Annotated in this window: 36 protein-coding genes and 1 riboswitch; of the genes, 11 read left to right on the forward strand and 25 right to left on the reverse strand. The window is 74.3% G+C overall.

All coding sequences use genetic code 11. From position 1 onward, the window contains the following. Window positions 1–116: 116 nt before the first annotated feature. From ABZ570_RS10835 to ABZ570_RS10850, 4 genes are all read right to left on the reverse strand, one after another. The gene (locus tag ABZ570_RS10835; RefSeq protein ID WP_358060228.1) at window positions 117–1,625 is read right to left on the reverse strand and encodes a Na+/H+ antiporter subunit D; all 1,509 of its coding nucleotides are present in this window, start codon (window positions 1,623–1,625) and stop codon (window positions 117–119) included. 115 nt (window positions 1,626–1,740) lie between these two features. Then, window positions 1,741–2,211 (reverse strand): Na(+)/H(+) antiporter subunit C, encoded by a 471-nt coding sequence (locus ABZ570_RS10840; RefSeq protein ID WP_358060231.1) that lies wholly within the window; start codon window positions 2,209–2,211, stop codon window positions 1,741–1,743. After that, window positions 2,208–5,033, reverse strand: coding sequence for a Na+/H+ antiporter subunit A (locus tag ABZ570_RS10845; protein ID WP_358060234.1), 2,826 nt, complete (start codon window positions 5,031–5,033; stop codon window positions 2,208–2,210). The genes ABZ570_RS10840 and ABZ570_RS10845 overlap by 4 nt, the downstream gene beginning before the upstream one ends. 198 nt (window positions 5,034–5,231) lie before the next feature. After that, window positions 5,232–5,615, reverse strand: coding sequence for a hypothetical protein (locus ABZ570_RS10850; protein WP_358060237.1), 384 nt, complete (start codon window positions 5,613–5,615; stop codon window positions 5,232–5,234). 179 nt (window positions 5,616–5,794) lie between these two features. Here ABZ570_RS10850 and ABZ570_RS10855 point away from each other — a divergent pair, with 179 nt between their 5' ends. The 4 genes from ABZ570_RS10855 (at window position 5,795) to ABZ570_RS10870 (ending at window position 16,418) form a co-directional block, all read left to right on the forward strand. Next, window positions 5,795–10,459, forward strand: a complete 4,665-nt coding sequence (locus tag ABZ570_RS10855; RefSeq protein WP_358060240.1) for an ATP-dependent helicase — start codon at window positions 5,795–5,797, stop codon at window positions 10,457–10,459. A 130-nt stretch (window positions 10,460–10,589) separates the two neighbouring features. Further along, on the forward strand, window positions 10,590–11,480 hold the full coding sequence (locus tag ABZ570_RS10860; protein ID WP_358060243.1) for an SAM-dependent chlorinase/fluorinase: 891 nt from the start codon (window positions 10,590–10,592) through the stop codon (window positions 11,478–11,480). 76 nt (window positions 11,481–11,556) lie between these two features. Then, window positions 11,557–12,363, forward strand: coding sequence for a DNA-formamidopyrimidine glycosylase family protein (locus ABZ570_RS10865; RefSeq protein WP_358060246.1), 807 nt, complete (start codon window positions 11,557–11,559; stop codon window positions 12,361–12,363). A gap of 416 nt (window positions 12,364–12,779) precedes the next feature. Then, window positions 12,780–16,418 carry a multicopper oxidase domain-containing protein gene (locus ABZ570_RS10870; protein WP_358060249.1) on the forward strand — a complete coding sequence of 1,213 codons (3,639 nt, stop codon included), beginning with the start codon at window positions 12,780–12,782 and terminating at the stop codon, window positions 16,416–16,418. Between the two features lie 7 nt (window positions 16,419–16,425). Here ABZ570_RS10870 and ABZ570_RS10875 read toward each other — a convergent pair whose 3' ends face one another. The 7 genes from ABZ570_RS10875 to ABZ570_RS10905 all read right to left on the reverse strand — a co-directional run bounded on the left by ABZ570_RS10875 (window position 16,426) and on the right by ABZ570_RS10905 (window position 22,752). Continuing rightward, entirely contained in the window at window positions 16,426–17,208 is a 783-nt protein-coding gene (locus ABZ570_RS10875) for a hypothetical protein (RefSeq protein ID WP_358060252.1), read from the reverse strand. Between the two features lie 16 nt (window positions 17,209–17,224). Then, window positions 17,225–18,082 carry a PspA/IM30 family protein gene (locus tag ABZ570_RS10880; RefSeq protein WP_358060255.1) on the reverse strand — a complete coding sequence of 286 codons (858 nt, stop codon included), beginning with the start codon at window positions 18,080–18,082 and terminating at the stop codon, window positions 17,225–17,227. Between the two features lie 176 nt (window positions 18,083–18,258). Next, a complete protein-coding gene (locus tag ABZ570_RS10885; protein WP_358060258.1) occupies window positions 18,259–18,708 on the reverse strand; it encodes a helix-turn-helix transcriptional regulator in 450 nt (149 codons plus the stop codon). A 232-nt stretch (window positions 18,709–18,940) separates the two neighbouring features. Continuing rightward, window positions 18,941–19,498 carry a CinA family protein gene (locus ABZ570_RS10890; protein WP_358060261.1) on the reverse strand — a complete coding sequence of 186 codons (558 nt, stop codon included), beginning with the start codon at window positions 19,496–19,498 and terminating at the stop codon, window positions 18,941–18,943. Between the two features lie 35 nt (window positions 19,499–19,533). Then, complete coding sequence (gene pgsA, locus ABZ570_RS10895; protein WP_358060264.1) at window positions 19,534–20,115, reverse strand: CDP-diacylglycerol--glycerol-3-phosphate 3-phosphatidyltransferase; 582 nt, start codon at window positions 20,113–20,115, stop codon at window positions 19,534–19,536. 77 nt (window positions 20,116–20,192) lie between these two features. Next, window positions 20,193–21,692, reverse strand: coding sequence for a 30S ribosomal protein S12 methylthiotransferase RimO (gene rimO, locus ABZ570_RS10900; protein ID WP_358060267.1), 1,500 nt, complete (start codon window positions 21,690–21,692; stop codon window positions 20,193–20,195). A 139-nt stretch (window positions 21,693–21,831) separates the two neighbouring features. Continuing rightward, complete coding sequence (locus ABZ570_RS10905) at window positions 21,832–22,752, reverse strand: ornithine cyclodeaminase family protein (protein WP_358060270.1); 921 nt, start codon at window positions 22,750–22,752, stop codon at window positions 21,832–21,834. A gap of 109 nt (window positions 22,753–22,861) precedes the next feature. Then, window positions 22,862–22,927, forward strand: a riboswitch (guanidine-III (ykkC-III) riboswitch). Between the two features lie 57 nt (window positions 22,928–22,984). Here ABZ570_RS10905 and ABZ570_RS10910 point away from each other — a divergent pair. Then, window positions 22,985–23,299, forward strand: coding sequence for an SMR family transporter (locus tag ABZ570_RS10910; RefSeq protein WP_358060273.1), 315 nt, complete (start codon window positions 22,985–22,987; stop codon window positions 23,297–23,299). Between the two features lie 87 nt (window positions 23,300–23,386). Further along, window positions 23,387–23,632, forward strand: a complete 246-nt coding sequence (locus ABZ570_RS10915) for a hypothetical protein (protein WP_358060276.1) — start codon at window positions 23,387–23,389, stop codon at window positions 23,630–23,632. Between the two features lie 60 nt (window positions 23,633–23,692). Here ABZ570_RS10915 and ABZ570_RS10920 read toward each other — a convergent pair whose 3' ends face one another. Next, a complete protein-coding gene (locus ABZ570_RS10920; protein WP_358060279.1) occupies window positions 23,693–26,155 on the reverse strand; it encodes a DNA translocase FtsK in 2,463 nt (820 codons plus the stop codon). A 113-nt stretch (window positions 26,156–26,268) separates the two neighbouring features. Between ABZ570_RS10920 and ABZ570_RS10925 the strand changes: the two genes are divergently transcribed. Then, entirely contained in the window at window positions 26,269–26,748 is a 480-nt protein-coding gene (locus tag ABZ570_RS10925) for a YbjN domain-containing protein (RefSeq protein ID WP_358060282.1), read from the forward strand. After that, on the forward strand, window positions 26,745–28,430 hold the full coding sequence (locus ABZ570_RS10930; RefSeq protein ID WP_358060285.1) for a YbjN domain-containing protein: 1,686 nt from the start codon (window positions 26,745–26,747) through the stop codon (window positions 28,428–28,430). Before ABZ570_RS10925 ends, ABZ570_RS10930 begins: the two co-directional genes overlap by 4 nt. A 12-nt stretch (window positions 28,431–28,442) precedes the next feature. Here the strand turns inward: ABZ570_RS10930 and ABZ570_RS10935 are convergent, their stop codons facing one another. The 5 genes from ABZ570_RS10935 to ABZ570_RS10955 form a co-directional block, all read right to left on the reverse strand. Then, a complete protein-coding gene (locus tag ABZ570_RS10935; protein ID WP_358060288.1) occupies window positions 28,443–30,131 on the reverse strand; it encodes a ribonuclease J in 1,689 nt (562 codons plus the stop codon). 52 nt (window positions 30,132–30,183) lie between these two features. Continuing rightward, window positions 30,184–31,110, reverse strand: a complete 927-nt coding sequence (gene dapA, locus ABZ570_RS10940) for a 4-hydroxy-tetrahydrodipicolinate synthase (protein WP_358060291.1) — start codon at window positions 31,108–31,110, stop codon at window positions 30,184–30,186. Window positions 31,111–31,163: 53 nt separating this feature from the next. Beyond that, window positions 31,164–31,901, reverse strand: coding sequence for an FAD-dependent thymidylate synthase (thyX, locus tag ABZ570_RS10945; protein WP_358060336.1), 738 nt, complete (start codon window positions 31,899–31,901; stop codon window positions 31,164–31,166). Window positions 31,902–32,198: 297 nt separating this feature from the next. Further along, window positions 32,199–32,771: a DUF2752 domain-containing protein gene (locus ABZ570_RS10950; protein ID WP_358060294.1), complete on the reverse strand. Its 573-nt coding sequence runs from the start codon at window positions 32,769–32,771 to the stop codon at window positions 32,199–32,201. Continuing rightward, complete coding sequence (locus ABZ570_RS10955; RefSeq protein ID WP_358060297.1) at window positions 32,768–33,997, reverse strand: crosslink repair DNA glycosylase YcaQ family protein; 1,230 nt, start codon at window positions 33,995–33,997, stop codon at window positions 32,768–32,770. The genes ABZ570_RS10950 and ABZ570_RS10955 overlap by 4 nt, the downstream gene beginning before the upstream one ends. Window positions 33,998–34,127: 130 nt before the next feature. Here ABZ570_RS10955 and ABZ570_RS10960 point away from each other — a divergent pair, with 130 nt between their 5' ends. Continuing rightward, window positions 34,128–34,679 carry a GNAT family N-acetyltransferase gene (locus ABZ570_RS10960; protein ID WP_358060300.1) on the forward strand — a complete coding sequence of 184 codons (552 nt, stop codon included), beginning with the start codon at window positions 34,128–34,130 and terminating at the stop codon, window positions 34,677–34,679. Here ABZ570_RS10960 and ABZ570_RS10965 read toward each other — a convergent pair. After that, window positions 34,578–35,879 carry a glycosyltransferase 87 family protein gene (locus ABZ570_RS10965; RefSeq protein WP_358060303.1) on the reverse strand — a complete coding sequence of 434 codons (1,302 nt, stop codon included), beginning with the start codon at window positions 35,877–35,879 and terminating at the stop codon, window positions 34,578–34,580. The two genes, ABZ570_RS10960 and ABZ570_RS10965, sit on opposite strands and share 102 nt — an antisense overlap. Window positions 35,880–35,914: 35 nt before the next feature. On the opposite strand from ABZ570_RS10965, the gene ABZ570_RS10970 reads away from it, so the two are divergent. After that, window positions 35,915–36,475 (forward strand): GNAT family N-acetyltransferase, encoded by a 561-nt coding sequence (locus tag ABZ570_RS10970; protein WP_358060306.1) that lies wholly within the window; start codon window positions 35,915–35,917, stop codon window positions 36,473–36,475. A gap of 118 nt (window positions 36,476–36,593) precedes the next feature. On the opposite strand, the gene ABZ570_RS10975 is transcribed toward ABZ570_RS10970, so the two are convergent. From ABZ570_RS10975 to ABZ570_RS10990, 4 genes are all read right to left on the reverse strand, one after another. After that, window positions 36,594–37,481 carry a carbohydrate ABC transporter permease gene (locus ABZ570_RS10975; protein ID WP_358060309.1) on the reverse strand — a complete coding sequence of 296 codons (888 nt, stop codon included), beginning with the start codon at window positions 37,479–37,481 and terminating at the stop codon, window positions 36,594–36,596. Window position 37,482: 1 nt separating this feature from the next. Then, window positions 37,483–38,604 carry a sugar ABC transporter permease gene (locus ABZ570_RS10980; RefSeq protein ID WP_358060312.1) on the reverse strand — a complete coding sequence of 374 codons (1,122 nt, stop codon included), beginning with the start codon at window positions 38,602–38,604 and terminating at the stop codon, window positions 37,483–37,485. A gap of 66 nt (window positions 38,605–38,670) precedes the next feature. Continuing rightward, window positions 38,671–39,918 carry an extracellular solute-binding protein gene (locus ABZ570_RS10985; protein ID WP_358060315.1) on the reverse strand — a complete coding sequence of 416 codons (1,248 nt, stop codon included), beginning with the start codon at window positions 39,916–39,918 and terminating at the stop codon, window positions 38,671–38,673. A 24-nt stretch (window positions 39,919–39,942) separates the two neighbouring features. Further along, the gene (locus tag ABZ570_RS10990; protein ID WP_358060318.1) at window positions 39,943–40,932 is read right to left on the reverse strand and encodes a LacI family DNA-binding transcriptional regulator; all 990 of its coding nucleotides are present in this window, start codon (window positions 40,930–40,932) and stop codon (window positions 39,943–39,945) included. A 143-nt stretch (window positions 40,933–41,075) separates the two neighbouring features. On the opposite strand from ABZ570_RS10990, the gene ABZ570_RS10995 reads away from it, so the two are divergent. After that, window positions 41,076–43,199 (forward strand): glycogen debranching N-terminal domain-containing protein, encoded by a 2,124-nt coding sequence (locus ABZ570_RS10995; protein ID WP_358060321.1) that lies wholly within the window; start codon window positions 41,076–41,078, stop codon window positions 43,197–43,199. Between the two features lie 132 nt (window positions 43,200–43,331). On the opposite strand, the gene ABZ570_RS11000 is transcribed toward ABZ570_RS10995, so the two are convergent. From ABZ570_RS11000 to ABZ570_RS11010, 3 genes are all read right to left on the reverse strand, one after another. After that, complete coding sequence (locus ABZ570_RS11000; protein ID WP_358060324.1) at window positions 43,332–43,799, reverse strand: GNAT family N-acetyltransferase; 468 nt, start codon at window positions 43,797–43,799, stop codon at window positions 43,332–43,334. Window positions 43,800–43,875: 76 nt separating this feature from the next. After that, window positions 43,876–44,649 carry a 4-hydroxy-tetrahydrodipicolinate reductase gene (gene dapB, locus ABZ570_RS11005; protein ID WP_358060327.1) on the reverse strand — a complete coding sequence of 258 codons (774 nt, stop codon included), beginning with the start codon at window positions 44,647–44,649 and terminating at the stop codon, window positions 43,876–43,878. Between the two features lie 108 nt (window positions 44,650–44,757). Further along, window positions 44,758–46,110: a pitrilysin family protein gene (locus ABZ570_RS11010; protein ID WP_358060330.1), complete on the reverse strand. Its 1,353-nt coding sequence runs from the start codon at window positions 46,108–46,110 to the stop codon at window positions 44,758–44,760. Window positions 46,111–46,327 lie beyond the last annotated feature (217 nt).

Consider the following 46,327-nt stretch of genomic DNA (forward strand, 5'->3'; position numbering starts at 1 on the left):
TTCCGTCGGCGGCCTGGCCGGCGGCTCGGCGGACTGCGCGGCTTCCGTCGGCGGCCTGGCCGGCGGCTCGGCGGACTGCGCGGCTTCCGTCGGCGGCCTCTCGGGCGGCTCGCGGGTCACGGCGCACCCGCCGGCAGGACGGCCCGGACGTACGGGGTGCGCTGGCGCAGGTCGGTGGCGGCGTCCACGCTGACCCGGAACAGCGGCCCGGCGGCCAGGGTCAGCCCCACGCCGAGCACCACCAGGGCGGCGGTGGCGCCGACCATCAGCGCGGGCAGCCGCACAGGTGGGCGGGAGGTGGCCAGCCGGGGTGCCCGCCAGAACGCGATGTTCCACACCCGGGAGGCGGCGTAGAGGGTGAGCAGGCTGGTGAGCGTGCCGGCGGCGACCAGGACGGCGGGCAGCACCCCGCCGGCCGCGACGCCGGCCTGGAGCAGGCCGAGCTTGCCGAGGAAGCCGGAGAACGGCGGGATGCCGGCCAGGTTCATCGCCGGGACGAAGAAGAGCACGGCGAGCAGCGGGGTGACCCGGGCCAGCCCGCCCAGCCGCCGCAGGTCGGTGCTGCCGGCCCGCTCCTCGACCAGGCCGGCGACCAGGAAGAGGGTGGTCTGGATGGTGATGTGGTGGACCACGTAGAAGATCGCCCCGGCCAGGCCGGCGACGCTGCTCAGCGCCACCCCGAAGATCATGTAACCGATGTGGCTGACCAGGGTGAACGAGAAGAGCCGCTTCATGTCGTACTGGGCCACCGCGCCGAGGATGCCGACCACCATGGTCAGCCCGGCCACCACCAGGAGCAGGTCAGCGACCTGGCCGCCGGGGAAGAGCAGCGTCTGGGCGCGGATGATCGCGTACACGCCGACCTTGGTGAGCAGGCCGGCGAAGACCGCGGTGACGGGGGCCGGCGCGGTCGGGTAGCTGTCCGGCAGCCACGCCGACACCGGGAACACCGCCGCCTTGATGCCGAAGGCGAGCAGCAGCATGAGCTGCAGGGACAGCCGGACGCTGGCCGGCAGGGCGTCCAGCCGCCCGGCGAGCTGGGCCATGTTCACGGTGCCGGTGGCCGCGTACACCAGGCCGACCGCGGCCAGGAAGACCATCGAGGAGAGGATGCTGACCACCACGTACGTCGGGCCGGTGCGGATGCGGGTCTCGGTGCCGCCGAGCGTGATCAGCACGAAGCTCGCCGCCAGCAGGATCTCGAAGCCGACGTAGAGGTTGAACAGGTCCCCGGCCAGGAAGGCGTTGGTCACGCCGGCGGTGAGCACCAGATAGGTGGGGTGGTAGATGCTCACCGGCGCGGTCTCACCGGTCTCCCCGCGGCCCTGGCCGATCGAGTAGAGCAGCACGCAGAGGGTCACCGCCGAGGAGACCACCAGCAGCAGCGCCGCCAACTGGTCGGCGATCAGCACGATGCCGACCGGCGCGGGCCAGCCACCCACCCGGACCACCACCGGCCCGTGCCGGTACGCCTCGATCAGCAGCAGCACCGCGACCGTCAGGGTGGTGGCGAGACCGAGCACGCTGACCGACCGCTGCAACCGGGGCCGGTTGCCCAGGAGCAGGGTGAGCGCGGCACCGAGCAGGGGCACCACCACGGGCAACGGCACCAGGGCCGGGGTCACGCCGCCACCTCTGTTCGCGGCCGTGGGGCTCGCAAACCCGGCTCACTCCTCGCGCTCACCGGGCCGCCATTCGTTCGCGACTGCGGGGCTCGCAAACCCGGCTCACTCCTCGCGCTCACCGTTTTCCCCCGCGGCGGCGCAGTCGGCGCAGCGCCGGCTCCGGGTCCACCTGTTCCGGGTCGTTGTTCGGGCCTTCGCCGCCCAGGTCCGCGGTGGACACCTCGTTGCGCTCGGCGAGCCGGACGATCTGCCGGTCCTCCAGGTCGTCCTGCACCTCGTCGTCGCCGCTGAGATACCAGTCCCGGTACGCGACGGCGAGCAGGAACGCGGTCAGCCCGAAGGTGATCACCACGGCGGTGAGCACCATGGCCTGCGGCAGCGCGTCGCTCATCCGCCCGGTCGGCCCGCTGCCGACCAGTGGCGCGCCGCCGGCCCGGCCACCGGCCAGGATCAGCAGGTTCACCCCGTTGCCGAGCAGGATGACGCCGAGCAGGATGCGGGTCAGGCTCCGCTCCAGCAGCAGCGTGACGCCGGTGGCGGCGAGCACCCCCGCGGTGATCACCAGGACGAGGCTCGGCTGGCTCACCCCCGCTCCCTCCCGCGCTCGACGGCGAGACCCCGGGCCGGCTCGCCGGCCGCCTCGACGTGCCGGTCCACCTCGGCGCCGAGGCTGCGCAGGATGTCCAGCACCAGCCCGACCACGACCAGATAGACGCCGATGTCGAAGAAGAGCGACGTGACCAGGTGGAAGGGGCCGACCAGGGGGAGCCACAGGGGCACGTCGACGCTCTGCAGCACCTCGCCGGTGGTCAGCAGCCCGACGACCCCGCTGCCGACCGAGACGGCCAGCCCGGCGCCGAGCACCGTCCCGGCCCCGACGGGCACCGCCTCGGCCAGTTCGTACCGGCCGCCGGCCAGGTAGCGGACGGCCAGGGCGAGGCTGGCGACGAGGCCGCCGGCGAAGCCGCCCCCGGGCGCGTTGTGGCCGGAGGCGAGGAGGAACAGGGAGAAGAGCACCACGGTGTGGAAGATCAGCCGGGTGACCACCTCGAAGACGATCGACCGCTGGTGCTCCTGCAGCGTGGCCCCGCCGCGCAGCCACACCGTGCGCTGGTCCCCGTACGGGCGGGGGCGGCGCGGCCGCGGCCCGGTGCGGGACCGCTCGTAGATCAGGCTGGCCACGCCCGTCGCGGCCGCCACCAGCACCGAGATCTCCCCCATGGTGTCCCAGGCCCGGATGTCCACCAGGGTCACGTTGACCACGTTGCGACCGTGGCCCTCGACGACCGCCAGGTCGGGGAAGGCCAGCGAGATCGACGGACTGCGCCGGGCGTCGGCCGCGACGAGGGCGAGCCCGGCCAGCACCAGCCCGACCGCCACCCCGATCCCGCGGCGTACCCAGCGGCTGCTCCGCAGCGGGCGGGCCGAGAAGCGGTCCGGCAGCCGGCGCAGCACCAGCACGAAGACCGCGATGGTGGCCGTCTCCACCAGGAACTGGGTGAGCGCCAGGTCGGGCGCGCCGTAGAGCACGAACATCATCGCGCTGCCGTAGCCGGTCACCCCGACCAGCAGCATCGCGGTGAGGCGCCGCCGGGCGCCGAGCGCGAGCACCGCCGCCACCGCGATCACCAGGCAGACCACGAGCTGCACCGGGGTGTCCCAGGCGACGATCCTGGCCCGCCAGGGCCGGGCCGCCAGCATCGCCGCGCCGGGCACCAGCACCAGCACGAGCAGCACGGTGCCGAGGTACTGCGGCAGGGCACCGCGCTGGGTGGTGCTGGTGACCTTGATAGCGAACCGGTCGAACTGGTGGGTCGCCCACTCGTACCCCTGGTTGCCGCCGACCGGGGCGCGCAGCCGGGCCAGCGCCGGGGCGAGTGGGCCGCGGACCAGGTGCAGCACCGCGCCGCCGGCGAGCACGGCGGCGGAGAGGCCCAGCGCCACGGTCGGTCCGTGCCAGAGCGCCAGGCCCTCCTCGACCGGGCCGAGCAGCTCGGCGTACGGGCGGAGCAGGCCGCCGAGCCAGCCGGCGGCCGGGCCGGCGGCGAGCCCGGCGACGGCGAGCAGGGCCGCGGGTACGAGCATCACGGCCGGGGGCCGCTCGACGTCGGTGGCCGGGACGCCCGGCCGGCCGACGAAGGCGCCCCACAGGAAGCGGATGCTGTACGCCACGGTCAGCGCGCTCCCCAGCACGAGCACCGCCAGCACCAGCGGCTGCCCGGTGAACGCGGCGAGGACCGCCTCCTTGGCGACGAAGCCGAGCAGCGGCGGCAGGCCGGCCATCGAGGCGGCGGCCAGCGCGGCGACCCCGGCGAGCACGGGGGCGCTCCGCCACACGCCGGACAGGTCCCGCAGGTCCCGGCTGCCGGCGCTGTGGTCGAGGATGCCGACGACGAGGAAGAGCGCCGCCTTGAACAGCGCGTGCGCCAGCAGCATCGCGGTGCCGGCGAGGGCCGCCTGCGGGGTGCCCGCGCCGAGCACCACGGTGAGCAGGCCGAGCTGGCTCACCGTCCCGTACGCCAGCAGCAGCTTGAGGTCGGTCTGCCGCAACGCCGCCCAGCCCCCGACGACCAGGGTGACCAGCCCGGCGGCCACGGTGACCGGCCGCCACGGGCCGGCCGGGGCGAGCACCGGGGCGAGCAGCGCGACCAGGAAGACGCCCGCCTTCACCATCGCCGCCGCGTGCAGGTACGCGCTGACCGGCGTCGGGGCGGCCATCGCCACGGGCAGCCACGAGGTGAACGGGAACACCGCCGACTTGGCCAGCGCCCCGACCAGGATCAGCAGCACGGCCGTGGCGAGATACCCGCCGCCGGGCGGCGGCGTGGTGGTGATCAGGGACCAGCGGTAGCCCCCGGCGTGGTGGCCGAGCAGGAGGAAGCCGACCAGCATGGCCAGCCCGCCGAGCGTGGTGACGATCAGCGCCTGGGCGGCCGCCAACCGGCTGGACCGCCGCTCGGTGCTGTGCCCGATCAGCAGGTAGGAGAAGACCGTGGTCAGTTCCCAGAAGACGTAGAGCAGCAGCAGGTCGTCGGAGACGACCAGGCCGAGCATCGCTCCGGCGAAGGCGACCATGACGGCCGCGAACCGGGCCAGCCCCGCCGAGCCGGCGTGGAAGTAGCGGGCGGAGTAGACCAGCACCAGCGCACCGACCCCGCCGACCAGCAGCAGCATCAGCCAGGACAGGGTGGTGACGCGCAGCGCCACGTCGAGCTGGAGCTCCCCGACCCACCGGTACGTCTCGACCACCGCGCCGCCGGCACGGACCGTCCCGGTGTGGGCGACGGCCCAGCCGAACGTGGCGGCCGGGGCGAGCGCGAGCGGGTAGCAGGCGCGGGGGCCCCACCTTCCGACCAGCAGCGGGGCGAGCAGGGCCGCCACCAGGTGCAGGATCAGCAGGACGAGCACGCGTACTCCAGGTCGAGGCGGCAGCGCGCGCCCGGCGGGCTGCGCCACGACCGATCAGACGTCAGATCGTCCGGCCACGGGCAGGTTTGCGAAAAATGCCCCGGTCAGGAGTCGGACGGGCATATCCGCTGCGGCGGGTGGCCGAAGCGGCGCGACGTCGCCGGCCGGCAGCCGACCGCCCCGGAGGGCGACGCGGGGTCAGCCCCGCCGAGCCGGAATGGCCGTGGCCGGCTCGGGGGCCGGGCGCTCCCGCGGGGTCTCCACCAGCAGGTCCTCGCGGCCGAGCTGGCGGACGGCCTTGTTGACCACCCGCTGCGCGGCGGCGAGGGAGCGCACCGGCAACAGCTTGCCGCGGCTCTCCCGGCGCAGGACGAAGTAGTGCACGGCGGCGCGGACCAGGCCGCGATCGGCGGCGCTGGAATGAGCGGTGGCGACCACCAGCTCGCGCAGGCAGCGGGCCAGATCCTCGGCGAGCGCCAGCTCGGGGCCGTGCAGGCCGGCGCGAAGCGCGGCGAGGTGGCTGTCGACCTTGCGGATGAGCACATCGGTCCCGGGCCCGGAGCCTCGCCCCTCGACGGTCATCCACGCCCTCCACCCCACGCTGTGTTGCGAGTGAAGTTACTTTATGTTGCGCGGCACAAGCAAGCAGTTAAGTAAGACTTAACAGCTGCAACGGCACATCAAACGCGTAAGCCTTCCTAACCGGACAGACCAGCACCCGGCACGGACGGAATGTCACCCCGGCGAGGCAGGATGGAGGCGTGGCGGACGAGGTGACCGGCGGAGGCGCGGCGGTGCTGGCGGAATTCGGCCCGGCGACCCGCGAGTGGTTCGCCGCCGCCTTCGCGTCGCCGACCGCCGCCCAGGCCGGCGCGTGGCGGTCGATCGCCGCCGGGCGCAACGCGCTGGTCGTCGCGCCGACCGGCTCCGGCAAGACCCTGGCCGCGTTCCTCTGGTCGCTCGACCGGCTGGCCAAGGAGCCGCCGCCGGCCGAGGCCCGGCAGCGCTGCCGGGTGCTCTACGTCAGCCCGCTCAAGGCCCTCGCCGTCGACGTGGAGCGCAACCTGCGCGCCCCACTCGCCGGCGTCCGCCAGGCCGCCATCCGCCTCGGCCTCACCCCGCCGGAGATCACCGTCGGCATGCGCACCGGCGACACCCCGGCCGACGAGCGACGGGCCTTCGCGCGCACCCCGCCGGACATCCTCATCACCACCCCGGAGTCGCTGTTCCTGCTGCTCACCTCCGCCGCCCGGGAGTCGCTGCGCGGCGTGCGGACGGTCATCGTCGACGAGGTGCACGCGGTCGCCGGCACCAAGCGCGGTGCCCATCTGGCGCTCTCCCTCGAACGCCTCGACGCGCTGCTGGAGGCGCCCGCGCAGCGGATCGGCCTGTCCGCCACCGTCCGGCCGGTCGACGCCTGCGCCCGGTTCCTCGGCGGGGCCCGCCCGGTCGACGTGGTGCAGCCGGCCAGCAGCAAGACCATCGAGGTCAGCGTGCAGGTGCCGGTGGAGGACATGACCCGCCTCGACGAGCAGGAGCCCCCGGAGGACGACCTCGGCGGCCCCGGTCCGCGCCGGGCGTCGATCTGGCCGGCCGTCGAGGAGCGGGTCTTCGCGCTGGTCCGGTCGCACCGGTCGACGATCGTCTTCACCAACTCCCGGCGCAGCGCCGAACGGCTCTGCGCCCGGCTCAACGAGCTGGCCGCCGAGGAACTGGCGACGGCGTCCACTCCCGACGGCAGCCGCGTGGCCCAGGGCGGCGGGCCGGTGGGCGTATCCGATCCGGCGGGGTGGGACGACGGCCCGGCGGCCGCCGACGGCGAGCCGCAGCGCGGGCCGCGGCGCGCGCACCGGCAGCCGGCCGAGGTGATGGCGCAGTCCGGGGCGGCGGCCGGGGCGGCGCCGGTGATCGCCCGCGCCCACCACGGCAGCGTCTCCCGCGAGGAGCGCCGGCACATCGAGGAGGCGCTCAAGTCGGGGCAGCTTCCCGCCGTGGTAGCCACCTCCAGCCTGGAGCTCGGCATCGACATGGGCGCGGTCGACCTGGTGGTGCAGATCGAGGCCCCGCCGAGCGTCGCCGCCGGGCTGCAACGGGTCGGCCGGGCCGGCCACCAGGTCGGCGCGGTCTCCCGGGGCGTGGTCTTCCCGAAGCACCGCGGCGACCTGCTCTCCTGCACCGTGGTCTCCGAGCGGATGGCGCAGGGCGCGATCGAGGAGCTGCACCACCCGCGCAACCCACTCGACGTGCTGGCCCAGCAGATCGTGGCGATGGTCGCCCTGGAGCCGTGGCGGCTCGGCGACCTGGCCGTGCTGGTCCGCCGGGCGGCCCCCTTCGCCGAGCTGCCCGACTCGGCGCTGCACGCCGTGCTCGACATGCTCTCCGGCCGCTACCCGTCGACCGCCTTCGCCGAGCTGCGGCCCCGGCTGGTCTGGGACCGGTCCACCGATGTGCTCACCGGCCGGCCCGGCGCGCAGCGGCTCGCCGTCACCAGCGGCGGCACCATCCCCGACCGGGGAATGTTCGGCGTCTTCCTGGCCGGCGCCGAGCGGGCCGCCCGGGTCGGCGAGCTGGACGAGGAGATGGTCTACGAGTCGCGGGTCGGCGACGTCTTCCTGCTCGGGTCGTCGTCCTGGCGGATCGAGGAGATCACCCCCGACCGGGTGCTGGTCTCGCCCGCGCCCGGGCAGGCTGCCCGGATGCCGTTCTGGAAGGGCGACCAGCTCGGCCGCCCGGTCGAGCTGGGCCGGGCCATCGGCGCCCGGGTCCGCGCCCTGCTCCGGCAGACCGACGCCGACGCCGTCACCGCGCTGCGCGCCGGCGGGCTGGACGACTGGGCCGCCGGCAACCTCATGGCATACCTGCGGGAGCAGAAGGAGGCCACCCGCGCACTGCCCGACGACCGGACGGTGGTGGTCGAGCGGTTCCGCGACGAGCTGGGCGACTGGCGGCTCGCCGTGCACTCGGTGCTCGGGGCCCGGGTCAACGGGCCGTGGGCGCTGGCCATCGGCCGCCGGCTCGCCGAGCGGTACGGGGTGGACGCCCAGGTGATGCCCGCCGACGACGGCATCGTGGTGCGGCTGCCGGACACCGCCGACGAGCCACCCGGCGCCGACGTGGTGGTCTTCGAGCCCGACGAGATCACCCAGCTCGTGGAGGAGTCCGTCGGCACCTCGGCGCTCTTCGCGTCCCGGTTCCGCGAGTGCGCGGCCCGGTCACTGCTGCTGCCCCGCCGCGACCCGCGCCGCCGGCAGCCGCTCTGGCAGCAGCGCCAGCGGGCCGCCCAACTCCTCGACGTGGCGCGCGAGTACCCCGACTTCCCGGTCACCCTGGAAGCCGCCCGGGAGTGTCTCCAGGACGTCTTCGACCAGCCGGCCCTGGCCGAGCTGATGCGCGACCTGGCCGCCCGCCGGATCCGTCTCGTCGAGGTGGAGTCCGAGCGCCCGTCCCCGTTCGCCCGCTCGCTGCTCTTCGGTTACGTCGGCGCCTTCCTCTACGAGGGCGACGCCCCCCTCGCCGAGCGCCGGGCCGCCGCGCTGGCCCTCGACTCCGCCCTCCTCGGCGAGCTGCTCGGCCGGGTCGACCTGCGGGAGCTGCTCGACCCGGCGGTGCTCGCCGAGACCGAGCGACAGCTTCGCTGGCTCACCGAGCAGCGCCGCCCCCGCGACGCCGAGGACGTGGTCGAGCTGCTCCGCGTGGTCGGCGACCTGAGCGACGCCGAGTTGGCCGGGCGGGGCGTACCGGCCGGCTGGCTGACGGAGCTGGCGGCGGCCCGCCGGGTGCTGCGGGTCCGGATCGCCGGCGAGGACCGCTGGGTGGGCGTGGACGACGCCGCCCGGCTCCGGGACGCGCTCGGCGTGGCGCTGCCGGTCGGGGTGGCCGAGGCGTACCTGGCGCCGGTCGCCGACCCGCTCGGCGACCTGGTCGCCCGATACGCGCGCACCCACGGCCCCTTCGCGGCGGCCAGCTGCGCGGCCCGGTTCGGGCTCGGGGTGTTCGTGGTCGAGCAGGCGCTGCGCCGGCTCGCCGCCACCGGGCGGGTGGTCTCCGGCGAGTTCGCCCCGGACAGCGTCGGCACCCAGTGGTGCGACGCCGAGGTGCTGCGCCTGCTGCGCCGCCGCTCCCTCGCCGCGCTGCGCCGGGAGATCGAGCCGGTGCCGCCGCGGGCCCTCGCCGCGTTCCTGCCCCGCTGGCAGCAGGTCGGCTCGTCGGCCCGGGGCGTGGAGGCGGTAGCCGCCACCGTCGAGCAGCTCCAGGGGGTGGCAGTGCCGGCGTCCGCGCTGGAACGGCTCGTGCTGCCCGCCCGGGTCGCCGACTACTCCCCCGCCCAGCTCGACGAGCTGTGCGCCAGCGGGGAGGTGGTGTGGGCCGGGTCCGGAGCTATCTCCGGCGGCGACGGCTGGGTCACCCTGGCGTACGCGGACGTCGCGCCGCTGCTGCTCCCGCCGCCGGACGAGGCGCTGGCCCGTACCCCGCTGCACGACGCCGTGCTGGACGCGCTCGCCGACGGGCAGGCGCTCTTCTTCCGCTCGCTCTCCGACCGGGTCGGCTCGGCCGACGACGCCGCCCTCGCCGCGGCGATCTGGGACCTGGTCTGGGCCGGGCACCTCACCAACGACACCCTCGCCCCGCTGCGGGCGGTCCTCGGTGGAGGCGGGGCGCACCGGTCCCGGCCATCCGCCCCGCGCACCCGCTACCGGCGGCCCGGCCGGGTGGCGCTGCCCAGCCGCAGCGGCCCGCCCACCGTCGCCGGGCGCTGGTCCCGGCTGCCCGAACGGGACCTCGACCCGACCCGCCGGGCCGCCGCCCTCGCCGACCTGCTGCTGGAACGGCACGGCGTGGTCACCCGGGGCGCGGTCATGGCCGAGCAGGTCACCGGTGGCTTCGCCGCGGTCTATCCGGTGCTGTCCGCGCTCGAGGAGCGCGGCGCGGCCCGCCGGGGCTACTTCGTCGAGGGGCTGGGCGCGGCCCAGTTCGCGGTGCCCGGGGCGGTCGACCGGATCCGCGCCCTGGTCGACGACACCCGGAGCGCGGGCGGGCCGACCGTGGTGCTGGCCGCCACCGACCCGGCCAACCCGTACGGCGCGGCGCTGCCCTGGCCGGAACGGGTGGTCGACTCCGGCGACGGCACCACCCCGGCCACCGGACACCGGGCCGGCCGCAAGGCCGGCGCGCTGGTCGTGCTGGTCGGCGGCGACCTGGCGCTCTACGTGGAACGGGGCGGCCGGACCCTCCTGTCGTTCACCGACGACGCGGACCTGCTCGCCGCCGCGGGCAAGGCGCTCGCCGACGCGGTGCACTCCGGAGCCCTCGGCGCCATCTCGGTGGAACGCGCCGACGGCGAGGCGGTGCGCTCCTCGCCGCTGCGCGACGCCCTGACCGCCGCCGGCTTCCGCCCCACCCCCCGCGGCCTCCGGCTACGCGCCTGACCGCTCGTCTCCCGCGCGCCATCCTCGCCCCACGGCCGCCTGCCGCCAGGGGCGCCCGGTGAAGATCGTGCTCGATCCTGGATGGAGTGGCATCGGAGCGCGGCCACGGTCCGCCGGATAGCCTGCCCGCATGGCCCGGACCGTCTGGATCTCGCTGACCACCGACTACGGTCTCGCCGACGGGTTCGTGGCGGCGTGCCACGGGGTCATCGCCCGGCTCGCCCCCGACGCCCGGGTGATCGACGTGACCCACCTGGTGCCCCCGGCCGACGTCCGCCGGGGCGCGGCGGTACTCGCGCAGACCGTGCCGTACCTGCCGGTGGGAGTACACGTCGGGGTGGTGGACCCGGGCGTCGGCACCGCCCGGCGCGGAATCGCCCTCGCCGCCCCCGGCGGGCTGCTCGTCGGGCCGGACAACGGACTGCTGCTGGACGCGGCCGAGGCCCTGGGCGGGATCACCGAAGCGGTGGAGCTGACCAACCCGGCGTGGCTGGCACCGACGGTCTCCCGCACGTTCCACGGCCGGGACGTGTTCGCGCCGGTCGCCGCCCGGCTGGCGCTCGGCGCGCCGTTGGCCGAGGCGGGCCCGGCGCTGGCCCCGGAGACGCTGGTGCGGCTGCCGGCACCGGTGGTCCGCACCGAGCCGGACGGATTCGCCGCCGAGGTGCTCACCGTCGACCACTTCGGCAACGTGCAGCTCGCCGCCTCGGCCAGCCTCCTCGACGGGCTGCCGAACCGGCTCCGGGTGGCCGGCCCGGTCGACCGACACCGCCAACCCGGCACGTCTGACGCCGTGCCGCTACGACGGCCGGAGCTCCAAGCGTCTGACGACGCGCAGCGACCTGACGCCGTCGCGGGAGCCGTCGCGGTGCGTGGACGCACCTTCGGCGACGCCCCGGCCGGCGGGCTGGTCGCGTACGTCGACTCGGCCGGGCTGGTCGCGCTGGCGGTCAACACCGGCCGCGCGGTCGACCTGCTCGGCGTACGCCCCGGCGACGTGGTGCGGGTGACCGGGGACTGAGCACCGGCCCGGGCGGACGGCCCGGCGGCCCGGGCGGGGTCACCGGGTTTCGGGCTCGGCGAGAGAGGATGGACGGGTGCCCGAAGGTGACACCGTCTGGAACAGCGCCCGCGTCCTCCAGCGGGCGCTGGCCGGTGCTCGGCTCACCGGCTCCGAATTCCGGATGCCGCAGCTCGCGACGACCGACCTGACCGGCTGGACCGTCCGGGAGTCGGCCAGCCGGGGCAAGCACCTGCTGCTCCGGCTCACCGCGCCGGCCGGGCACGCCGGCAGCGGGCGCGACTGGACCCTGCACTCACACCTGCGGATGGACGGCGTCTGGCGGGTGTACGCCCCGGGCGAGCGGTGGGCGGCCCGGCCCGCGCACCTGATCCGGGCGGTGCTCCGCTCCTCCGGCGCGGTCGCGGTCGGCTACCACCTGCACGACCTGGCCCTGGTTCCGACCGCCGAGGAGGAGTCGCTGGTCGGCCACCTCGGGCCGGACCTGCTCGGCCCGGACTGGGACCCGGACGAGGCGGTCCGCCGGCTGGCCGCCCACCCCGACGAGACCATCGGCGAGGCGCTGCTGGACCAGCGCAACCTGGCCGGCGTGGGCAATCTCTACAAGTGCGAGGTGCTGTTCCTGCGCGGGATCTCACCGTGGACGCCGGTGCGCGCGGTGCCCGACCTGGCCGGCGTGGTCACCCTCGCGCAGCGGCTGCTCGCAGCGAACCGGGGCCGCTGGGCGCAGAGCACCACCGGCTCGCTGCACCGGGGCGCGACCAGCTACGTGTACGGCCGCCCAGCCCAGCCCTGCCGGCGCTGCGGCACCGCGATCCGCAAGGAGGAGTTGGGCGAGCGGGTCACCTACTGGTGCCCGTCCTGCCAGCCGGACCGCCGCTGACGGGTCTGCGGCGGTCGCCGGCCGGGCCGCGACCGCTCACGCCATCGCCTTGCTCCGCTCCCGGCACACCGCGAAGAGCGGTATGCCTCTGAGTCATATTTATGCCCTGGAGGCATACCGCTCTCAACGACATCGTCATCATCCGCGGCTGTTCGAAAGCCGCCCGGCGGCGCAGATTTGTCAAGGCGTGGGAGTGGCTGCTCACACGGCCACCCGGACGGCGAGGCCGAGTGACCCAGTGACTCCCGTGGCCGGCCCGTGGAACTTCCATGAATCGGCAAGATCCCCCAAGATACGGACGATTGGGTACTTCCCTGCCCGGCTCCGGCGTCGCATGCTGCGATTGACCGCTCACCGATCGTCAGCAGCGCGTACGCCCGGGTGGCGGCGGGCGCGCCTTGATCCGGGGGAGAGCCATGGCCCTGTTCCGCAGACTCCGGTCGGGCTGGGCGGACCGCGCCGCCCGGGCCGGCGAGGACCACGCGCCCACCGTGCCCGCCGCCCGGGTGGCCGAAGAGGACATCGGGCCGGCGCCGGCCAGCCTCGACCCGGCCGCCGTGCCGCGCTGCTTCGGCCCGCTGCCGAACTTCGCCGGCAGCCCGCTGCCCACCCTCGACCGGGACGGCCGGCCGGTGCCCGGCACCGGCATCCGGAAGTTCCTCGACCCGCTGCCGCTGCCCGACGCATTCGACAACACCAGCTCGGCTGGCGGCCGGGCCACCGACGGGCTGGGCACCCGGCTGCCGATCGCGGTGCCGGACACCATCACCTGGCCCGGCTGCGACTACTACGAGATCGGGCTCCAGGAGTACACGCAACGTCTGCACCGCGACCTGCCGGCCACCCGGCTGCGCGGCTACCGCCAGCTCAACCTCGGCACCGACCGGTCCGGGCACAACACGGTCAGCCCGCCGGACCGGCCCTGGCACCTCGGCCCGTTGATCATGGCGCGCCGCGGCCGGCCGGTCCGGATCAAGTTCATCAACCAGCTGCCCACCGGCCGGGCCGGCGAACTCTTCCTGCCGGTCGACGAGACCGTCGACGGGGCCGGCACCGGGCCGTTGGACGGACCGGCGCCGTACCCGCAGAACCGGGCGGTGCCGCACCTGGCCGGAGCGCAGACGGCCTGGATCAGCGCCGGCAACCCCTGGCAGTGGGTCACCCCGCCCGGGGAGATCACCCCGTACCCGACGGGAGTGGGGGTGACGCCGGTGCCGGACATGCCGCCGCCGGGCGTCGGGGCCACCACCCTCTACTTCCCGAACGAGCAGAGCGGCCGGCTGATGTGGCTGCACGACAACACCCTCGGCCTGTCCCGGCTCACCGTCTACTCCGGGCAGCTCGCCCTCTACCTGCTCACCGATCCGGCCGAGGAACGGCTGGTCGCCGACGGCGTGCTCCCCGCCGACCAGCTGCCGCTGGTGATCCAGGACAAGACCTTCGTGCCGGACGACGCCCAACTCGCCGCGCAGGACCCGACCTGGGACCGGGACCGCTGGGGAGCCAAGGGGAGCCTCTGGCACCCGCACGTCTACCAGCCGCGGCAGAACCCCTACCGGGCCACCGGCACCAACCCGACCGGCCGCTGGGACTACGGGCCGTGGACGCACGACCCGGACGGCGGCGGCAGCCCGTGGGTCGCCCCGGTGCCGAACCCGCACCACGATCCGGTGGCCGAGCCGGACGAGCCGCCGCTCGCGCCGAACGTGCCGCACCCGTCGGCCGTCCCCGAGGCGTACGGGGACACCCCGCTGGTCAACGGGGTGGCCTATCCGTACCTCGAGGTGGCGCCGCGGGCGTACCGCTTCCGGATCCTCAACGCCTGCGCGGACCGCAGCCTGAACCTCCAGCTCTACCGGGCCGCCTCGGACGCACCGATGTGGACCGACGACGGCGACCTGGCCGAGCCGGACGCCGGCGAGGTGCCGATGGTCGAGGCGGTACGGGCGGCCGGCCGGCCGCCGTACTGGCCCACCGACGGCCGCGACGGCGGGGTGCCGGACCCGGACGCCGCCGGGCCCGACCTGATCCGGATCGGCAACGAGTCCGGCCTGCTGCCCGCCCCGGTGGTGCTGGCGAACCGGCCGATCGGCTACCGGTACGACCGGCAGGACCCGACCGTGCTCAACGTGGACGGCCACACCCTGCTGCTCGCTCCCGGCGAACGGGCCGACGTGGTGGTGGACTTCGCCACGGTCCCCCCGGGCAGCACCCTGATCCTCTACAACGACTGTCCCGCCCCGCTGCCCCGGTTCGACCCCCGGTACGACCACCACACCGGTGCCCCGGACCGCACCGCGACCGGCGGGCTGCCCGCCGCAAGGCCCGGCTACGGCCCGAACACCCGGACGCTGCTGCAGTTCCGGGTGACCGGCACCCCGGCGGAGCCGTACGACCTGGCTCGGCTCGCCGCCCGCCTACCCGAGGCGTACGCGCGGAGCCAGCGGCCGCCGATCGTGCCGCAGCCGGCGTACGACGCGGCGTTCGGCACCCACACCGCCCGGGAGACGCTGGTCCCGGCGCGCGCCACCGCAGTCACCTTCACCCCGGCCGGCGCGGTCACCCCGGTGACCCTGCCGCTGGCGGTGAAGTCGATCGGGCAGGTCTTCGAGGCCCGGCACGGCCGGGCGGTGGGCCGGCTCGGCGTGGGTCACCCGAACGCCGGCCCGCTCACCGCGGCCACCCTGCCGCTCGGGCCGGTCGACCCGGCCACCGAGGTGCTGTACGCGACCGACCCGACCGTGCCGGTGGGCGGGCCGGCCGACGGCACCCAGCTCTGGCGGATCGTCGGGGACGCCCCGCGGACCCACCCCGTACACGTGGAGGGCTGCGACGTGCAACTGGTCAACCGGGTCGGCTGGGACGGCACCGTCCGCCCGCCCGATCCGGACGAGCTGGGCTGGAAGGACACCGTCCGGGTCAATCCGCGGGAGGACGTGATCCTGGCGCTGCGCCCGGTGCCGCCCAGCCTGCCGTTCAAGATCGGCGACAGCGTACGGCTGCTCGACCCGACCCGGCCAGCCGGCGTCCGGCTCGACGCCAGCCCGGTCAGCCCGATCGACGGGCGGCCGGCGGCCGTGGTCAACCAGCTGGTGAACCTGGGCTGGGAGTACCGCTGGCAGACCCGCGCGGCGGGGCTGCGCGACCAGGGCATGAGCCGGCCGCTGGTGCTGCGGGTCGCACCCGCTGCCCCGACCGGGCTGACCGCCACTCCGGCGCCCGGCTCGGCCACCGCGCTGCCGGCCATCGCGCTGGCCTGGACTGGCCACGGCAGCCGGCCCCCGGCCGCGAGTCACCTGCTGCAACGGGCCACCGACGCCGCCTTCACCGACGGGCTCACCGAGATCACCGTGGCCGCCACCGCCACCCACCACACCGACGCGACGGTGACACCCGGGGTCACCTACCACTACCGGATCCGGGCGGAGAACGCGGTGAGCTGCTCGGCCTGGTCCAACAGCGTTCCGGCGTCGGTGCACCTCACCGCGCCGGCGAAGCTGACCGCGGCGGTGCCGCCGGCCGCGCCGCTGCGGGTCGCGCTGCGCTGGGCCAACCGCTCCTTCGCCAGCGGCGTGGACGTGCAGCGGGCCACCAACCCGACCTTCACCAGCGGGCCGGGCACCACCGCCATCGCGGTCGGCGACGCCCACGTCGATCCGGCGGTCGCCCCGGACACCACGTACTACTACCGGGTCCGCACCACGTACCTGGGTGCGGCGTCACCCTGGTCGACGGTCGCCACGGTGACCACCCCGCCGCGGCCGGGGCTGCCGACCGGGGTCGGCGCGACCGCGACCGCACCGGCCCCGGACACCGCCACGGTGATCCTGAACTGGGCGGCCAGCACGCCCACCGGGCCGGGCTCCGGCTTCGTGGTGCAGCGGGCCGCCGACCCCGGCTTCACCCGTGAGCTGGCCACCTTCACCGTCACCGGCCGGGGGTTCACCAACACCGGGCTGGCCCGGGGCGTCACCTACCACTACCGGATCCGGTCCTTCAACGTCGTCGGCACCTCACCCTGGACCGGCCCCATCCCGGTCACCACCCCGAGCTGACCCGACGTCAGGGGGTGGTGCGGACGGGGGTGTTGACGGTGCGGAGTTCCGCCAGGGCGGAGGCGACGCCGTGCAGCAGGTCGGTCGCCTCGGTGAGGCGGGCGGCGGCCGGGTCCTCGGTGCTCGGGCGGGCGTCCTCGGCCACGTAGCCGGCGGCGGCCACCACCAGCCGCTCGTACGCCGACACGCCGCTCTCCAGCTGGCCGGCCAGGGTGCCGTGCGCGTCGGCCAACGAGCCGCGGGCCTCGGCCGGGGCGAGCTTGAGCGCCCGTTCCACGCTGGCCACGCGGGCGGCCAGGTCGCGCAGCGAGCGGTCGGCGTCGGCCGCCTCGCGGACCGCCGGCTCGGCCAGCCCGGTGAGCCGGCCGGACATCCCCTGCAGGGTCAGCGACGCCCGGTCGAGCCGGGCCCACGCCTCCGCCGCCGTGGTGCCGCGCAGCGCCAGGCGGGACCGGACCCGGCGTACCTCGGCCAGGACGCCCGGACCGGCGGGCAGCCGCTCGACGGCGGCGACCAGCCGGGCCCGGGAGCGGGCGGCGGCCTCGGCCGGGTCGAGGGCGGGCGGTGCCGGCACGGCCGCAAGGGCCCGCAGGTCGGCCCAGCGCCAGGCGGCGATCGCGATGGCGCTGCCCGCGCCGCCGGCCCAGATCGCGTCCGGCAGGCCGATCCCGGCGTACGGGGTCAGCACCGCCGCCGCGCCGCCGAGCCCGCCGGCCAGGACGCTCCACCGGCGGGCGGAGCGCCGCAGCCGGCGCAGTCGCCGGAAGTACCGGGCCCGTTCGTCCGCCATTGCTTCTCCCCCGTCCCTACCTGGTGGTGCTCTCCCCGGTGCCGCGCTCCCGGCTCATGCTGGCCCGGATCTCGTCCAGCCGGGCGGCGGCCGCCGGGTCGGCGGGTTGCGCCTGCCCCACCGCCGGGTGCTCCTGCCGGCCGGAGAGCTGCTCGCCGGCCATGCTCGACCGGATCTGCTCCAGTCTCGCCGACCCGGCCGAGTCGAGCGTCGCCTTCTGGATCTCCAGCATCCGGCCCTCGACCGAGTTGCCGGCCAGCTCGGCTCGGCCCATCGCGGTCGCGTACCGGCGCTCGATCCGGTCCCGCACCTCGTCCAGCGAGGGGGTGGTGCCGGGCGCGGTCATCGCGGACATCGACTCCAGCGAGCGGGCCACGCTCTCCTGCATCTTGGCCTGCTCTAGCTGGCTGAGCAGCTTGGTGCGCTCGGCCAGCTTCTGCTGGAGGATCATGGAATTGTTCTCGACCGCCTTGCGGGCCTGGGCGGCCGCGGCGAGCGCCTGGTCGTGCAGCGTCTTCAGGTCCTCGGCCGCCTGCTCGGCGGAGACCAGCTGGGTGGCGAGGAGCTGGGCGGACTGCTCGTACCGCCCCGCCTCGGCCTCGTCACCGCGGGCCCGGGCCTGGTCGGCCAGCACCAGGGCCTGCCGGGCGTTCGCCTGGAGCTGCTCGACCTCGGACATCTGCCGGGACAGCTTCATCTCGAGCTGACGCTGGTTGCCGATCACCGCGGCCGCCTGCTGGACCAGCGCCTGGTGCTGCCGCTGGGCCTCCTCGATGGCCTGCTGGATCTGCACCTTCGGGTCGGCGTGCTCGTCGATCTTCGAGCCGAAGAGCGCCATCAGGTATTTCCAACCCTTGACGAACGGGTTCGCCATCTCCGCGTTGTCCCCTCAGTAGCGTCGCGCCGCCGCCACCAACCCGGGCGGAGTCGACCGGCGGGCCGCGCGGTGTGCCTCCATGGTTCCAGGCGGACGCCAGCCCGGCACCCGGACGGCCCTGATCAACAGTACGTGGCGGACGCCACCGGTGGCCACGCCGCGACCGAGCGGAGTCAGGCGGCGCAGACCACATCCCGGTCCGCGGAGCGGACCCGGGTGCTGCGCAGCGTCGCCTTGAGCGGCGAGTCCTGGCGGACCTGGACGGCCACCGACCCGTCGGAGGAGACCTGGCGGACGCCCCGGTTGGTCGCCTTGCGGACGGCCGGCGGAGCCACCGACGTCGACTCGACCGGTTCGTCGGCCACCGGGACCAGCACGCCCGGCATCTGCTCGGCCAGGGCGACCGTGTCGCTGACCTCGCGGAGCAGCTCGGAGAGGCGGGCACCGAGCGCGTCGCAGATCGCCGCCAGCAGCTCGCTGGACGGCTCCTTCTGACCGCGCTCGATCTCGGAGAGGTAACCGAGGCTCACGTTGGCGGCGGAGGAGACCTCGCGAAGGGTGCGATGCTGCCCCTGCCGGCGCGCCCGCAGAGCGTCACCGATCACCCGGCGTAGCAGGACCATCGCACCTCCTCCAGACGAGACCACCAGCTCCGGCCGACCGGTCGGCCGGGCCGCACCGGGCGCGGTTGACCGGCCCGGCACCGACGCCGCCCGTCGGAGCCTTCCCGCAACGGTACCCGTTGCCCGCCCGCACGACATCCCGCCCCGCCCCTCCAGTTGCCCGGATCCGTCCGCACGGCAGGACGAGCCGCCGTTCCCGGGCGGCCCCGCGGTCGGGCGCGTCGCGGCCCGCTCACCGGCGGGCGGTCCCGGCCCGGTCCGCGTCGACCGGACCGGCTTCGTCCGTGTCGACGGCCTGGATCCGCTCGGCGAGCAACCGCAGTCCCTCGATCACCGCGGCCGAGCGGATGTGGTCGCGGCCACCGTCGAGGTCGAGCCGGCGTACCTGGGTGCCGCCGGGACCGGCGACCCCGACGTACACCAGGCCGACCGGCTTGCCGTCCTGCGGTTCCGGCCCGGCCACCCCGGTGGTGGCCAGCCCCCAGTCGGCGCCGCAGCGGCGCCGCCCGCCCTCGGCGAGCGCGGCGGCCACGTCCGGGTCGACCGGTCCGCGCTCCGCCAGCAGATCCGCGGGTACGCCCGCGAGCTGCGACTTGAGCTCGGTGGCGTAGACCACCAGGCCGCCCCGGTAGACGCCGCTCACCCCGGCGATCTCCACGATCGAGGCGGAGAGCAGGCCACCGGTGAGGGACTCGACGGTCGCGAGGGTCTCGTGCCGCAGCGACAGCCGGTGCACCACGCCCGCCGCCGGGTTCCCCACGGGCCGCTCGTGCCGCGCATCCGTACCCATGGTGATCCTCTCTTCCCCGCTGCCGGCGGCCCTACTCATCCGGCGGGACGGCGGAGGCGGAAGGCCTGGACGATGTAGTCGAAGCCGGTCAGCACGGTGACCACGACCGCGGCCCCCATGATCCACGGGCCGACGACGGCCGCCGCGGCGGGCATCGGCCAGAGGTACCAGGTGATGGCGAGGATCTGGAGCGCGGTCTTGATCTTGCCACCCCGGCTGGCCGCGATCACCCCGTGCCGGATCACCCAGAACCGCAGCCCGGTGATACCCAGCTCGCGAAGGAGGATCACCGCGGTCACCCACCAGGGCAGCCGGTCGTACCAGGAGAGCAGCACCAGGGCGGCGCCGGTGAGCGCCTTGTCGGCGATCGGGTCGGCGACCTTGCCGAGCGAGGTGATCAGCTTCCACCGGCGGGCGATCCAGCCGTCCACCAGGTCGGTCGCCGAGGCGACCACGAAGATCAGGCAGGCGGCCATCCGCCAGCCGGCGTGGGTCATCCCGGCGGCGACCACGGTGGCCGCGAAGACCGGCACCAGCAGCAGCCGCACGGCGGTCAGCACGTTCGCCGCGTTGAGCAACGGAACCGGGGGCGCCACCGTGGATTCCGCCCCGGTCATCCCCGCGCTCCGCTCCGGCCGCCGTGGCGTACCTCGCACCGCACCACGTGGCTCCCCCGCTCCGCTCGGACCCGTCGTCACCGTGCCGCGCCGGGCGCCGCCGAGATCATCTCATCCGGTACGGCGACCAGGTCGACACCCTCGGTCGCGGTGACCGTGGCCCGGACCAGGTCGCCGGGGCGCAGCGCGGCGAGGTCGACCCCGCCGTCCGCCGGGGCGACCAGGGTGGTCGAGCCGTCCACCTCGGGCGCCTGGTGGGCCGCCCGACCCTCGACCACGCCGTCGGCGATCGAGTCGACCAGCACCTCGACCGTCGAGCCGAGCCGCTCCTCGGCCCGCTGCGAGCAGAGCTCGTCGGCGAGCGCGGCGAGCTTGTCGTACCGCCGCTTGATCGTGGCCGCGGAGACCTTGCCCGGCAGGCCGGCGGCCTCGGTGCCGTCCTCGTCGCTGTAGTCGAACACGCCGATCGCGTCGAGCCGCGCCTCGGTCAGGAACCGGACCAGCTCGGCCACGTCCTGCCGGGTCTCCCCGGGGAAGCCCACGATGAAGTTGCTCCGGGCGCCCGCCTCGGGGGCGAGGGCGCGGGCGGAGGCCAGCAGCTCCAGGAACCGGTCGGTGGAGCCGAAGCGGCGCATCCGGCGCAGCACCGGCTCGCTGGAGTGCTGGAACGACAGGTCGAAGTAGGGTGCCACGCCCGGGGTGGTGGCGATCACCTCGACCAGGCCGGGCCGGGTCTCGGCGGGCTGGAGGTAGCTGGCCCGCACCCGGACGATGCCGTCGATTCCGGCGAGCTGCGGCAGCAGCTTCTCCAACGCCCGGGGGTCACCCAGGTCCTTGCCGTACGAGGTGGAGTTCTCGCTGACCAGCACCAGCTCGCGGACGCCGGTCTTGGCCAGCCACTCCGCCTCGGCGAGCAGCTCGTCCGGCGTACGCGAGACGAACGCGCCGCGGAACGCCGGGATGGCGCAGAACGCGCAGCGCCGGTCGCAGCCGCTGGCCAGCTTGAGCGAGGCGACCGGACCGGTGTCGAGCCGGTGCCGCAGCACCTGCCGCAGGTGGGCCGGGGTGTGCTCGTCGGTCCCGGTGGCCACCCGGGTCGGGGTGCCGTGGCCGGGCAGCGACACCGCCGCGTCGCGCCGCTTCACCGGGGTGAGCGGCAGCAGCTCGCGGCGGTCCCGCGGGGTGTGGGCGTCGAGCGCCTCCCCGGCGACCACCGCGTCCAGCCGGGCGGCGATGTCCGGGTAGTCGTCGAAGCTGAGCACCGCCTGCGCCTCGGGCAGGCTCTCGGCCAGCTCGCGGCCGTACCGCTCGGCCATGCAGCCGGCGGCGACCACCTTGGCGCCGGTGTCGGCGGCGGCGAGCAGCGTCTGGATCGAGTCCTGCTTGGCCTTCTCCACGAAGCCGCAGGTGTTCACGACCACCACGTCGGCGCCCTCGCCGTCGGTGGTCACCTGCCAGCCGTCGGCGTGCAGCCGGGCGGCCAACTCCTCCGAGTCGACCTCGTTACGGGCGCAGCCCAGGGTCAGCAGGGCGACGCGGCGGCCGGCAGCGTTGGAAGGGGAGGTGGCAGACACCATCCGAGGGTACCGGGCCGGGCGGATCGGCCCACGAGGGCGGGCCGCAGGTGCAAGGAAGGGCCCCCTGTTAACGGCTACGGCAGAGAAGGGCCCCCTTCTCACCGCGCCAGGCGGCGTGGACCGCGCGGGGGCCCCTGCGTCAGACGGTTGCTGCGGCCACCCGGGCCAGGCGGTCGAGCAGGAACACCTCGGTGCCGGCCAGGCCGGTGGAGCAGAAGACCGAGATCTGGTCCGCGCCGGTCCGGCCGGGGACCGCCCCCGCCAGCACCGCACCCAGGTCGCGCAGCCGCCCGGCGTACGGCTCGACGGCGGCGAGCATCGGCGGGACGTACGCGGCGGCCTGCGCCGGCGAGTCGGTGACCAGCAGGTCGGCGGCGTCCAGCAGGTCGGGGCCGAACTCGTGCCGGTCGGCCTGCTTGAAGCCGACCGTGTTGACGTGGGTGCCCGGGGCGAGGTCGGCGGCGGCCAGCACCGGGGTGGTGCTGGTGGTGGCGAGCACCACGAGGTCCCGGTCACGGACCGCCTCGACGGCCGAGCCGACCGCGCGGGCCGGCACGCCCAACTCGGCGCGGACCCGGGCGGCGAACGCCTCGCGCCGGCCCGCCGAACGGCTGTGCACGGTCACCTCGCGCAGCGGACGGACCGCGGCGGCGGCCCACACCTGGGTCCACGCCTGACGGCCGGAGCCGACCACGCCGAGGGTGGCCGCGTCGGGGCGCGCGAGGGCGTCGACCGCCACCCCGCCCAGTCCCCCGGTACGCCGGGAGCCGAGCTCCTCGCCGACCGCGATCGCCCGTACCGCCCCGCTGCGCGCGTCGTGCAGCACGACCAGCTGCCCGCTCTCCGGGAGCCCGAAGGTGTCGTAGGACCGGAAGCCGTACCACTCACCGGTGAGGTGGCCGGCGGTGAGCACCATCCGACCCCCGCCCAACGGGGCGGACGCCCGGGGCGGGGCGACCAAACGGCCCTCGTACGCGGCCAGCAGGGCGTCCCGCATCGCGGCGACGGTGAACGGGGCGTCCAGGGCGGCGACATCCTGGTCGGAGAAGAGCAGGGTCATGACGACCATGGTGCAACTTGAAGTTGACGTCAGCTCCAGCCCGGGTGCTCTTTCTCACCGCGTCGGCTCTCACCGCGTCGGCCGGCCTCCGGCGGGCGGTGCTACGGTCGGCTACGGCGGCACCGCCGCCCCGGACGAGTGGTGGGCGTACCCGGTCAGGCCAAGACGCCCCGCGTGAGTGACCACCCGTCCCGGCCCCGGCGGCCGGGCTCACCCCGCAGAGGTGACCGTCATGGCCTGGATCGTGCTGGTGTTCTCAGGGCTGCTGGAGACCGCGTGGGCGATCGCCCTCGACCGCAGCGCCGGCTTCAGCCGCCCCCTCCCCTCCCTCGTCTTCGTCGGCACGCTGGTGGCGAGCATGGCCGGCCTGGCGTACGCGTTGCGCGACATCCCGGTCGGCACCGGCTACGCGGTCTGGGTGGGCATCGGGGCGGTGGGCACGGCCCTGGTCGGCATGCTCGCGCTGCACGAGCCGGCCACCCTGCCCCGGATCGGCAGCCTGCTGCTGGTGGTCGCCGGCGTGGTGGGTCTCAAACTGTTCCACTGACGCTCGGTGTCCGGTTTTGCGGCCGGTGGGTGGCGGGTAGTGATCCGACAGCCCCACCAAGTGACCGACCCAGCCACGGAGGACACCATGGCCGACATGCCCGCCACCGCCCGGCCGCGCAGCAGCGCGGCGCGCGTCTGCACGATCATCGCGTTCGTCTTCGCGGTCATCGCGATCTTCTTCCTGCCGCCGCTGTTCGGCCTGGTCGGGCTGATCCTCGGCATCGTCGGCGGGGTGTTGGGCGACAAGCCGCTCGGCTGGTACGCCGCCGCCGCCAGCGTCGCCGGCGCCGTGCTCGGCATCATCATCGGGTACGCGATCCTGCACTCCTGAGTCCCCGTACGCGCGAGGGCCCGCCGTCCGGCCGGCGGGCCCTCCGCTGTGCCGGGCGGCTCAGTCGTCGCCGCCGCGCAGGCCGGCCAGGACCTCCTCCAGCTCGTCCGGCTTGACCAGCACGTCGCGGGCCTTGGAGCCCTCGGACGGCCCGACCACGCCCCGGGTCTCCATCAGGTCCATCAGCCGGCCCGCCTTGGCGAAGCCGACCCGCAGCTTGCGCTGGAGCATCGAGGTGGAGCCGAACTGCGAGGTGACCACCAGCTCCACCGCCTGGACCAGCAGGTCCAGGTCGTCGCCGATGTCCTCGTCGATCTTCTTCTTGCTGTCCTGCGCGGCCATCAGCACGTCCGAGCGGAACTCCGGCTCGCGCTGGTCCTTGCAGAACTTCACCACATCGGCGATCTCGCGCTCGGTCACCCAGGCGCCCTGGATCCGGACCGGCTTCGAGGCGCCCATCGGCAGGAAGAGGCCGTCGCCGCGGCCGAGCAGCTTCTCCGCGCCCGGCTGGTCGAGGATGACCCGCGAGTCGGCCAGCGACGACGTGGCGAACGCCAGCCGGGACGGCACGTTCGCCTTGATCAGGCCGGTGACCACGTCGACCGAGGGCCGCTGCGTGGCCAGCACCAGGTGGATGCCGGCGGCCCGGGCGAGCTGGGTGATCCGGACGATGGAGTCCTCCACGTCGCGGGGCGCGACCATCATCAGGTCGGCCAGCTCGTCCACGATCACCAGCAGGTACGGGTACGGCCGCAGCTCCCGCTCACTGCCCGGCGGGGCCTTGATCTCGCCGTTGCGCACCTTGCGGTTGAAGTCGTCGATGTGCCGGACCCCGTTGGCGGCGAGGTCGTCGTAGCGCATGTCCATCTCGCGGACGACCCACTCCAGCGAGTCGGCCGCCTTCTTCGGGTTGGTCACGATCGGGGTGACCAGGTGCGGGATGCCCTCGTAACCGGTCATCTCGACCCGCTTCGGGTCGATCAGCAGCAGCCGCACCTCGTCCGGCGTCGCCCGAGTCAAAATGGACATGAGTAGAGAATTCAGGCAACTCGACTTTCCGGCACCGGTGGCCCCGGCGATGAGGATGTGCGGCATCTTCGCGAGGTTGGCCACCACGTAGCCGCCCTCGATGTCCTTACCCAGCGCCACCAGCATCGGGTGATGGTCGCTGGTGGCGGCCCGCGAGCGGAGCACGTCGCCGAGCGACACGTTCTCCGGGTCGGTGTTCGGGATCTCCACGCCGACCGCGCTCTTGCCCGGGATCGGGCTCAGGATCCGCACGTCCGGCGACTTCACCGCGTACGCGATGTTGCGGGAGAGCTGGGTGATCCGCTCCACCTTGACGCCCGGGCCCAGCTCGACCTCATAGCGGGTGACCGTCGGGCCACGGGTGAAGCCGGTGACCGCGGCGTCCACGTCGAACTGTTCGAAGACGCCGGTCAGCGCGGCGATCACCTCGTCGTTGGCCTTGCTCCGGGTCTTCGGCGCGGCGCCGCTGCCCAGCATGTTGGCCGGTGGCAGCGTGTAGTCGCCGGCCAGCCCGGTGAGCGCGAGCTGCTCGGCGCGGGTGGGCAGCGGCGAGTGCTCCGGCGGCTCGGCCGGCTTGCGGCTCGCGGGCACCTTCGCGGGCCGCTTGCGCGGCAGCACCAGAGTGTCCTGCAGGTCCACGCCGTCGAGGTCGTCGAGTTCGCCGTCCGGTTCGGCCGGATCCGGCGGTGGGAGGCGCTTGGCCGGCCGCTTGCGGGCCGGCTTCGGCCCCGCCTCGGCCTCCGCGTCCGCCCCCTCGGGGGGCGCGATCAGGCTGCCGGCGAGCAGCCCGAGCCGTTCCGGGATCTTGTTGATCGGCGTCGCGGTGACCACCAGCAGACCGAAGACCAGCAGCAGCACGAGCAGGGGCACGGCCACCCAGGAGGTGACCGCGGCCTTCAGCAGGTTGCCCACGCCCGCGCCGATCAGGCCGCCCGCGTAGTCCCGCTGCCCCGCGTCGACCGGGTCCTGCCCGATGTGGAGCAGCGACGCGGTGGCGAGCAGCGTCGAGCCCCAGCCGACCAGGCCACGCCCGCGGTGCGCGGGATCGCCCGGGGTCCGCATCAGCCGCCAGGCACCGATCATCAGCAGCACCGGCACCACGATCGCGATCGCGCCGAGGAAGAGCCGGACGGTGTCCGCCAGGCGGGCGCCGACCGGCCCGGCGCCGCCGAACCAGATGGCCACCACGCTGAGGATGGCGAGGCCGAACACCAACAGCCCGGCGCCGTCGCGGCGGTGCTCCGGGTCGAGGTCGCGGGCGGAGGCGGCCTGCCGGCCGGCGGCCCGCACCGCCCAGCCCACGCCGTGCGCCAGGCCCATCCACAGGGCACCGACCGCGCGACCGACGTAGACGGCCGGACCCGGCCGGGCCGCGGCCCGCCGCCGGGGGGTCGCCCGGGTGGCCTTCTTCGCCGGCTGACGGGCACGGCTGTTCGTGGTGCCACGCGGCGACGCGCCGCGCCGCCGGCTCGCCTGAGAGGTACGGCCCGCCATAGAGTCACCGTAACGGCGGGACCCGGCGGATCGCCGCTTTTCCGGGTCGTGTCCGCGCGTCGCAGCACGGACCGCGCCGCAGTCTGTGTTATTCGCCTCAGAAGGGATGCCCGATGGCGTCGCCGGAGATCGAGGACGGTCCGGACGGCCCCCTGGCCGGACACCCGCGGGCGTTGCGGCCGCTGACCGGCGAGCTGATCGCCGCCGTGCTGGCCAACCGGGGGTACGCGGTGGCCGAGGACGCCGACGGCGACCTGGTGGGCCGCTGGGAGCAGAGCCTGATCTGGTTCCACCGCCGGGGTGCCGCCGGAGAGCTGTTGCAGATCCGCACCGTCGCCGGGCACCGCTTCGGCATCGAGCGCGTCCCCGGGCTGTACGCGTTCTGCAACACCTGGAACCATGACCGGCTCTGGCCGAAGGCGTTCGTGCACGTGGCCGATGACGGGCTGGCCCAGGTCCTGGGCGAGGTGACCACGGACCTGGAGCGGGGCGTCACCCCGCACCAGCTCGACCAGCTCCTCGACTGCGGCATCGCCACCGGCTGCCAGCTCGCCGCCGCCGTGGGCGGACTGCCCGGCGGGTCGATCCGGTGACCACCTTCCGCGACCGGAGCCTGGCCGACGCCCTCGCCGACGCCCGGGACCTGCCCGACGGCGAGGCCCGCTGCGCCGAGTTGGAGCGGATCGCGGCTCGGGCCGACGCGACCGGCGACCCGCGTACCGGGCTGGCCGCGCGGTTCGCGATGATCGAGGCGTACCTGCACCTCGGTGAGCGGTGGCGACTGGTGGACCAGGTGCGCCGCTGCCTGGCCGCGCTCGACCGGACGCCCGGGCTGCTGGATGGCCGCCCCGGTGACGCCGAACGGCTGCGCCGACACCAGCGGCAGGCGGTGGAGGCGCTGTTCGGCACCCCCCGGATCGGCCTGGACCAGGCCCGGTCCCTGTTGGACGAGCTGGCCGACCGGCTGGGCCCGGACGCCGAGCCGGTGGCCGAGCTGCGCTGCCGACTCGCCGACCACCTCGGCGACGAGCCCACCGCCCGCCGGGAGTACGCCCGCTGGCACGGCCGTTCCGGCTCGGCGCGGCCGGCGCCGCGCCCCGACGCCGGGCAGCCGCCCGACCAGCCCGGCTCGACGCCCTCGACGCCCCGCCCCGACCGGGCCCGCTCGGCGGGGGCCGAGGCGATCGCCGGCTGCCCCGGCTGCGCACCGGCCCGCCAGGCCGAGCTGCTGGCCGGCTGGGGCGAACCGGCGGCGGCCCTGGCGGTGCTGCGGCCGGTGCTCGACGGCGAGGTGGGGTGCACCGACCAACCGGAGCGGGCCCTCGCCACGGCGCTGCTGCCGTGGCTGCGCACCGGCGAGGTGGTGCGCGCCGCCCGGGCGCACGTGCGGGCGTACCGCCGGCACCGCCGGGAACGGGCGGCGTTCCCACTGCTCGCCGCGCACCTGCGGTACTGCGCGCTGGGCGGGCAGCTGGGCCGCGGGCTGGACCTGCTCGCCGAGCAGCTGCCCAGGATGGACCGCCCCACCGACGACCTGTCCACGATGGAGTTCGCGGCCGCGGGCGCGCTGCTCTGCGGGCTGGCGGCCGAGGCCGGCCTCGGCGGGCGGCGGATCCACCGCCCGGGGCACGGACCGCGCCCCGCGGCCGAGGTGGAGGTGGCCTCGCTGGGTGCGGAACTCCAGTCGCTCGCCATCGGACTCGCCGGCAGCTTCGACGCCCGCAACGGCACCGGGCACCAGTCCGGCCGGATCGCGTCCTGGCTGGCCGAACGGCCGCTCGCCGACCCGGTGCCGCTGCCCGCCGAGGACGACGTCGACGACTGGCCGGACGACGACCCGGCCGAGCCGGGCCCGCCGGGTGAGGCGGAACCGGCCCCGCTCAGCCTGGCGCTGCTCACCGCCGCCCTCGACGTACGCGGCGACGGCTACGCGGTCGAGCCGGACGGCACGGTGGTCGGACGCTGGGGCGAGGCGGTGATCCAGTTCCGCCGGCTCGGGCAGCAGGGCGAGATCCTGCACGCCCGGGTGGTGGCGGCCCGCCGGCTGCCGGCCGGCCGGCGCGCCGAGGCGTACGCGTTCTGCAACGCCTGGAACCACGACCGGCTGCTGCCGGCGGCGTACGTGCACGATCCCGGCGACGGGACGCTGGTGCTGGCCGCCGACGTCACCACCGACCTGACGCACGGGGTGGCCCCGGCGCAGCTCGTGGTGCTGGTCACGGCCGCGGTCAGCACCGGCGCCGCGTACGCCGAGGCGGTGGCCGCGCTGCCCTGACCGCCCGCCGGGTCAGACCTCGACGACCGTCGGGACGATCATCGGCCGACGCCGGTACGCGTCGTTGACCCACCGTCCCACGGTGCGCCGGACGATCTGCTGGAGCTGGTGCGGGTCGGTGATGCCGTCCGCGGCGGCCCGGTTGAGCGCCTCGGTGACCAACGGGACGACCGGGCTGAACGCCTCCGGGTCCTCGGAGAAGCCCTTCGCGGAGACGGTCGGGCCGCCGACCACCTTGCCGGTGACCGAGTCGACCACCACGGTCGCGGCGATGAAACCCCCGTCGCCGAGGATCCGCCGCTCGGTGAGCAGCGACTCGCTGACGTCACCGACCGCGAGACCGTCGACATAGACGTAACGGCTCTTCACGTGACCAACCAGGCTGGCCCGCCCGTCCACCAGGTCGACGACGTCGCCGTCCTCGCAGAGCACCACCCGGTCCGGCGCCACGCCGGACTCGATGCCGAGCCGGGCGTGCGCCCGCAGGTGCCGCCACTCGCCGTGCACCGGCATGAGGTTGCTCGGTCGGGTGACGTTGAGCAGGTAGAGCAGCTCGCCGGCGGGGGCGTGGCCGGAGACGTGCACCTTGGCCACGTCCTTGTGGATCACGGTCGCACCGGCCCGGGCCAGCCGGTTGATCACCCGGTAGACCGAGGTCTCGTTGCCGGGCACCAGCGAGCTGGCCAGCACGACCGTGTCGCCCGGCGCGATGGTGATGTGCCGGTGGTCGCCGCTGGCCATCCGGCCCAGTGCGCTCATCGGCTCGCCCTGCGAGCCGGTGGACATCAGCACGATCTGCTCGGGCGGCAGGGCGGTCGCCTCCTCGAGGCCGACTACCAGTCCCGGCGGGATGTTGAGCAGGCCGAGGTCGCGGGCAATGCCCATGTTACGGACCATCGACCGGCCGATCAGCGCCACCTTGCGGCCGTGCTCGATCGCCGAGTCGAAGACCTGCTGCACCCGGTGCACGTGCGAGGCGAACGAGGCGACGATGATCCGGCCGCGAGCCTTCTGGAAGATCGAGTCGAGGACCGGGCCGATCTCCCGCTCCGGGGTGACGAAGCCGGGGATCTCCGCGTTGGTGGAGTCCGACAGCAGCAGGTCCACGCCCTCGGCGCCGAGCCGGGCGAAGCCGGCCAGGTCCGTGATCCGGCCGTCCAGCGGGAGCTGGTCCATCTTGAAGTCGCCGGTGTGCAGCACCAGCCCGGCACCGGTCCGGATGGCCACCGCGAGCGCGTCCGGGATGGAGTGGTTGACCGGGAAGAACTCGCACTCGAACGGGCCGAGCCGCTCCCGCCGCCCCTCGGCGACGGTCAGCGTGTACGGCTGGATCCGCCGCTCGGCCAGCTTCGCCTCGACCAGGGCCAGGGTGAACTGGGAGCCGACCAGCGGGATGTCCGTCTTGTGGGCGAGCAGGTAGGGCACCGCGCCGATGTGATCCTCGTGGCCGTGGGTCAGCACGATCGCCTGGACGTCGTCGAGCCGGTCCAGGATCGGGCCGAAGTCGGGGAGGATCAGGTCCACGCCCGGCTGCTCGACGTCGGGGAAGAGCACCCCGCAGTCGACGATCAGCAGCTTGCCGTCGTACTCGAAGACGGTCATGTTCCGGCCGATGGCGCCGAGCCCGCCGAGCGGAATGATCCGCAGGCCGCCTTCCGGCAGTGGCGGGGGAAGTTCACCCTCGATGTGCGCCTCGGTCACGCGTCCACCTCATTCTGCGACGCCGTTCCCCGGCGTCCGTCGTGTCGTTCGGTCATTCGGAAAGGGGCAGGCCCGCCGCCGCGCAGTCGGCGCGCAGCTGAGCCAGTTCGTCGGCGGTGGCGTCCGCCAGCGGCGGGCGCACCGGGCCGGCCGGCAGGCCCTTGGCCGCCAGGCCCGCCTTCACCAGGATCACGCCCTGGGTACGGAAGATGCCGGTGTACAGCGGCAGCAGCCGCCGGTGCAGGGCGAGGGCGGTGGCGACGTCGCCCGCCTCGTACGCCTCGATCAGCTGCTTGGTCGGTACGCCGGTGAAGTGCGTCGAGGTGCCGACGACGCCGACCGCGCCGACCGCGAGGGCGGGCAGGGTCAGCGAGTCCTCGCCGCAGTAGTAGGCCAGATCGGTGCGGGCGAGCACCTCGGAAGTGGCGGTGAGGTCGCCCTTGGCGTCCTTCACCGCGACGATCCGGCCGTGCTCGGCCAGCCGCACCAGGGTGTCGGTGGCGATCGCGGTGCCGGCCCGATGCGGGATGTCGTACAGCATGATCGGCAGGCCGGTGGCGTCGGCGACCGCGGTGAAGTGCCGCAGCAGGCCGCTCTGTGGCGGCTTGCTGTAGTACGGCGTGACCACGAGCAGGCCGTGCGCCCCGGCCTTCTCCGCCTGCGCGGCCAGCTCGACGGTGTGCCGGGTGTCGTTGGTGCCGACCCCGGCGAGGATGCGGGCCCGGTCACCGACCGCCTCCACCACGGTGCGGATCAGGGCCTCCTTCTCCGCGTCGGTGGTGGTCGGCGACTCCCCGGTGGTGCCGTTGAGCACCAGCGCGTCGTTGCCCTGCTCGTCGACGAGGTGCCGGGCGAGCCGGCCGGCGCCGTCCAGGTCGAGGGACCCGTCGGCGGCGAACGGGGTCACCATGGCCGTGATCAGTCGCCCGAACGGGCGCGAGGCGCCACGGTCGGGAGCGGCAGGGAGGTCGTGCGTCATGTTCACAACCTAGCGGACGACCACCGGGGGCCCGGCGGCGAAGGGCGCAGGAGTCACTCGGCGTGCGGGCTGGCCGCCACCTCGGTGCCGTCGGGCAGCGTGGAGATCACGAAGTCGGCGAAGACGTTCGGCGCGATCCCCTGGAGCTGCCGCAGGCACTCCACGGCCAGCTCGCGGATCTCCACGTCGGCGTGCTCGGTGGCCCGCATCTTGATGAAGTGCCGCCAGGCCCGGTAGTTGCCGGTGACCACGATCCGGGTCTCGGTGGCGTTGGGCAGCACCGCCCGGGCCGCCTGCCGGGCCTGCTTGCGGCGCAGCGTCGGGTTGGGCTCGTCGATGAAGCGGGCCTCCAGCCCCTCCAGCAGCTCGGTGTACGCCCGCACGCTCGCCTCGGCCGCCTCGACGAACTTCTTGTGCAGCTCCGGGTCCTCGGCGATCACCGCGGGCTCGACCATGGCCGCGTCCCGCTCCGGCACGTAGCGCTGGGAGAGCTGGGAGTACGAGAAGTGCCGGTGCCGGATCAGCTCGTGGGTGAAGGACCGGGAGACCCCGCTGAAGTAGAAGCTCACCGAGCCGTGCTCCAGCACGCTCAGGTGCCCGACCTCCAGGATGTGTGCCAGGTAGCCGGCGTTGGTCGCGGTGGCCGGGTTCGGCTTCTTCCAGCTCTGGTAGCAGGCCCGGCCGGCGAACTCGGCGAGCGCCTGGCCGCCCTCGGCATCGGTCGACCACGGCACGTCGTCCGGGGCCTGGAACTGGGTCCACGCGATCAGCTTGACCTGGGGCTGCACCATCTCCGGCATTCCTGCGACTCTAGTGGCCGCCGGGCCCGCGGGGAAACCTGGGCACGCGGACGTGAAACGCCGCACCACCAGCGAATCCTGGACACTTTCCGTTCGCGGCGAGCGCCAAGTGTCCAAGATCTCGCAGCCCCACACCGGACCCGAGGTTCTCCTCGAACGCCTTTCGAGCTGAGTCGCTGGCGCTATCGCCGCCCGGCACGGCGCCGACGGCGATGTCCCTCGGTCGCAACTGGCCGGGCGGCACGGCCGTGGCGGCAGACCGGCCGGGTGAGCCGGCGCGGGCGCCGGTCAGACGTAGAGCGCGGTGAACGGGGCCCACGGCAGGTTGCGAGCCACCGAGAAGACCAGCCACGCGGCGAGGAAGCCGCCGAGCACCTTCGGGCTGAGCCGCAGCTCCGGCAGGCGCCAGCCGAAGGCCCGGCTCCCCGCCCAGGCCACGAAGAGGTACGCCAGGAAGGGCAGCGCGAAGACGAAGAGGAAGTGGTGCCGGGCGGCGGCCGGCAGGTCGGCGTGCAGCGCGTACCAGAGGGCGCGGGTGCCGCCGCAACCCGGGCAGTCGAGCCCGGTGGTGAGCTTGAGCAGGCAGCTCGGCAGCGCGTCCGGGTCGCTGTGGGTGGGGTTGCTCAACAGCGCGTAGGCCATGCCGAGGCCGACGCAACCGGTGGCGGCGAGGGGCACCGCCCAGCGCGGGGCGCGGGCGTGCACCCGCAGCACGAACCGGGTGAACCGGTCCGGCTCGACGGGCTGGTGGACCACGCCGGCCGGCCAGCTCGCCGGGCCTGCGGGGTCGACCGTCGGGACGGGGACCGGCTGCGGGTCGGGCGCGGCTGCGGGCCGGTGAACACTCGTCACGCGACTCACCGTACACCTGCCACGCCCACCAGCGCGGCGGCGAGCGCAGGTGCCAGATCGCCGGCGACCGGCGGGGCGACCGCGTCCAGGCCGAGCCAGCCGGCGAGCCGGTAGAGCTCGGCGGCGAGCGCCACCGCCGTCTCCCCCGGGTCGGCCCCCGGCTCCGCCCAGGCGGCCGGCACCAGCAGCGCCCCCGCCCTCCGGTCGGCCTTCAGGTCGACCCGGGCGGTGAACCGTTCGCCCTGCAGGAAGGGCAGCACGTAGTAGCCGTACACCCGTTGCGGGGCGGGCACGTAGATCTCGATGCGGTAGGTGAAGCCGAAGAGCCGCTCGGTGCGGGCCCGCTCCCAGACCAGCGGGTCGAACGGGCTGACCAGGGTGTTGGTGCGGACCCGGCGGGGCAGCCGGGCCTGCGCGTGCAGGTACGCCGGCTGCCGCCACCCGGGCACGGTGACCGGGATCAGCTCCCCCGCCTCGACCAACTCGGCGATCGCCCGCCGGGCCCCGGCCACCGGCAGCCGGAAGTAGTCGCGCAGCTCCGGCTCGGCCGCGACGCCGAGCGATCGGGCGGCGACCGCCACCAGGACCCGGTGGGCGTCGGCGTCGGCCGGCGTGGGCGCGTCCAGCGCGGCGGCCGGCAGCACCCGCTCGGGCAGGTCGTAGCGGCGGGCGAAGGAGGCGGTGCGGTCGGCGGCGGTCACCTCGCCGGCCCAGAACAGGAACTCCAGCGCCCGCTTCACCGAGGACCAGTTCCACCCCCAGTTGCCCGTCTCCCGGGGCGCGTCGTGCTCGATCTCGGCGGCGGTGACGGGCCCACGGGCCGCCACCTCGTCGCGGACCCGGGCGACCAGCTCGGGCTGCTCCTGGGCGATCCGGCGCATCCCGCCCCACGCCTCGTCGCGGGCCCGGGCCATCCGCCAGCGCAGCGCCGCGTGCAGGTCGACCGGGATCAGCGACGCCTCGTGCCCCCAGTATTCGAACAGCTCCCGGGGGCGCCGGTAGGCGGCGGTGTCCAGCAGCGTGGTCGGGTAGGGCCCGAGCCGGCTGTAGAGCGGCAGGTAGTGGGCCCGCTGCAGGACGTTGACCGAGTCCATCTGGATCAGCCCGACCCGGCCCAGCACCCGGCGCAGGTGCCGGCGGGTGGGCACCCCGGCGGGCTGCGGGTCGGCGAAGCCCTGGGCGGCCAGGGCGACCCGGCGGGCCTGGGCGAGCGAGAGCGATTCCGGTGCGGCCATCGCCCGGCACCCTAGACCACCGGTACGACACGACGGCTCCAGGTCGCGGTGCCGCGTCGGACGCGCCGAGCTGGAAGTCGTCCCGGGGTGGAGGCTGGACCCACCGTCCGTCGGGGCATAGAACGGACGGATGCGTACCATCCGCCGGGAGGAGCCGGACGACGCCGAGGCGATCGCCCGGGTGCACGTGCACGGCTGGCAGGCCGGGTACGCCGGGATCATGCCGGACGAGGTGCTGCGCCGGCTGAACCCGGCCGCCTGGGCGCAGCGCCGCCGGGACCTCGGCACCGCCGACCCGACGCACCCGTTCGCCACCCTGCTCGCCGAGGTCGACGGGGTGGTCACCGGGTTCGCCACCTTCGGGCCGTACCGGAACGACCAGGACCGCGGCGATCTCGACCACCGGTACGGCGAGATCCTGGCGGTCTACGTCGAACCCGGGCACTGGGGCACCGGGACCGGCCGGGAGTTGCTGGCGGCGGCCCGGGCCGGCCTGGCCCGACAGGGCTGGACGGAGTACCGGCTCTGGGTGCTCGCCGAGAACGCCCGGGCCCGCCGCTTCTACGAGCGGGCCGGGCTGTCACCGGACGGCGAGGAATCGGTTTATCCGGTGCCGCTGTCCGGCGGGCGCGACCCGGTGCGGCTGCGGGAGCTGCGCTACTCCGCCCGCCTCCACGGCTGAACCGCTCCGCTGGGCGGGTGCCGGGCGGGCCGGCCCGTCCGGGCGGCGGACCGGCAGGCCGAGCAGCAGGGCCAGGCTGATCCAGACGTACGCGTTGCTGCCGAGGAAGGCGTCGACCCCGGCGAAGTCCTCGTCCCAGGACCAGACGATCCGGCTGATCAGGAACGCGTACCCGATGGTCGCGGCGGCCAGCAGGACCGCGCGCCGGCGGCTGCGCGCGGGGGCCGCCATGCCGTTGTCGACCAGCAGGATCAGGGCGGGCAGCAGCCAGACCAGGTGGTGCACCCAGGTCACCGGGCTGACGAGGCACATGGTGATGCCGGTCAGGGCCAGGCCGGTGACCTCGTCGCCGGCGGCCACCGCGGCGCGGGAACGCCACACCCAGACGGCCAGGGTGGCGAGCACCAGCACCAGCCAGGCGCCGCTGCTCGGGTCCGCCGGGTCCAGCCGGGCGACCATCCCGCGCAGCGACTGGTTGGAGATGAAGGCCAGCTCACCCACCCGGTCGGTGTTCCACAACGCGGAGGTCCAGAACTCGCGGGAGGCGTCCGGGAAGAGCGCCCCGGCGAGCAGGCTCGCCCCGGCGGCCGCGCCGATCGCGGTGAGCGCGGCCCGCCAGCGCCCGGTGACCAACAGGTAGACGATGAAGATGCCCGGGGTCAGCTTGATCGCGGTGGCCAGGCCGACGCCCACCCCGGCCCACCGGCGGTGCGCCGGCAGCAGCCGCAGCAGGTCCGCCGCCACCAGGAAGAGCAGCAGCATGTTGACCTGGCCGAAGCTGACCGTCTCGCGCATCGGCTCGTACGCGGCGGCCAGGCAGAGCGCCACCGCGAGGGCGAACCAGCGGGTCCAGCCGCAGCGGCGGGCGATCGGGTCGACCAGCCACCAGATGACCACGGTGCTGGCCGCCACGGTGGCGACCACGCTCAGCGTGGTCGCGGCGGACCACGGCAGGTAGGCCATCGGCAGCATGACCAGCGCGGCGAACGGCGGGTAGGTGAAGCCGTACTGGGTGCCGACCCGGAGGAAGTCGTAGATCTCCCCGCCGTCGTGCACCCAGAAGGTCAGCGCGCCGTAGTAGACCTCGAGGTCGAAGAAGTCGTGCCGCACGGCCGCCTCCGACAGGAAGGCGGCCACCGCGACGGCGAGCGCCAGCACGGCGACGACCTGGCCGACCGTCCGCCTGGCACCCTGCGCCACCGTCGTCTCCCTCGCCCTGCGTAGGCTCACGTGCCATGGCACTCGGGTTCGTCCGTCCCGCGCGTCCGGAGGACGCCGGCGAGATCGCTCGCATCCAGCTCGCGACCTGGCGGGTCGCGTACCGTCGGATCCTGCCCCGGCACGTGCTCGACAACCTGGACGAGGCGTACCTCGCTCGGCGGTGGAGCGCGGCGGTGCAGGAGCCGCCCTCGGGCGCGCACCGGGTGTTGGTCGCCGTCGAACAGGCCGAGCAATCGTATCTGGTGGGGTTCCTGGCGGCCGGTCCGGCCGATGCCGAGGCGCTCGCGCCGGGCGAGCCGGACGACGCACTCGGCCGCGAGGTGGTGGCGGTGACCGACCTGCTGGTCGAGCCGCGCTGGGGCCGGCGCGGGCACGGCAGCCGGCTGCTCGCGGCGGCCGTCGACCACTGGCGGGAAGACGGCTTCACCCGCGCCGTGGCCTGGGCGTTCGACGCCGACGCCGCAACCCGCAAATTCCTCGCCTCCACCGGCTGGGAGCCGGACGGCGCCGCCCGCGCCCTGGACGTCGACGACCTGCTGGTCCCCCAACTCCGCCTCCACGTAGCCCTCCCCTGATCCCCGCGATCTTGCACATTCGGCCCCGGCGAATCGGGCATACGCCACTTCACGCCGACCGCAAGTGCAAGATCGCGGGGAAGGGAGGGGGGAGGGAGGGAGGGGGGAGGGAGGGGGGTTAGGTTTTGTCGGCGCCTTCGTTGGCGCCGCGGACGAAGTAGCGCTGGAAGATCGCGAAGAGGACCGCGACCGGGATGGTGGCGAGCAGAGCCGCGCCGAGCTTGAGCGGATACTGGGTGCCCTTGCCGAGCGAGCCGCTGACCAGGTCGGCCAGGCCCCGGGGCAGGGTGAACAGGTGCGGGTCCTGGACCGAGACCAGGCTGTGCGGGAACTCGTTCCAGGAGCCCTGGAACGACAGGATGGTCAGCGTGATCAGCGCGGGTTTCGCCATCGGCAGCACCACCGACCAGAAGGTGCGGAAGACGCCCGCCCCGTCGATCCGGGCCGCCTCCTCCACGCTGACCGGGATCGACTCGAAGAACTGCTTCATGATGAACACCCCGGCCGCGTCCGCCAGCAGCGGGACCACCAGGCCCGCGTAGCTGTCGTAGAGGCCGAGCTGCTTGAGCACCAGGAACTTCGGGATCAGCAGCACCACGGGGGGCACCGCCATCATCGCGATGACCGCGGCGAAGAGCCCGGCCCGGCCGCGGAAGCGCAGCCGCGCGAGGGCGTAGCCGGCGAGCGAGGCGAAGAACACCCGTCCGAGGGTGACCAGCACGGTGACCAGCAGCGAGTTGCCCAGCCAGAGCGGGAAGTTGGTGCCGGCGAAGATCCGCTCGAAGCCGGCCAGCGTCACCGGGTCGGGTATCGGCGAGAGCGGGTTGGCCGCCGCGTCCGGCTCGGTCTTCAACGAGTTGCCGAGCTGGATGACGAACGGGTAGAGGAAGACCAACCCGAAGAAGATCAGGATCGCGTACCCCAGGACGCGGTTGACCTGGGCGCGCGGCCCGTGGTCGGCCCGGCGCGCGACGGCCGCCGCCGGCCGGTCGGTCAGCACGGCCATGTCAGGACCCCTCCGGTACGCGGCGCCGCCACCACCGGCCACGCCGGGGCTCGTCCCGGTCGGCCATCAACCGGCGCTGGAACAGGGTGAACAGGATGATGATCAGGAACAGCACGAACGAGATCGCCGCGCCGGAGCCGTAGTCGAAGTCCCGGAACGCGGTGCGGTACGACAGGTACGCCGGGGTGAGCGTGGTCTTCGCCGGGTCGCCCTGGCTCATCACGTACACCTGGTCGAAGACCTGCCAGCAGCCGATCAGGCCGAGGGTGACCACCAGGAAGGTGGCCGGCTTGATCATCGGCAGGGTGACGTAGCGGAACCGCTGCCAGCGGCTCGCCCCGTCGAGCGTGCTGGCCTCGTCCAGGGCCACCGGCACGTTCTGCAGCGCGGCGAGGAAGATCAGCATGAACGTGCCCGAGGTGGTCCAGATGACCAGGGAGATGATCGAGGTCATGGCGACGCTCGGCCCGGAGAGCCAGTCCCACCAGGTCAGCCCGAGCGGGCCGCCGGAGGTGAGCGCGGCGGGCGGGGAGTCCACCCCGACGACGCCGAGCAGCAGGTGCAGCACGCCGCGGGAGTCCGCGAACCACTCCGGCCCGTCGATGCCGAACAGGGCGAGCAGCCGGTTGACCGCGCCGGAGTTGGCGAACAGGAAGAGGAACACGACGCTGATCGCCACCGAGCTGGTGACCGAGGGGAAGTAGAAGGCGCTGCGGAAGAACCCCTTCCCCTTGAGCATCCGGTTGTTCACGATCAGCGCGAGGCCGAGGGCGAGCGCGGTCTGCGCCGGCACCACGATCCCGACGTAGTACATGTTGTTGCGGATGCTGGTCATGAAGTCGCGGCGGTCGAGCCCGTCCTCGACGAACAGCCGGGTGTAGTTCTTCGCGCCGACGAACGGCACGTCGCTGGTGAACGGGCTGCCCTGGCCGTTCCAGTCGGTGAGGCTGACCCAGAGCGCCATCAGGATCGGCAGCAGCATGAAGAGCCCGAGGATCACGATCACCGGCGCGACGAAGAGCCAGCCGGCGACCTTCTCGTTGCCGCGGATGCCGCCGCCGCGGCGGCGGCGCGACGGACCGACCGGCGTGGTGGCCGGGGCGGTGAGCGCCTCCGTTGCCATCTCCCCTCCCTCCTTCGAGTGGGAGCCGACGCGGAGGGGCCCGCGATCGGGCCCCTCCGGTCACGCTCAGCCGCCGAGCGCCGCCTTGGCGTTCTTGTCGAAGTTCGCCAGGATCGTCTTCGGGTCGCCGGTGGCCAGGCCCTGCAGGCCGGCCTCGAGGTCGCGCAGGACGCTGTCCATCTTGGGGGCGTTCACCGGGCCCTGGGCGTACGCGGCGCCCTCGATGAACACCTTGTCCGCCGGGAACTCGCCGGTGTACTGGTCGCGGACGGACTGCCGGGACGGCATCACGCCGAACGCCTTGGCGAAGGCCATCTGCTGGTCGCCGGCGGTCATCGCCTCGACGAACTTGATCGCCTGCTCCTTGTGCTTGGACTTGGCCGCGATGCCCCAGCACTGGGTGAAGGAGAGGGTGCCCTGGCCCTTCGGGCCGGCCGGCAGCGGGACGACCTTGTACTTCACGTTCGGGAAGTCGTTCTGCAGGGCGCCCTTGATCCAGTTGCCCTCGATGGTCATCACGGCCTTGCCCTTGCCGAACGCCTCACCGGACCAGCCGGCGTCGAGCTGCTTCGGGAACTTCGCGTAGCCGTTGGTGAGCAGGGACTTCACGTACTCGAGGGCCTGCAGGTTCTCCGGGGTGTCCGCGGTGGGCTGCTTGCCGTCCTTGCTCATCAGCCAGCCGCCGTTCTGCACCATGAAGGCGCCGATCCGGTCCCGGGTGTCGCCGAGGGCGAGCGCGACCATCCCCTTCGCCTTGATCTTCTGGCTGACGGCGGTGAGTTGGTCCCAGGTGGTCGGCACGTCCGCGTCGGTCAGGCCGGCCTTGGTCCAGAGGTCGGTGTTGATCTCGAGCGCCAGGGTGGAGAAGTCCTTCGGCGCGCAGTAGAGCTTGCCGTCGTAGGTGAAGGTGCTGCGCAGGCTCTCGTAGAAGTCGTCCGTGTTGCTGACCTTGTCGCCGTACGGCTCCAGGGCACCCACGCTGGCGTAGTCGGCGAACCGGGCCGCGTCGACGTAGAAGACGTCCGGCGGGGCGCCGCCGGCCAGGGCCTGGCCGAGCTGCTGGGTGAGGTCCTGGGCCGGGGTGACGGTCGCCGTGTTGCCGGAGGCGGAGGCCCACTTGGCGGCGGCGTCCTGCACCGCCTTGGTCTCGGCGTCACCGGAGGAGCCGATCATGATCTGCAGGTTGGCCGGGCCGCTGGACTGCTTGGTGTCCTTGGCGGAGTCGTCGAAGCCGCTGCCGCAGGCGGCGGACCCGAGGAGGGCGACGGCGGCGAGGCCGGCCACCGTTGCCCGGGTGAGGATGCGAGGTGTCATCTGTTCTCCTGGTGGGGGATGTGGTCACGCGGTGTGCCGGAGCACGAGCGTGGGACTGAGCAGCACATGAGGGTCGGTGGGCTGGCCGTCGAGCAGGCCGGTGAGCAGCTCGACGCAGCGTCCGGCGGCGGCCGCGAGCGGCTGGCTGACGCTGGTCAGCCCGATCGCGGCGGCCACCGGGGTGTCGTCGAAACCGGTGACCGCGACCGGGACCGCCGTGTCGCGGACGGCCCGGAGCGCGCCGAGGGCGAGGGAGTCGCTGACGCAGACCACGGCCGTCGGTGGGTCGTCGGTGGCGAGCAGCTCGCGCATCTCCCGCTCGCCGTGCTCGATGCCGTCCTGGGTCCCGCGGTACGGTGCGGCGCCGTCGAGGCCAGCCGCCGCCATGGTGGTACGCCAGCCGGCGCGCCGGTCGTCGCCCACGCCGGAGCCCTCCGGCCAGCCGATGAAGGCGATCCGGCGGTGGCCGGTGTCGAGGAGCCGCTGGGTGGCCTGCGCGGTGCCGGCGGCGCCGTCGACGTCGACCCAGGGGTGTGACTCCGGGTCGTCCCAGGGGCGGCCGAAGGTCACGAACGGCACCCCCCGTTGGGCCAGCCAGACGGTACGCGGGTCGCCGTGGTCGGTGCCGGTGAGCACGAACCCGTCCAGGTCGTACGCGCCGAGCAGGTCGTCGAAGGTGGCTATCTCGTCGTCGTCGCCGGTGGCGGTGTAGAGCATGACCCGGTAGCCGGCGGCGTCGGCGGTCTCGGTGAGCCCGTGCAGGAACCGGTCGAGCACGGAGCCGTTGATGCCGTCCCGGGTGGGCTCGATGCGGACCGCGAAGAGCCGGGAGCGCCCGGTCCGCATCTGCCGGGCGGCCTGGTTGGCCCGGTAGCCGAGCGCGCTGATCGCCTCCTGCACGCGCCGGCGGGTCTCCTCGCGGACGATGTGCGGGGCGTTGAGCACGTTGGAGACCGTCTGCCGGCTCACCCGGGCGTGCCGAGCCACCGTCGCGATGGTCACCTTTTCAGCCACGAAATCCCTCTCGCCACCTTGAACGATCCAACTCGGATGGGGCAGGATTGGATCGTTCAAGTCTCTGGAATGTTTCGCACTTTGCACCGGCCGGCGGCGTCTGTCAAGACGCCGGCCATCAATCAGCACCCCAGGAGTTCCCCGTGTCCGAACGCCACCTGCAACCCCTGCTGCACGACCTGGTCGGCGTGGTCCATGCCCCCACCAGCGCGCTGGGCGACACGTCGGGCCAGATCCGCTCGAGCGGCGTCCAGGGCGTCTTCCACGCCGACGCCCGGGTGCTGTCCCGCGCCGAGCTGCGCGTCGACGACCGGGAGCCGGAGGCGGTGACCCACGGGTCCGCCGGTCCGCACGGGATGCGGTTCGTCACCCTGGTCCGCTGGCTCGGCGACCCCGGAGCCGACCCGACGGTCCGGATCGACCGGATTCGGCAGGCCGGTCCGCACGGCGTCACCGAGGAACTGCGCGTCCGCTCCACCGCCGCCGTCCCGGTCCAGGCCACGGTCAGCGTCGACCTCGGCTGCGACCTCGCCCCGATCGAGCTGGTCAAGTCCGGCGGCAGCGGGTCACCGCTGGAGGCGAAGGCCGGCGAGCCCGGCCAGGTCCAGTGGGCCGCCGAGGGTCTGGTCGTGACGGTGACCGGTGAGGCGGCCACCGTGGACGCCGCGGGCGACCGGGCCGTCGCGCCCCGGCTCAGCTGGCCGGTCGAGCTGGCCCCGCACGGGTCCGTCACGCTGCGCTGGCGGCTCGCCGTCACCGACCCGAAGGCGGTCGTGGCCGCCCCGCCGGCCGCCCCGGACTGGTCCGTCCCGGAGGTACGCGCCGACGACCGCCGCCTGGTCCGGCTGCTCGACCGCTCCCTGGCCGACCTGCGCGGGCTGCGGCTGACCGACCCCGCCCACCCCGGGGACGTCTTCCTCGGCGCCGGGGTGCCCTGGTTCCTCACCCTGTTCGGCCGGGACAGTCTCTGGGCCGCCCGGATGATGCTGCCGCTCGGCACCGAACTGGCCGCCGGGACGCTGCGCGTCCTCGCCCGCCGGCAGGGCACCCGGGTCGACCCGGCCACCGGCGAGGCGCCCGGCAAGATCCTGCACGAGCTGCGCCGGCACGAGTTCAGCCTGCCCGCCAACGAGCTCCGGCTGCCGCCCGCGTACTACGGCACGGTCGACGCCACCCTGCTCTGGGTCAATCTGCTGCACGACGCCTGGCGCTGGGGCCTGCCCGCCGACCAGATCGAGCCGCTGCTGCCGCACCTGGAGGCGGCGCTGGGCTGGCTCGGCGAGCACGCCGACGCCGACGGCGACGGCTTCGTCGAGTACGTCGACACCACCGGCCACGGCCTGGCCAACCAGGGCTGGAAGGACTCCGGTGACTCGATCCGCTTCCGGGACGGCCGGCTGGCCCAGGCGCCCATCGTGCTGACCGAGGTGCAGGGGTACGCGTACCAGGCGGCGGTGAACGGGGCCGACCTGCTCGACGCCTTCGGCCGCCCCGACGCCGACCGCTGGCGCGACCACGCCGACCAACTCGCCCGACGGTTCCGCGCCGCCTTCTGGGTCGACGGCCGGTACGGGCCGCAGCCCGCCCTCGCGCTGGACCGGGACAAGCGGCCGGTCGACTCGCTGACCAGCAACATCGGTCACCTGCTCGGCACCGGGCTGCTGTCGGCCGACGAGTCGGCACAGGTGGCGGCGCTGCTGTCCACCGAGGCCCTCGCGGGCGGCTTCGGGCTGCGCACCATGTCCACCGACGACGCCGGGTTCAGCCCGCTGTCGTACCACTGCGGGTCGATCTGGGCGCACGACACCGCGATCGTGCTCGGCGGGCTGGCCCGGGCCGGCTTCGCCGAGGCCGCGCTGGGCCTCGCCGACGGCCTGCTCGGCGCCGCCGAGGCGTTCGACTACCGCCTCCCCGAGCTGTACGGCGGCGACGACCGGACGGCGCTCGGCCGCCCGGTGGAGTACCCGGCGGCGTGCCGCCCGCAGGCGTGGTCGGCGGCGGCAGCGGTGACCCTGCTCCAGGTCGGTGTCGGCCTCTACCCCGACGTGCCGGGCGCCCGGGTGGACGTACGCCCGCTCGCCGGCCCCGAGCTGGGCGCGCTGGCCGCCAGCGGCCTGCGGATCGCCGGCACCCCGGTCACCGTGGACGTCGACCGCTCCGGCCACCCCACCGTCACCGCCCTGCCCGCCAACCTGACCCTGACCACCCCACCGTCCGTCCCCGCCCCGCGCACCCCGGCGGGCAGCCCCTCCCCAGCGGCGAGTTGACCGAGGAGCTGGCGTCGGAAACCGGCTGCGCCGCGGCGCACACTCCATGATCGACGGACCAGGTGCAGGAGAGCGACGAGATCTGGGTGCGTTTGTTGTCGCTGGAGCGGCAACAAACGCACCCAGAGGGGGTCAGCCAGTGGTGAGTTCGGCGATGAGTTCGTCGTCCTCGAATGCGCCGGTGGGGTGGAAGCCCAGGGAGGTGTAGAGGGCGGCGGCGGGAGCGTTGTCGGGGTGGTAGCTGAGACGGATCGGGTGGCCTGCGGTGGCGAGCCAGTCGGCGAGGGTACGTACGGCGGCCCGGCCCACACCCCGGTCCTGCTCGGCGGCGTCGATCACCATGCCGCCGATCCAGCGGGAGCCGTCATCGTCCACGCCCCACATGACATGCCCGACCACCGTCTCGTCCGCGTACACGGCCAGCGAGGTCCAGACGTCCGAGCGCATGGTGAGCACCAGGTAGCGGGCGGCCAGGGCGGGCACCCAGGCCCGCTGGTCGTCGCGGGGCGCGACGTCGGCCACGGCCCGCCAGTTGTCGTCGTCCACCGGACGTAGGGTCACGTGCCGGCCGGCGCGATCGCGCAGCTCAGAATTGATCATGAGGGTGAGCGTAGGCGGGGCCGGGTCCGGCCACGACCGGTTTCGGCGGCAGGACGTCGCCGGGAGCCCGCCCGGCTCAGTCGAGCAGGGCGTCCAGGCCGACCGTGAGGCCCGGCCGGTGGCGTACCTCCCGCACGGCGAGCAGCACGCCGGGCATGAACGAGGCCCGGTCGTACGAGTCGTGCCGGATGGTCAGCGTCTCGCCGGTGGTGCCGAACAGCACCTCCTGATGGGCGACCAGACCGGTGGCGCGGACCGCGTGCACACGTACCCCGTCGACGTCGGCGCCGCGGGCGCCCGGCACCTCGTCCCTGGTGGCGTCCGGCGCGGGACCGAGACCGGCCTCGGCGCGGGCCTGGGCGATCAGCCGCGCGGTGTGCGTGGCGGTGCCGCTGGGGGCGTCCAGCTTGCGCGGGTGGTGCTGCTCGATGATCTCGACCGACTCGAAGTGCCGGGCGGCGCGGGCGGCGAACTGGATCATCAGCACCGCGCCGATGCCGAAGTTGGGGGCGACCACCACGCCCACCCCGGGCTTGCGCGCCAGCCAGCCGCGCACCCGGTCGAGGCGCTGCTCGGTGAAGCCGGTGGTGCCCACCACCGCGCTGATGCCCTGGTCGATGCACCAGTGCAGGTTGTCCATGACGACGTCGGGGGTGGTGAAGTCGACGACCACCTCGGCGCTGGCGTCGGAGGCGGCGAACAGCCCGTCGCCCTGGTCGATCATCGCCACCAGGTCCATGTCGGCGGCCGCGTCGACCGCCTTGCAGACCTCCATGCCCATCCGGCCGCGGGCACCCAGCACGCCGACCCGGATCGGCTCGGCCAGGTTCTTCTCCTGCTCGTCAGTCACGGGGCACAACCTATCCCAATCGGGACGCGGTCAGCCCGGCGGACCGCTCAGCGGACGCGGTCAGCCCGGCGGACCGCTCAGCGGGAGGCGGTCACCCGGCCGGACCGCTCAACGGAACGCCACGAAGGCGGACTCGTCGAAGGGGCCGACCACCGCGAGGGACATCGGCCGACCGAGCAGCTCGGCGGCGAGGCCGTTCACGTCGTCCAGGGTCACCGCGTCGACCCGGGCGAGCAGCTCGTCCACCGGCATCAGGTTGCCGTAGAGCAGCTCACCCTTGGCCAGCCGGCTCATCCGGGAGCCGGTGTCCTCCAGGCCGAGGACGAACGAGCCCTTGCTCATCCCCTTGCCCCGGGCCAGCTCGGTCTCGGTGATCCCCTCGGCGGCCACCCGGGCCAGCTCGGCGCTGGTCAGCTCCAGCACCTCGTCCACCTTGCCGGGGGCGCAGCCGGCGTAGACGGCGAACAGTCCGCTGTCGGCGTACTGGCTGGCGTACGAGTAGACCGAGTACGCCAGGCCGCGCCGCTCGCGGATCTCCTGGAACAGCCGGCTCGACATGCCGCCGCCGAGGACGTTGTTGAGCACGCCGAGGGCGAAACGGCGGTCGTCGGTGCGGTCGATGCCCGGGGAGCCGAGGATCACGTGCGCCTGCTCGGTCTCCTTCGGCTCGACCATGGTGGTGGCCGGCTTCGTGCGTACCGCCGGGGTGGCCGGGCGGCGCGGGGCCGGCACCGCCGGGTCGGTGTCCAGCGGGGTGCCGCGCAGCGCCTGGCGGACCAGCTTCACCACGGCGGCGTGGTCGAGGTTGCCGGCGGCGGCGATGACGATCTGCGGCGGGGTGTACCGGCGGCGGTAGAAGTGCTGGATCTGCCGGCGGGTCATCGGGGTGACCGTCTCCTCGGTGCCGGAGATCAGCCGGCCGAGGGGGTGGTCGCCGTAGACGGCGCGGGCGAACAGGTCGTGCACCTCGTCGCCGGGCTCGTCGTCGTGCATGGCGATCTCTTCGAGGATCACGCCGCGCTCGGTCTCCACGTCGGCGTCCTCGAGCACCGAGTCGGCCACCAGGTCACACATGACGTCGATGGCCAGCGGCAGGTCCTCGTCCAGCACGCGGGCGTAGTAGCAGGTGTATTCCTTGGTGGTGAAGGCGTTGGTCTCGCCGCCCACCGCCTCGATCGCCGCGGAGATCTCCAGCGCGCCGCGCTTGCGGGTGCCCTTGAAGAGCAGGTGCTCCAGGAAGTGCGCGGCACCGGCCTGCGGCCCCGTCTCGTCCCGGGAGCCGACGGCCACCCAGATGCCGAACGAGACGCTGCGCATCGCCGGGATCGCCTCGGTGAGCACGCGCAACCCGCTGGGCAGAACGGTACGGCGGACTGTCCCGCCCAGCGGGTCGTCGCTGAGCGTACGGGTGACGGCCCGGGTCGATCCGCCGCCGGACCGGGCGGCCCCGGACGGCGCCACCCCCCGTCGATCCGCAGGGAAAGACGAACGCCGGGTCCGGCTCACGAAAACCTGCTTCCAGTACGACGAGGGGTGGGTGGTGCGGAGGTGCGCGACCGACGGCTCCGCCGCGACGCGTCAGACGGCGCGCCGCGACGGCGGCTTCGCCACCGCACCGGACCTGCTGGCCAGCCGCGCCGCCCGCATCAGCAGGTACTCCTGCTCGGGCCGGCTGGTG

This window comes from Micromonospora sp. NPDC007271, assembly GCF_040634005.1.
Classification (GTDB): domain Bacteria; phylum Actinomycetota; class Actinomycetes; order Mycobacteriales; family Micromonosporaceae; genus Micromonospora.

Excerpts from the sequence above, each read along its gene's own strand:
- ABZ570_RS10850 (WP_358060237.1), bottom strand. The coding sequence starts at position 5,615 with ATGACCGTCGAGGGGCGAGGCTCCGGGCCCGGGACCGATGTGCTCATC.
- ABZ570_RS10860 (WP_358060243.1), top strand. The coding sequence starts at position 10,590 with ATGGCCCGGACCGTCTGGATCTCGCTGACCACCGACTACGGTCTCGCC.
- ABZ570_RS10870 (WP_358060249.1), top strand. The coding sequence starts at position 12,780 with ATGGCCCTGTTCCGCAGACTCCGGTCGGGCTGGGCGGACCGCGCCGCC.
- ABZ570_RS10875 (WP_358060252.1), bottom strand. The coding sequence starts at position 17,208 with ATGGCGGACGAACGGGCCCGGTACTTCCGGCGACTGCGCCGGCTGCGG.
- ABZ570_RS10880 (WP_358060255.1), bottom strand. The coding sequence starts at position 18,082 with ATGGCGAACCCGTTCGTCAAGGGTTGGAAATACCTGATGGCGCTCTTC.
- ABZ570_RS10885 (WP_358060258.1), bottom strand. The coding sequence starts at position 18,708 with ATGGTCCTGCTACGCCGGGTGATCGGTGACGCTCTGCGGGCGCGCCGG.
- ABZ570_RS10890 (WP_358060261.1), bottom strand. The coding sequence starts at position 19,498 with ATGGGTACGGATGCGCGGCACGAGCGGCCCGTGGGGAACCCGGCGGCG.
- pgsA (WP_358060264.1), bottom strand. The coding sequence starts at position 20,115 with ATGACCGGGGCGGAATCCACGGTGGCGCCCCCGGTTCCGTTGCTCAAC.
- rimO (WP_358060267.1), bottom strand. The coding sequence starts at position 21,692 with ATGGTGTCTGCCACCTCCCCTTCCAACGCTGCCGGCCGCCGCGTCGCC.
- ABZ570_RS10905 (WP_358060270.1), bottom strand. The coding sequence starts at position 22,752 with ATGACCCTGCTCTTCTCCGACCAGGATGTCGCCGCCCTGGACGCCCCG.
- ABZ570_RS10910 (WP_358060273.1), top strand. The coding sequence starts at position 22,985 with ATGGCCTGGATCGTGCTGGTGTTCTCAGGGCTGCTGGAGACCGCGTGG.
- ABZ570_RS10915 (WP_358060276.1), top strand. The coding sequence starts at position 23,387 with ATGGCCGACATGCCCGCCACCGCCCGGCCGCGCAGCAGCGCGGCGCGC.
- ABZ570_RS10920 (WP_358060279.1), bottom strand. The coding sequence starts at position 26,155 with ATGGCGGGCCGTACCTCTCAGGCGAGCCGGCGGCGCGGCGCGTCGCCG.
- ABZ570_RS10925 (WP_358060282.1), top strand. The coding sequence starts at position 26,269 with ATGGCGTCGCCGGAGATCGAGGACGGTCCGGACGGCCCCCTGGCCGGA.
- dapA (WP_358060291.1), bottom strand. The coding sequence starts at position 31,110 with ATGACGCACGACCTCCCTGCCGCTCCCGACCGTGGCGCCTCGCGCCCG.
- thyX (WP_358060336.1), bottom strand. The coding sequence starts at position 31,901 with ATGGTGCAGCCCCAGGTCAAGCTGATCGCGTGGACCCAGTTCCAGGCC.
- ABZ570_RS10955 (WP_358060297.1), bottom strand. The coding sequence starts at position 33,997 with ATGGCCGCACCGGAATCGCTCTCGCTCGCCCAGGCCCGCCGGGTCGCC.
- ABZ570_RS10960 (WP_358060300.1), top strand. The coding sequence starts at position 34,128 with ATGCGTACCATCCGCCGGGAGGAGCCGGACGACGCCGAGGCGATCGCC.
- ABZ570_RS10970 (WP_358060306.1), top strand. The coding sequence starts at position 35,915 with ATGGCACTCGGGTTCGTCCGTCCCGCGCGTCCGGAGGACGCCGGCGAG.
- ABZ570_RS10975 (WP_358060309.1), bottom strand. The coding sequence starts at position 37,481 with ATGGCCGTGCTGACCGACCGGCCGGCGGCGGCCGTCGCGCGCCGGGCC.
- ABZ570_RS10980 (WP_358060312.1), bottom strand. The coding sequence starts at position 38,604 with ATGGCAACGGAGGCGCTCACCGCCCCGGCCACCACGCCGGTCGGTCCG.
- ABZ570_RS10985 (WP_358060315.1), bottom strand. The coding sequence starts at position 39,918 with ATGACACCTCGCATCCTCACCCGGGCAACGGTGGCCGGCCTCGCCGCC.
- ABZ570_RS11000 (WP_358060324.1), bottom strand. The coding sequence starts at position 43,799 with ATGATCAATTCTGAGCTGCGCGATCGCGCCGGCCGGCACGTGACCCTA.